The organism is Kitasatospora sp. NPDC002227, from assembly GCF_040296285.1.
Taxonomy (GTDB): domain Bacteria; phylum Actinomycetota; class Actinomycetes; order Streptomycetales; family Streptomycetaceae; genus Kitasatospora.
Map to the genome: position 1 here is coordinate 54,877 of NZ_JBEOWY010000017.1, position 57,671 is coordinate 112,547.

Below are 57,671 nucleotides of genomic sequence, written 5' to 3' on the forward strand. Positions count from 1 at the left end.
CGACCTGCCCCGGCTGGCCCACACCCGCCGGGTGGTGACCGAGGCTCTGCGCCGCTACCCCCCGGCCTGGCTGCTCTCCCGCACCGCCACCGCCGACACCGAGCTGGCCGGGCAGCGCATCCCGCGCGGCAGCACCGTGCTGTTCAGCCCCTACCAGTGCCAGCACGACCCCCGGGCCTTCCCCGAGCCGACCCGCTTCGACCCGGACCGCTGGCTCGACCCCTCCCCCGCGGCCCGGGCGGCCTGGCTGCCCTTCGGAGCGGGCAACCGCCAGTGCATCGGCGACGAACTCGCCATGACCGAACTGGTCCTGGCCGTCACCGCGGTCGCCGCCCGCTACCGCCTGTGCCCGGCCCCCGGCGCGGCTCCCCGCCCGCTCGCCCGGGCCTCGCTCGGCGCCGAAGGAGCCCTGATGACGGTCGAGCGGCGCACGCCCCGCCCGCCCCGGGCCGCCGCTCTCCGCTCGACGGCCGCCGCATGACCGCCGCCGTCCGGCCCGCCGGGCACCCGCCCGCGCCGGAGCCGGCCGCCGAGCGGCTGCTCCGCACCCCCGCCGGCCGAGCCGTGGCCGGGCACCTCGGCGAGGCGGTCGTCCGCGCCGACCTCGCCACGGCCCTGCAGGTGGTCGACGCGGCCGTCCACGCCGCTCCGCTGGTCATCCCGCCCGCCATGGCCGACGTGTTCAGCGGCGGCAAGCGGATCCGGCCGCTGCTCGTGGTCGCGACCGCCCGGGCCGCGGCGGCCTCCGGCCCGCGCACCGCACGGGCCGCCCTCGGCCCGCTCCGCCCGCCGCCCACCACCGGCCGCCGGCCCGGCGCGCCGCCCCTGGTCGGGTACGGCCGGGTCGCCCTCGCCGCGGCCGCCGTGGAGCTGCTGCACCTGGCGAGCCTGGTGCACGACGACATCATGGACGAAGCGCCGACCCGCCACGGCGTCGGCACGATCAGCGCCAGGGGCGGCACCGGCCTGGCCCTGGTCGCGGGCGACTACCTGCTGGGCCACGCGCACGCCGCCGCCGCGGCCCTGGGCGCGGGCGGCCTGCTCGCCCGCAGTCTGGTGCGGCTCTGCGAGGGCCAGGCCGAGGAGTGGTCCACCACCTTCGACCCCCGGCGCACCGTGCCCTCCTACTACGCGGCGATCGGCGGCAAGACGGCCGCGCTGGTCGAGGCCGCCACCCGCCTCGGCGCCCTCGCCGCCCGGCACTCACCCCGGACCACAGCCGCGCTCGGCCGCTTCGGCCACCACCTGGGCCTGGCCTTCCAGCTCCGCGACGACCTGCTCGACCTCACGGCCACCGCCGACACCCTGGGCAAACCGGTCGGCCATGACCTCGCCAACGGCGTCTACACCTACCCGACCCTGTGGGCGCTGCGCTACGAACCCGCGCTGGCACCGCTGCTCCGGGCCCGCTCCGGCCGGGCGCCGGACCAGGCCCTGACCCACCGGGCCGCCGAACTGGTCCGCCGCTCGGGCGGCCTGGAGGCCACCCGCCGGGCGATCCGCCACCACCAGGGCCGCTGCCTGACCGCCCTCAGCGCCGCCGAGGGGCTCGCCCCCGAAGGAGTCACCCTGCTGGCCGACCTCACCGAGGCCGTCCTGCAGGGTGGTTGACGGTCAGTACATGGCCGAGCAGAGGCCGTCCTCCGGGCAGAACATGAAATCCGCCGCGTTGTAGCCCTGGACGACCTTCAGGGTCACTGTGCACGAGTACGAGTGGTAGTTGCACAGGGAACTCGGCGGATCCCAGTAGTTGATGTACGACCCCGGGTCGGCCCTGGCGGTCAGGGTGACGGACGTTCCGACGGGGAAGGCGGCGTCGCAGGTGCCGGTGGGGTCCGGCTGCGGGACGTCCCCGTACGGATCGGCCCACGGCCCCTGGTAGCAGTGGATCCCGCCCGGGCCGGTGACGGTGCCACCGCCGAAGCCGTCGCTCACCCACACCGACAGGTGGCCCGTCGGGGTGGTGGTGGCGGTCTGGGCCCAGGCCGGCGCGCCCGTACCCAGCGTGGCCGCGAGAGTGAGTGCGGCAGCAGCCGCGGCGAGCCTCCCATGATGCATTCGCATGATCGACCTCCTCGCTCGTGACCTCACGCTATCCCCGGCCCGGAGCGGGAACATCGGACCCGCGACCCCAGGTTTCGCCGCCCCGACCCCAGATACGCGCGGTGACCGGCTCACTCCCCGAGGGTGCGCAGCGCCTCCGCGCGCGTGTGGGCCCCCAGCTTGCTCAGGATCGCCTCGACGTGGCGGCCCACGGTCTTGGGGCTGATGTACAGCCGGGCCGCGATCTCGGGGCCCGACAGCCCCTGGCGCAGCAGGCCGCAGATCTCCTGCTCGCGGCGGGTCAGCCCGTGCCGGTTGGCCCGGGTGGCGGGGCGTGGGCCGTGGGCCCCGACGCGTACGCCCAGGGCCTTCAGCTTCGCCCGGGCCCGGGCGGCGGCGGGCCGGGCCCCGAGCGCCTCGAAAGCGGTCAGCGCCGCATGGACCGCAGAGGCGTCGCCGTCCAGCCGGGCCAGCGCCGCTTCGTAGGCGCAGCCGCGACCGTCCCAGGCAGCCGCCGCGGCCTGCCAAGCCCCCGCCAGCTCGGCGGCGAACGGCTCGGCGGCCGGCACCTCGGGCGGGCGGGCGCCGCCGCGCCGGGCCCAGACGGACAGGCCTCCGGCCAGCCACGGGTCGCTGTGCACCGTCACCACGGCCAGCCCGCGCCCGGCCTCGGCCACGGCTCGCTCGTCCTCCCCGTCCAGCCAGGCCGCCTCGGCCCGCGCCTCCCAGACCGGGCCGAGCAGGAACAGGTCGGTGGGGTCGGCCGCCGTGGCGGCTTCGTCGAGCAGCGGCCACACCTGCGGCTCGCCGCGGCGGGCCCGGACCAGGGCCAGGGTGACCAGGGACCAGAGCCGGCCGGTGAGCGGCAGCTCGGGGCGGCCCAGGGCGGCGTGGGCCGCCTCCGCCGCCTCCGCCCACCGGCCGCGCAGCACCAGCGTCCGCGCCAGCAGCGCGCCCGTGACGTGGCGGAAGGACTCCAGGTTGTGGTCCAGGCAGTACGCCATGGTCCGCTCCAGCATGGGCCCGGCGCGGGCCAGGTCGCGGTGCAGCACGGCGGCCCCGGAGGCGCTGACCCCCATCAGGCCCGCGTGCACCTCGAGCTCGGCCGCCACCGCGGCCCGCCAGGCCTGCTCGATGCCGGCCCAGCCGTCGCCGCCGCACAGCACCCGGGCCAGCGCGACATGGAACCGCGCCCGGACGACCACGGCCGGCTCCCCCAGCCGCTCGCCCAGCTCGACCGCCTGCCGGGCGTGGGTCTCGGCGGCGGCGAGGTCCTGGCCGTAGGCGGCCAGATCGGCCAGGTTCACGTACGCCCAGGCCAGTTCGGGCCCCGGCTCCCGGCGCGCCAGCACGGCCACCGCCTGCCGGCCGACCTGCTCGGCCTCGCTCCGGCGGCCGGAGGGCCACAGCACGAAGGAGAGCCAGCGCAGGTCGTCGCCCTCGCGGAGCCCGTCGTCGAGCGCCCGTCTCAGCTCGGCCGCCCGCTGCCAGCAGCCGATCGCCTCGGGCACCTGGGTCGCGAAGGTGCACGCGAACGCCCGGCCCTCAAGCAGGGCGGCCAGGTCGCCGGGCGGCAGGGCGTCGGCGTGCCGCAGAGCCCGGCCGTACTGGTCGGCGGCCTCACGGTGCGCTCCCATCGCCGAGGCGTGGGCCGCGGCGGCCCGGGCGTACTCGAGGACGGCGGCGCTCTCGCCGGACTCCTCGGCGTGGTAGGCCAGGCGCGACAGGTCGCTCGGGCCGACGGGGGCGGAGCGCAGGGCGGCCAGCACCCGCCGGTGCAGCTCGACCCGGCGGTACGCCGGGACGTCCTCCAGGACGGCGATGCGCGCGAGTTCGTGCCGGAAGGCGATCGTCGGCCCCTCGGTGTGCAGCACGCCCAGTGCCAGGGCCTCCTCCCAGGGGGTGCCCGGCTCGGGGAGGACGGCGCGGAGCAGCCCGAGCGGTGCGCCGGAGCCGACCACGGCCACCGCGTCGACCGCCGACCGGGCCGGCCCGGGCAGCCGGGCCAGCCGCCCGAGCACCGCCTCGCGGACGGTGGCCGGGATATCCCCGGCCGGTGCCGTCAGCACCTCGGTCACGAAGAAGGGGTTGCCCCTGGTGATGCGGTGCAGCTCCTCGGCGTCCACGGGGCGGCCCGCCGCCAGCGCCGCCACGCCGTCACGGCTGAGCGGGGCGAACTCGCAGCGGTGCACCGCCGGGCAGCCCGCCAGGTCCCCCAGGACCGCGCGCAGCGGGTGGGCCGGCCCTATCTCGTCGTCACGGTAGGTGGCGAGGACCAGCGCGGAGCTGGTCTCCAGGTGCCGGCCGAGGTAGCGCAGCAGGTCGAGGGTGGCGGCGTCGGCCCAGTGCAGGTCCTCGAACACCAGCACCGTGGGCCGGGCGCCGAGCTCGGTGAGCAGGGCGCGGAACACCGTGCTGGTGCCGTGCGCGCTCTCCAGGGCCGCCGCCAGCGCCTTCTCCACCGCCGGGCCCAGGCCGGCGGCCGTCTCGGTCAGCGGACCGAGCGGGCACGGGGTGCTCAGCGGATCGCAGCCACCGGTCAGGACCCGGGCGCGTGCGCCGACCTGCTCGGCGAAGCGGCGGACCACCGCGGTCTTGCCGATCCCGGCCTCGCCCCTGAGCAGCACCAGCCGCCCTCGGCCCCGCGTGGCCTGCTCCAGATGGGCGCCCAGTTCGGCGAGGACGCCCTCCCGTTCCACAAGGTCCACACCACCAGTGTCCGCCGCACCGTGTGCGGCGGACACCGGTGGGGCGGATCAGGCGGCGTCCGGGTCACCGCCGAAGCGGGTGCGGTAGCTCTCCAGGTCCTCGTCGGTGATCTTGGCGAAGAGCACCGGCGGGACGGTGAACGGCGTACCGGCCGGGACCAGGTCCAGCGCCTTGGCCTGCTCCGGGGTGTACCAGCTCAGCTCGTCCGCCGGGAGGGCGAAGGAGGTGCGCATGGCGCGGCTGGCAGCCGGGATCAGCGGCTCGGAGAGCACGGCGTAGAGGTGGATCAGGTTCATCGCGGTGCGCAGGGTGAGCGCCGCGCCCTCCGGGTCGGTCTTGACCTGGGTCCAGGGCGCCTTCTCGTCCAGGTAGCCGTTGCCCGCGCTCCACAGGGCGCGCAGGCTCTGCACGGCCTTGCGGAAGTTGAGCGCGTCCAGGTGGCCCTCGTACTCGGCGAGCAGCTCGGCGATCTGCTCGCCGAGCCGCGCCTCCGCCTCGCCCGCCTCGGCACCGGCCGGGACGTCGTCGCCGAAGCGCTTGCGGCTGAAGGTGAGCACCCGGTTGACGAAGTTGCCGAGCACGCCGGCCAGGTCCTTGTTGACGGTCGACGCGAACAGCTCCCAGCTGAAGCTGGAGTCGTCCGACTCGGGGGCGTTGGCGATCAGGAAGTAGCGCCAGTAGTCGGCCGGGAAGAGCTCCAGGGCGACGTCGGTGAAGATGCCGCGCTTCTGGCTGGTGGAGAACTTGCCGCCGTAGTACGTCAGCCAGTTGAAGGCCTTGACGTAGTCGACCATCTTCCAGGGCTGGCGGGAGCCGAGGATGGTGGCGGGGAACATCACCGTGTGGAACGGGACGTTGTCCTTGGCCATGAACTCGGTGTAGCGGACGTCGTCGGCCTGGTACCACCAGGACTTCCAGTCCCGGGTCTCGCCGGGCCGGGCGGCGTCCGACCACTCCTTGGTGGCGCCGATGTACTCGATCGGGGCGTCGAACCAGACGTAGAAGACCTTGCCCTCGGCCGCGAGTTCGGGCCAGACGTCGGCCGGCACCGGCACGCCCCACTCCAGGTCGCGGGTGATGGCGCGGTCCTGCAGGCCCTCGGTGAGCCACTTGCGGGCGATCGAGGAGGCGAGCACCGGCCAGGAGTCGCCGTTGGCGGCGATCCAGGCCTCGACCTCGCCGGTCAGCTTGGCCTGCAGCAGGAAGAGGTGCTTGGTCTCGCGGACCTCGAGGTCGGCGCTGCCGCTGATCGCCGAGCGGGCGTCGATCAGGTCGGTCGGGTCGAGCACCCGGGTGCAGTTCTCGCACTGGTCGCCGCGGGCCTTGTCGTAGCCGCAGTGCGGGCAGGTGCCGACGATGTAGCGGTCCGGCAGGAAGCGCTCGTCCGCGTTGGAGTACACCTGGCGGACGGACCGCTCCTCGATGAAGCCGTTGGCGTGCAGCTCGCGGGCGATCTCCTGGGTGATCTCGCGGTTCTGCGGCGAGGAGCTGCGGCCGAAGTGGTCGAAGGAGAGCTCGAACCCGTCGTAGATCGCCTTCTGCTGGTCGTGCGCGGCGGCGCAGAAGTCGGCCACCGGCAGCCCGGCCTCCTTGGCGGCCAGCTCGGCCGGGGTGCCGTGCTCGTCGGTCGCACAGATGTAGAGGACGTCGTGGCCGCGCTGGCGCAGGTACCGGGAGTACACATCGGCGGGGAGCATCGAACCCACCATGTTCCCCAGGTGCTTGATCCCGTTGATGTAGGGGAGGGCGCTGGTGATCAGGTGTCGAGCCATGCTCGGACGCTCCAATGCGGTGTCCGGCAGCGCCCCCGCAGGAGCGCCGCGACGGGGCAGCTTTCTTCTGCTGTGGGCGGGATCATCCTACCTACCTCCGGCTACGCGCTGTACCGGGTTGTTCTGTGTGCGGTCCCCGGTGTCCGGTCAGGCGTGTACGCTTCCCCGATGCCCAAGGTGACGAGAAACGATGTGGCCCGCCGAGCGAACGTCTCGACGGCCGTCGTCAGCTATGTCATCAACAACGGCCCCCGCCCGGTCGCCCCGGCGACCCGCGAGCGGGTGCTCGCCGTGATCGAGGAGCTCGGGTACCGGCCCGACAGCATGGCCCAGGCGATGGCCCGGCGCCGCACCAACCTGATCGGCATGGTGCTCCCGGACGCCCGCCAGCCCTTCTTCGCCGAGCTGGCGCACGCGGTCGAGCAGGCCGCCACCGAGCACGGCCGCCTGGTGCTTATCGGCAACTCCGACTACTCGGACGCCCGCGAGGAGCACTACCTGCGCGAGTTCCTCGGCATGCGGGTGGACGGCCTGATCCTGATCAGCCAGGTGAACGCCAACCGGGCCGCCGCCGAGGTCGCCGAGGACGAGACCACCCGGATGGTCCTGCTGCACCACCGCTCCGAGGCCGCCCACCACACCGCCGTGGTCACCGAGGACCAGGGCGGCGCCGAGCTGGCCGTCCGCCACCTGATCGAGCAGCACGGCCACCGCGCCGTCGCCTGCCTGGGCCGCTCCCCCGGCTCGCTGGGCGCCCTCGACCCGGTCGCCGAGCGGGTGGCCGGCTGGGCCGCCGCGATGGCCGGGGCCGGTCTGCCCACCGACGACCTGCTGGTGGACGCGCCGTACGGGCGTTCCGGGGCGTACGGCGTCGCGGTGGAACTGCTGCGCCGCGAGCAGCGGCCGACGGCCGTCTTCTGCGCGACCGACGACCAGGCCATCGGTGTGCTCCGGGCCGCCCGCGAGCTGGGCCTGGCCGTGCCGGGCGACCTCGCGGTGGCGGCCTTCGACGACATCAAGCAGTCGGCCCTGGCCGATCCCCCGCTCACCACCGTCCGGGCCGACCGCGACGCGATGGCCAGGGCGGCGGTCGAGCTGGTGCTCGGCCTCACCCCGGGGCAGGACCCCGAGCCGCTGCGGGTCTTCCCGGCGGAGCTGGTGGTCCGGCGCTCCTGCGGGTGCTCTTAGGGCCTCTCTCTCGGATCACGTCGGATCAGCGGGCGTCGTTGGGGTGCGTGCATCGGCGGCGCCGAGGAGGAAGTCCATGCGGAGCATCGGCGACCGACGAGAAGCCGTCGAGGTGCGTGCCCCGGCGGCGACCGCCCGGCGTGATCCGAAAGAGAGGTCCTAGCCGAGGCTCCTGAGGTGGTGGCGGATGCGTAGCGCCGTGAACACCTCGACGATGCCGACCGCGACCAGCCAGCAGCCGGTGAGCACCGTCAGCACGGCCACCGAGGTGAGCGGCGAGGTCATCAGGACCACCCCGGCCAGCAGGCTGATCACCCCGGCGAAGATCTGCCAGCCGCGGGCGGGCATGTCGGGGTCGGAGAGCGCCGCCATGGTCTGGGTGATGCCGCGGAACAGCCAGCCGATGCCGATCCACAGCGCGAGCAGCAGCACCGACTCCAGCGCGCTGCGGAAGCACAGCAGGCCGAGCAGGACACACAGCACGCCGGAGATGAAGGCCATCACCCGCAGCGCCGTCGAGGCGTGGGTGCCGAAGGCCGCGACCAGCTGGAGCACGCCGGTCATCAGCAGGTAGAGGCCGAACAGGATGCCGACCACCACCAGGGTCGCCTTCGGCCAGGCCAGCACCATGCAGCCCAGCGCCAGCGCCACCAGCCCGGCCACCAGCACCGCCTGCCAGGCGCTCTTGGCGAGCATGCCGAGGAGGTCCCTCGGATCGGGCGGCATGCCGTCCCCGTAGGGCGACTGGTCAGGGCGCTGCGGAGTGTTCAGTGTCATGAGGCCCATCCTTCGAGCACCGCCAGGAGCCTGCCACCGCAGACGCCCGGCTGCGCCCCGGACGGCCCAACGACCTGCCGTGCGGGGCAGGCCGAAGCCCCCGCGCGGGGTGCGGCGGGGGCTTCGGGGAGTCGGGGGTCAGGCCTGGGTGTCGTCGGGTGGGGCCTGGTTGCCGAGCTGCTCGTTGATCTTCTGCTGGGCGGTGTCGACCTGGCTGGAGTACTTGCCTTCCGTCCTGGCGTCGAACGCGTCGCCGGCCTTCTCGACACCGGTACGGGCGGTGTCCTCGTGGCCCTTCAGCATTTCCTTGAGCTTGTCCAACATCGACATGGGGTCGTCCTCCCTGATCGGGCTTCCGACCTCCAGCATCCCCAGTGCCACCGGATCCCGCATCTCACCGGCTCCGGGAGCGCAGCGAGGGCCGGGCCCGGCGGGCGGTGGCCAGGGCCGGGGCGAGCCCGGCCACGGTGGGGGTCTCGAAGACCGAGCGGACGCTCGCCTCGACGCCCAGCGCCGAGCGGATGCGGTTGACCAGGCGGGCGGCGAGCAGCGAGTGCCCGCCCAGGTCGAAGAAGCTGTCGTCGATACCGACCTCGGGCAGCCCGAGCACCTCGGCGTACAGCGCGCAGAGCGTCTCCTCCTGCGGGGTGCGCGGCGCCCGGCCGCTCACCGCGGCCGCCCAGTCCGGCGCGGGCAGCGCAGCCCTGTCCAGCTTGCCGTTCACGGTCAACGGCAGCGCGGGCAGCACCACCAGCGCGGAGGGCACCATGTACTCCGGCAGCCTCTCCGCCAGCGCCGCCAGCACCTGCTCCGTGGCCGGGAGTTCGGCACCCACGAGGTACCCGACCAGCCGGCCCTCCCGTAGCACCACCACCGCCTGCCCCACCCCCGGCACACCGGCCAGTGCCGCCTCCACCTCACCGAGCTCGACCCGGAACCCGCGCACCTTCACCTGGCCGTCACCCCGGCCCAGGAACACCAGCTCACCGTCGGCACTCCAGCGCGCCAGATCACCCGTGCGGTACATCCGGCCGCCCACCGGCCCGAACGGATCCGCCACGAACCGCTCCGCCGTCAGCCCCGGCCGGTCCAGATACCCCCGCGCCAGCCCCGTCCCCGCCAGGTACAGCTCCCCCGGCACCCCCGCCGGCACCGGCCGCAACCACGCGTCCAGCACCGACAGCCGCGCCCCCGCCATCGCCGCCCCCAACGGCACCGAGACACCCGGGGCCTTCTCCCAGCACTGCTGGCTGACGCAGAGCGTCGCCTCCGTCGGCCCGTACAGCGTGCGCACCCGCACCCCGTGGGCGGCCTCCAGCACGCGGCCGACCGAGCCGGACGACACCACATCGCCACCGGTCAGCACCTCCGCCAGCCCCGCGAACGCCCCCGGATCGTCCTCCGCGATCACCCCGAACAGCCCGGCCGTCAGATGCAGATGCGTCACCCCCTGCTCGGCGACCAGCCGTCGCACCCCCGCCGCATCCAACTCACCCTCCGGAGCCACCACGATCCGCCCACCCGCCAGCAGCGGCGCCCAGATCTCGTACGTCGAGGCGTCGAAGGCGTGCGGCGAGTGGAACAGGACCGCGGAAGAGGCGTCCAGGCCCCAGACCGCGTCCAGCGCCAGGTCCACCACTCCCCGCTGGGTCACCGCGACACCCTTCGGTTCGCCCGTCGACCCCGAGGTGTACATCACATAGGCGAGCTCCGCCGGCTCCACCACCGGCCCCACGAACCCGCTCCCGAGCGCCCCGGAAGCCGCCGCCCACCCTGTCCACTGCTCGTCCACCACCACCGGCGCCTCACCGAGCACCTTCGCCGCCCGCGCCTGCGGCCACCGGGCATCCACCGGCAGGTACGCCGCCCCCACCCGCAGAATCGCGAGCAGCGCCACCACCAGGTCCGCCGAACGCTCCATCAGCACCGGCACCACAGCCCCGCGCCCCACCCCCGCCGCAGCCAGCACGCCCGCCAGGCCACCCACCCGAGTAGCCAACTCCGCGTACGAAAGCGACACTTCACCCGCCACCACCGCCACCGCGTCCGGCGCGGCCACCACCCGCGCCTCGAACAGCTCCAGCAGACTCCCCCGATCGCCCGCAGCCGTCGCCCCCGCACCCCACGCCAGCAGCACCGCCGACTCCGCCGCCGTGACGAGCTCCAACTCGCTCACCCGGACGGTCACTTCGTCGGCCACCTGACCGAGGAGGCGGACCAGGCGCTGCCCCAGCGCCTCGGCGGTGGCGTGGTCGAAGAGGTCGCGCGTGTAGCCGACCACGAAGGACAGGGTGCCGTCCGGGGCATCCAGGAAGCCGAACTCGAGGTCGAACTTGGCGGTGTCCAGGGCGACTTCGCCCGGCCTGGCGGCCAAGCCGGGGAGCGGGAGGCAGGACTCCTCCCAGTGCTCCCCGACCACTGCCACCTGGAACAGCGGGTGGCGGGCGAGCGAGCGGGAGGGCTGGAGCTCCTCTATCACGCGGTCGAACGGCACGTCCTGGTGCTCGAAGGCCCCCAGCGTGGTGGTCCTGACCCGGGTGAGCAGCTCGGCGAAGGTCGGGTCGCCCGAGGTGTCGGTGCGCAGCACCACGTTGTTGACGAAGAAGCCGATCACCTCGGCCAGGGCGTCGTCGCCCCGGCCGGCCAGGACCGTGCCGAGGGGGATGTCGGTGCCCGCGCCGAGCCGGGTCAGCAGTGCGGCCACCGCCGCCTGGGCCACCATGAAGACGGTGACGTCGTGGGTGCGGGCCAGGCCGCGCAGGCGCTCGGAGAGCGCGGCGTCCAGCGCGAGCTCGATCCGATCGCCCCGGTAGGAGGCGCGGGCCGGGCGCGGGCGGTCGACGGGGAGGGCGATCTCCTCCGGCAGATCGGCCAAGGTCGCCCGCCAGTAGGCGAGTTGGGAGCCGAGCTCGCTGTCGTCCGGGGCGCTCTCGGTGAGCAGGTCGTGCTGCCAGAGGGCGTAGTCGGCGTACTGCACCGGCAGGGGCTCCCACCCGGGGGCGTGCCCGGCCAGCCGGGCGGCGTAGGCGGCGGCGAGGTCGGTGGCGAGCGGGCCCAGCGACCAGCCGTCGGTGGCGATGTGGTGCATGACCACGACGAGGGTGCGCTCCTCTGCCCCGGAGTCGATCAGCTCGGCGTGGATCGGCAGGTCCGTCGCCAGGTCGAAGACGTGGCGGCAGGCGGCCGCCGTCGCCTCGGCCAGCCGCTCGGGCGGGCAGTCGACGGCTTCGACCCGCACCACGGCCTGCTCGGCCGGGAGCACCAGTTGGCTCGGACGGCCGTCGACCTCGGCGAAGAGCGTGCGCAGCGACTCGTGCCGGCCGACCACGTCGGTGAGCGCGGCGGAGAGGGCGGGCAGGTCGAGCTCGCCCGTGAGCAGGGTGACCACCGGGACGTTGTAGAGCGCGGAGGGGCCTTCCAGCTGGTACAGGAACCAGAGCCGGCGCTGCGCGGGGGACAACGGGACGACGGTGGGTCGGGAGGCCACGGCCACCTCTTCTCTCGGCGGGGTCAGAGCTGGGCGTGCACGAACTCGGCGAGCCGGTCCAGCCCTTCGAGCAGCTCCTCCTGCTCCAAGCGCCCTACCGAGAGCCGCAGTTGCGGCCGGGGCTCGGCCCCGGCGTAGAAGGGGTGGACGGGGGTCCACAGCACCCGGTGGGTGCGGGCGCAGTGCGCCAGCAGCTCCTCCCCGGCGGCGAACGGGACGTCGAGCCGGCACAGGAAGCCGCCGTCCGGGATCTGCCAGCCGATCCCGGTGGTGCCGGCGAAGCGGTCGGTGAGGCCCTGGCGCAGCAGGCGCAGGTTGTCCTGGCGGGCCCGGGTCTCGCCCTGCCGGGCCGCCCGCAGGCGGAAGTTGTGGTGCAGCAGCTTGCCGCCGATCACGGCCTGGGCGGACGGCGCGGTGTCGACGGTCACCGCGCGCTTGATCCGCCGGAGCAGCTCGGCCAGCGGCTCGGGCCGGCCGGTCGCGGGCTCGGCCGGGCACTGGTCCGCCACCGCGTAGCCCACTCGGGCGCCGGGGGCGCCGGCCCGGGCGAAAGAGCCCAGGTGGATCACCCGCCGGTGCCCGTCCAGCGCTTTGAGGGCGGCCGGGCCGGTGCCGTCGCGGTCGCCGACCAGCTCGTACGGGCTGTCCTCGATCAGCAGGAAGTCGTGCTCGTCGGCCAGCCGCAGCAGTTCGAGCCGCGCGGCCCCGTCGAGGACGGCCCCGGCGGGGTTCACGCAGTCCGGCACCAGGTAGCAGGCCCGGGGTCGCAGCCCCTCGGCCCGGGCGCGGCGCACCTGGGCGACCAGGTCGGCCAGGTCGAGGCCGGCCGCCGCGTCGCGCACCGGCAGCACCCGCAGCTCGGCCAGCCGGGCGGCGGCGTCCAGGCCCCGGTAGCTGGGCGCCACCGCGAGCAGGACGTCCCGGTCGGTGCGGCGCAGCGCTCGGAGCGTGAGGTAGCGCGCCTCCTGGCAGCCGGCGGTGACCACCACCGCGTCCGGGTCCACCGCGATGCCCTCGTCCGCCCACAGGTGCTCGGCGACCAGTTCGTGGATGATGCCCATGGCCCGTCCGTACTGCGGCACGGACAGCCGGACGGCGCTCGCGTCGGCCAGGCGGTCCGCCAGGCGGCGCCGGTAGCTGCGCAGGTACTGCTCGGTCAGCCCGGGGTCGAGGAAGCCCTCGAAGGGCCGGCCGGCCGCGAAGGAGACGGCCTCGGGGTGGTGCTGGGCCGGGCGGTCGGGAGCCGGTGCCGGTGAGGAGTACGAGCCCCAGCCGCCCGGCCGAGGCGCCAGGTCGGTCACGGCGGTACCCGGCCCGGTCAGGAGGCGGTCGGCGGGTCGGCGGCCATCGCGGCCACCAGGCTGGCCGGGCGCATGTCCGTCCAGTTCTCCTCGATGTACGCCAGGCACTCGGCGCGGCCGTCCTCCTCCTTGCGGATCTCCCAGCCGTCGGGCACCTCGGCGAAGAGCGGCCAGAGGGAGTACTGCCCCTCGGCGTTGACCAGCACGCGGAACCGGCCGTTCTCGTCGTCGAACGGATTCGCCATCAGAAAAGTCCTCCTCGCCGGGAGGCCGCCGGGATCACGTCGCGGCCCGCTGAACAAGCTAGGAGCCGGGCGCCCGGAGCGACAGGGCTGCGCCCCGGGCAATGCTTGCAAGAACCTGCCACCCGGCCGGCTCAGACCGTCAGGGCCTTGGCCAGCTCCTGGCCGATCGTCAGGAGCGCCTGGCGGCCCAGCATCTCCGGGTGCGCGGCGGCCACCCGGACGTCCGCCAGGGTGCCCTCGGTGAACGGCTCCCAGGCGGCGGCCGCGGGCATGCCCTCGGCCCGCTGTTCGGCGGCGGTGAAGAAGTGCAGGGTGCCCCGGTAGCGGCCCGGCCGGTGCGCCCGGCGCAGCTGCCGGTGGTGCTGCAGGCAGCCGAGCACGCGCGGGAGTTCGTCGGCCGCCAGCCCGGCCAGGCCGCCGATCGCCTGGTCCAGCTCGGCCACCTCGCCCCGCTCCACCAGCTCGGCCAGCAGCCGGTCGCCGTCCTCGGCGTCGGCGGGGAAGACCAGCCGGCGGCCCTCGGCGTCCACGGCCGGGTAGGCGTCGAGCAGTGCGAGCAGCTCCACCTCCTGCCCGGCGGCCTGGAGTTGGACGGCCATCTCGTGCGCCACCACCCCGCCGAAGGACCAGCCGAGCAGCCGGTACGGGCCCTCGGGCCGCACCGCGCGGATCTGGGTGAGGTAGTCGGCGGCCATCTCCCGGACGGTGGCCGGTCGCGGGCCGCCCTCGGTCAGGCCCCGGGCCTGCAGGCCGTAGAGCGGGGTCTCCGGGTCGAGGTGGCGCAGCAGGCCGGTGTAGGCCCAGCTGATGCCGCCGCCGGGGTGGACGCAGAACAGGGGGGTGCCGCGGCCGGCGGCGCGCAGCGGGAGCAGCACCTCGAAGGCCTCCCGGTCGCGCTCGGCCTCCAGGCGGCGGGCCAGCCCGGCGGGGGTGGGCTCCTCGAAGAGGTCGCGCAGCCGCAGTTCGACGCCGAGCGCGTCCGAGATCCGCCGGGCCAGCCGGGCGGCGAGCAGGGAGTGGCCGCCGAGCTCGAAGAAGCCTTCGTCGGCGCCGACGGCGGGCTGCCCGAGCGCCTCGGCGAACAGGCCGCAGAGCAGCACCTCGACCGGGGTGCGGGCCTCGCGGCCGCCGCCCGCCGGGCCGGGCGCGGGCAGGGCGGCCCGGTCGAGCTTGCCGTTGACGGTCAGCGGCAGGGCGGGCAGCACCAGCACGGCGGCGGGCACCAGGTACTCCGGCAGGCTGCGCCGGGCCCGCTCGCGCAGCCGCTCGCCGTCGGGCTCGGAGCCCGGGGCGGGCACCACGTAGGCGGTCAGCCGACGGTCGCCGGGGGTGTCCTCGCGGACCACCACGCGGGCCTGGGCCACCGCCGGGTCGGCCGCGAGCACGGCCTCGACCTCGCCGGGCTCGATCCGGAAGCCCCGGATCTTCACCTGGTGGTCGGCCCGCCCGGCGAACTCCAGCTGTCCGTCGGGGCGCCAGCGGGCGAGGTCGCCGGAGCGGTACATCCGGCTGCCGGGCGGGCCGTACGGGTCGGCGACGAAGCGTTCGGCGCTCAGGCCGGGCCGCCCGAGGTAGCCCCGGGCCAGCCCGGCCCCGGCCAGGTGGAGGTCGCCGGTCACGCCGGGCGGGCAGGGCTGGAGGGCGGGGTCGAGCACGTACAGCCGGGCGTTGGCCTGCGGGCGGCCGATCGGCACCGGGCCGTCGGGCAGGTCGGCGCCGGGCGGGATGCGGTACTCGGCGCAGTTGACGGTGGATTCGGTGGGTCCGTAGACGTTGCGCACCTCGGCCCGGGGGTGGGCCGAGCGCCAGGCACGGACGGCCTCGCCGGTCAGGGCCTCGCCGCCGAGCAGCAACTGACCGGCGGGCGAGAATCCGCCGGGGGCCTCGGCGAGCAGCGGGAGGTGGCTGGGGGTGGCCTTGAGGAAGGTGCACGGCTCGGCGGCGAGCCGGGCCCGCTCGGCCTCGCCTGGCTCGGTGAGCGAGCCGAGCACCACCTGGCCGCCCACGGTGAGCGGGGTCCACAGGGCGGTGACGGTGAGGTCGAAGGAGAGCGAGGAGTGCAGCACGGCGGTGCCGGCCGCCGCGGGGTAGGCCGCACCGCACCAGGCCAGGTAGTCGCTGAGCGCGGCGTGCTCGATCACCACGCCCTTGGGGCGCCCGGTGGAGCCGGAGGTGTAGATCACGTACGCGGGGTGCCGGGGGGCGATCGCGGACTGGGCGGCGGGGGCCTGCGCGGGCTGCCCGGCGAGGGCGGCCAGGGTCTCGGGGCTGTCCAGCCGCAGCACCGGGGTGTCGCCGGCAGGCAGTCCGTCGAAGCCCTCGGCGGTCAGCACCAGGGCCGGGCGGGCGTCCTCGATCATGTACCCGAGCCGCTCGGCCGGGTACGCCGGGTCCAGCGGCAGGTAGCCGCCGCCGGCCTTGAGCACGGCGAGCAGCGCGGTGACGGCCCGCGCCGAGCTGGGCAGTGCGACGGCGACCAGCCGCTCGGGGCCGACGCCGTGCCCGGCCAGCAGGTGGGCCAGCCGGTTGGCCCCGGCCTCCAGCTCGGCGTAGCTCAGGGTGGTGCCGCCGTCCGCCAGGGCGCGGGCCTGCGGGGTGCGGCGGGCGGCGGCGGTGACCAGGGCGGGCAGGGTCGCGGTGGCGGCCGGGGTGGTGGCGCCGTTCCACTCGGTGAGCACCCGGCGGCGGTCCTCGGGGCCGAGGATGTCGATCCGGCCGATCGGCTGGTCCGGGTCGGCCGCGGCGGCGGCCAGCAGCCGGTGCAGCTGCGCGGCGATCCGCTCCGCGGTGGTCCGGTCGAACAGGTCGGTGGCGTAGCGCAGCGCGGCGAGCAGCCCGGCCGGGGCGCCGTCGGCGTCGGTGCGCTCCGCCACGGTCAGGGTCAGGTCGAACTTCGAGACCGCGGAGTCGACCGGCTCGAACTCCGTGCCGAGCCCGTCGAGCCGCAGGTTCTCCTCCTCGCCCGCCTCGTGCTGGAAGGCCAGCAGCACCTGGAAGAGCGGGTGGCGGGCCAGCGAGCGGGCGGGGTTGACCAGCTCCACCACCCGCTCGAAGGGCAGGTCCTGGTTGGCGAACACCCCCAGCGAGGTGGTGCGCTGACGGGTGACCAGCTGCCGGAAGCTCGGGTCGCCGGAGGTGTCGGCGCGAAGCACCACGGTGTTGACGAAGAGGCCGCAGAGCTCCTCCAGCGCTTCGTCGTCCCGCCCGGCGGTGGGGGTGCCGAGGGGGATGTCGGTGCCGGCGCCGAGCCGGGTGAGCAGCGCGGCCAGCGCGGCCTGGAAGACCATGAAGGTGCTGGCCCGGCACTCGCGGGCCAGCCCGGCCAGGGCCCGGTGCAGCCCGGCGTCGAACTCCAGGGCCACCGCGTCGCCCCGGTGGCTCGCCTCGGCGGGCCGGGGGCGGTCGTAGGGCAGGGCCAGCTGGTCCGGCAGTCCGTCGAGCTCCCGGCGCCAGAACGCGCTCTGCAGGCTGATCTCGCTCTGCGGATCGCTCTCCTCGCCCAGCACCTCCCGCTGCCAGAGCACGTACTCGCCGTACTGCACCGGCAGCGGTGCCCAGTCGGGCGCGGCGCCCCGGCGGCGGGCGGCGTAGGCCCGGGCGAGGTCGGTGCACAGCGGCCCGGTCGAGCCGCCGTCGGTGGCGATGTGGTGGATCACCCAGGCGAGGACCGTCTCCTGCGGGCCCAGCTCGAAGAGCGCGGCCCGGACCGGCAGGTCCTGGCGCAGGTCGAAGGTGAGCGCGCCGAAGGCCGCGAGCAGGCCGGGCAGCTCGCGCTCGGTCGCCGGGTGCACCGGCAGCGGCAGGTCGTCCGGATCCAGCACCTCCTGCCAGGGCACGCCGTCGGTGTCCGGGTAGCGGGTGCGCAGCGTCTCGTGCCGCGCCACCACGTCGCCCAGGGCCGCCGCCAGTGCGGCGCGGTCCAGCGGGCCGCGGATCCGGACGGCCATCGGGACGTTGTAGACCGGGCTGGGGCCCTCCACCCGGTCGATGAGCCACAGCCGCTGCTGCGCGAACGACAACGGGAACACGCCGACTCCTCTGGGTCTTCGGCCGGCCCGCCTCTCGGGCTCCGGCCGTACGGGGACGGCCCGGCCCGACGCTCGGTCGGGCGGGCCTCAGGGCCTCCCGCCGGAAGCCGGGGAGGCCACGGCACGGACCTCTACCCGGCCATCGGCCGCCGGGCCTACCGCTCCAACGCCTCGGCGAAGTTGAGCCAGTCCTGCGCGAACCGCCGGGCGAGCCGGGCGACCTGTTCCGCGCAGTGCGCGGGGACGCCGTCGGCGAAGCCCTGCCACACCTCCGCGCTCACCGGCTGGGCGCTGATCAGCCGCAGCAGCTCCCGGCCGACCTCGGTGAAACGCAGCGAAGGATCCCGCCGCAGCAGGTGGAGCAGGGCCGCCGACTCGCGCAGGTCCGGGCCCGGGCCGGCCGGCGCCGGGCGGCGGGGCGCCACCGGCGGCAGCGCGGCGACGGACGGCGGCGCGGCGACGGGCGCCGGTGCGGGGACGGACGGCGGCGTGGGGGCCGACGGCGGGGCGGCGGGTTCCCGGCGCCGGGCCGGGACGACCTCCCGGCCCTGCCGCAGCCGCTCCTTGACGTCGCTGGCGGTGCTGAGCGAGATCCCGGCCTCCTTGGCCACCGCGCGGAGCGTGACGCCGGGCCGGTCGGCCAGGATCTCGGCGGCCCGCTGCCGGCCCTCGGCGGCGCTCAGCGGGCGGCTGCGGCCGTCCTTGCCGACCCGGATGTTCGACTGCACCGGGGTCTCGGTCGAACGGCGCAGCGCCGCCACCCGCCGGGCCGCGAGGCCGGTCGCCCCGGCGATCCGCCGGTCCGACCAGTGCGGGTGGGAGCGGATGATGCGCAGCGCGGCCGCCAGCCGGTCCGCCCCGGAGAGCGGCAGGCCGTGGGCGGCGTTCAGCCGGACGGCGAGGACGAAGGCGTCCTCCTCGGCACCGTCGAAGAAGCAGACGTCGATGTGCTGGTCCCCGCGCAGGATCGCGGCGCGTAACCGGTGCCGGCCGTCCACCACCCGAAGGGTCGGGCGGTGCACCACGATCGGCGGCAGCGCGCCCGGTGACTCGGCCAGCAGGCGGACGTGTTCGCCGTCCTCGCCGCCCGCCCGGGGCGAGCCCCAGATCACCAGCTGACCGACCGGCACCCGCACCACCACGCGGCACGGCAGGTCGGCCCCGCCGGCTCCGGGCGCGGGCAGCGGCGGGGCGCCCGGCCGCACGACCGTCAGGGCCCGCGGGACGACCTCCGCGGGCCCGGCCGCCGGTGCGGGCCGGGCGTATTTCTCTGCCACCGATACATCCACTGCGCCCGATGTTTCCCGCGTCATAGCCGCCCACCCCCACTTCGGGTCGAACCGGATACCCGGAACGAAACCATCCGCGATGGTGCCAGCCCGAACGGACACTCGCAAGGCCACCAATCACCGGAGAAGACCGAATCCCATTAGCCGTTTCCGGATCGCCGCGCCGGGGCAGGCTCGCCCGCGACCCCGCCCTCCGCCGCCCCGGCGACCGGGGCACCTCCTTGGGCTGACTCCATGTCAGACCACTGTCAAGAGCCGCACATGCAGCCTCGCTGACCAACGACGGCTCTCGACGTCCACCCTGGTTCACGCTTAGTCTTCAGTCCGGGGAAGGTTCCGCACCAGCGCGATCCGACGGGTGCGCCCCACCAGGAATCCCAGGCTTGGCGAACTTTCCGAGAGGTCTCCCGTGTATCACACCGTGGACGGAAATCGAATTAATCCGACCGCCGGTATTGCCAGCGAAGAAGCGATCAGCCGCGCCCAAGAAATAATCGGAGAAGCGCTGAACTCCTATCGTCGGCAATCCTCGCAACTCGTCGCCACCATAGATCCCGTCACCACCCCGACGGTCCTGCGTGAGGCGATCGAGCAGCGTCCCGGCACCCCGCTCACCCTCCAGGTGGTGGGCGGCCCGGTCAGCGAACTCACCGACCAGGAGACGGCGGAATTTCCCGATTTCGTCCGTCGGGAGATCCTCGGTCGCGGTCACACCCTGCAGGTGCTCCAGCACCGCACCGCCGCCCTCGACTGGCGGCACCGCCAGCAGTTGGGACGGCTGGCCGCCGAAGGCGTACAGGTCAGGGTGGCGCCCGGTCACCTGCCGAGCATGGTCGCGCTCGACGCCGAGCTGGCGATCCTGCAGATCACCGGGCCCGGCGGGCGCCCCCAGGTGCTGCTGGCCCGGGGGGAGGCGGCGGGGGCACTGCACCAATTCCACCGTGCCCTCTGGGACCAGGCTTTGGAACTGACCCGCATTCACCGGACGCCGGCGGCGGTGGTGCTGGACGAGACACAGTCGAAAGTTCTTCACAAACTCTGCGCAGGTATGAAGGACGAGACCGCCGCGCGCCAGCTGAACGTGTCGGTCCGGACGTATCGCAGGCATGTCGCCACCATCCTGAATAGCCTCTCGGTCGGCTCCCGCTTCGAGGCCGGTCTCAAGGTGGCCGAGCTCGGGCTGGTGAATTTCCGGCTCGCGCACGATCTCGAGGCACCGGCCGCCGGCTGACGGAACGTCGGCCGGCAGGCGGGATCACTCCCAGGTCGCGGTCCGCAGCGAACGTCCCAGCGTGGCCGGGACCAGCGCGAGGGCGAGCAGCGCCGAGAAGAGCACCAGCACGGTGGCGGGCGCGAGGTGGTCGAGGAGCAGACCGCTGGTCATCATCCCGGCGGGCATGCCCATCATGAAGGTGGTGATGGTCGCCGAGATCACCCGGCCGCGCAGTTCGTCCGGCACCCGCTGGAAGATCAGTACATCGATCATGACCTTCAGCGCCGGGATGCCGAGCATCGAGACCAGCAGGGCCAGGAAGACCACCACCGGGCCGCCGGGCAGCAGCGGCACCAGCAGTACCGGCACCACCAGCCAGGTCACCGTGAGCATCAGCTTGCCCGGGCCCATCAGCTTGTGCAGGCGCGTCACCAGGAAGGCACCGAGGATCCCGCCGACGGCCTCGCCCGAAAGGGCCAGGCCGATCCCGGAGCTGCCGGTGCCCTGGCTGCGCATCAGCACGATGAAGGGCAGCAGCATCGCCGACCCGGCCACGTTGACCGCCATCGAGACCAGCAGGGTGGAGCGCAGCGCCGGGCTGCGCAGGATCACCTTGAAGCCCTCCATCGCCCCGCCGCGCGCCCGCGCGGCGGCGGCGTCGGGCCGCCCGTCGAAGCGCACCAGGCAGGCCGACAGGAAGGAGAACAGCGAGCCGAGCGCGCTGCCGACGAACGGCGCCACCCGGTCCAGCCCCAGCAGCCAGCCGGCCAGCGGCGGACCGACCAGGCCGGACCCGCTGGTACGCGCCTCGTCCTGCGAGAGCGCGAGCCGCAGTTGCTCCTTGGGTACCACCGAGCGCAGCGCGAGCATCCGCACCGGTGCGCCGTAGGCGATCGCGCCGCCGATCGCCACCGCGGCCAGCAGGGTGTGCCAGACCGTCAGGTGGTGCAGGGCCAGCGCCGTCAGCACCGACAGGGCGACCAGGAACCGGAAGCCGTCGGCCGCCATCAGGATGTACCGCCGGTTGTGCCGGTCGGCCACCGCGCCGCCGTGGATGCCGAAGACCACCGTCGCGCCGAGCTGCAGCGCGCTGAACGCCCCGGCCACGGTGGAGGATCCGGTCATCGCCAGGAGGAGCAGGGGGTACGCGGTGTCCGCGATCTTCGCTCCCACCATGGAGGCGGCCGAGCCGCCCCAGAGGACTTGGAAGCGCCAGTTCCTGCGCAGCGGTGTCAACTCCGCCGCCGTGGCCTGCTCGACTCCTACCGCCGTCACGAGGCGTCTCCCCTACTATTCACGCTACCGTCAATGCTTGCAGAACTGCGATTGATTGCACAAGAGTTGGGCATATGGCTGAATGGCACGATGCGAGAGCCAGCCAGAGAACGCGAGGTCGACGACGTCGAGACGCTCAAGGCGCTCGCCGATCCGCTGCGGCTCGCCATCCTCGGAGTCCTCACCCGGCACGGCCGGGACGCCCGCTCGGTGAAGCAGGTCGCCGCCGAGCTCGGCGAATCCCCGTCCAAGTTGTACCGGCACGTACGGCAGTTGGAGAAGGTCGGGCTGATCGCGGTGGCCGGCACCCGGCTGGTCTCGGGCATCGTGGAGAGCCGGTACGTGGCCGCCCAGCGCTCGCTGCGGCTCTCCCGGGCGATCCTGCAGGGGACGCCGGGCGAGCAGCCGGAGGCGCTGGACACCCTGCTCGCCGCCCTGGACGCGACCAGGGCCGAGCTGCGGGACCACTTCCTGGCAGGCCGGATCGACCTCGGCGCCCCACGCGACGGCTCCGCCGGACTCCCCACCGCCCTCGGCCACTTCACCCTCCGGGTCAGCCCCGAACGGTACCTGCGGCTGACCGGACAGCTGTGGGCCCTCCTCGACGAACTGGCCGGCGAGGGCGACTGCCCGGACGAACACGCGGTGGACATCACGCTCTTCAGCCTCCTGTACGCGGCAGTGCCGCCACGCCTGCCGGACGACCCGCCGACCGCGCCGCCGCAGTTGCCGGACGACCGGTCGGCTGCGCCGCCGGGCCCGGCCGGACCGTGACCACCGACGGCCGCGCGCTGACCAGCGCCGCCGTGTACCCCACCGGTGCCCAGAGCCGCAGCACCGGCCACCCCCGCGCCCGCTCGGGCACGGCGCCGAGCCCCGCCCCGGCCGCCTTCAGCCGCGCTTCGTACTCCGTCCAGGCCACCAGGAAGGCAGCCTCGGCGCCCTGCCCAGGCGTCAGGTGGCCCGCGAAGCCCGGCCCGTCGTCCGTCCGGCGCGGCCCGTCCTCCGTGCGGCCTGCGCCCGCGCCCGCGCCCGCGCCCGCGCCCGCGCCCGCCGCATCCTCGGGCAGCACCAGGCCCGGCAGGAACCTCCGCGCCACCGCCCTGAAGTCCCGCCCCTGACCGGTCTGTTCAAGGTCGACGCCCAGCTCGGGCTCCGCCCCGACCGCCAGCAGGGCCCACTCCCCCGCCGAGGAGAGGGAGAAGGCCGGGCCGCCGGGGAGTTCGGGGCGGCCGGCCGGGGTGGTGCGGTACGCCAGCGAGGCGGGCGGGCGGCCGGTGTAGTCGGCGAGGATGCTGCGCAGTGCGCCGCGCCGCCGGGCGAAGGCGGCCCGGGCGGCGGGGTCGGTCAGGCGGGCCAGGCGGGCCCGCTCCTCGGGGCCGAGCACGGCGGAGCCGGGCCGGCGCGAGGCCGGCCCGATCCACCACAGGTCCACCTCCCCGGGCGGGGGCGGCCGCATCTCAGGCTGCTTCATCTCAGAAGGCCGACCGCAGGTCGAGATGGGCGGGCAGCGCGGGGGCGGTGCCGCCCCGGTGCTCGAGCAGCATCACGCCGTTCTCCTCCCCGGCCGGCGCGAAACCGGCGAACCGGTAGGCCACCTGCATCGGCCGGTTCCGGTCGGTCGGCACGAACTCGCCGCGCAGCCGCACCCCTTGCTCGATCGCCCGCCCGATCACATGGTTGAGCAGCACCGTGCCGGTGCCCCGGGACATCACCCGGCAGGAGACGAGCAGCAGCTTGAGCGTCCACAGCTCGGCACCTTGCTCGACCAGCACCAGGCCGATCGTGCCGTAGTCCCCGAAGCGGTCGGCGAGTTCGGCCACCAGCAGCGCGTGGCTCGCGGAGCTGCGCAGCTCGTCCAGCTCTGCCATCGAGTAGGTGTAGCCGGTGGCGTTCAACTGATGGGTGCGGACGGTGAGTTCCTCGGCCCGCCGCAAGTCGCCCGGCTGGGCGTGGCGGACGGTCAGCCGCAGCCCCAGCGTGGCGAGGAACTCGTCCGGCGTGCCGGTGAACTCCTGCTCGGCGTCGGCCCGGCGCAGGTCGGTCCGGTACTGCAGGCGGCGCCAGGATCCGTCCGGGGTGCCGGGGGCCACCGCGAGATCCGGGCGGGTCAGCAGGGCGGCGGCGTCGGTGAACTCGGCGGTGCGCACCTGCGGGTGGGCCCGGGAGACCTCGGCGTGCTCGAAGGGGTCGTCGTCCAGGAAGAGGAAGGCGTCCAGGCCGAGGTTGAGTGCCTCGGCGATCCGCCGCACCGACTCCGACTTGGCGCCCCAGCCGATCTGCGGCACCAGGAAGTACTCGGCCAGGCCGAGTTCGGTGAGCCGGGCCAGCGCGGTGGCCGCGTCGTTGCGGCTCGCCACCGACTGCACCACACCCCGGGCATCCAGCTCCCGGACGGCCTCGGCCACCCCCTCCCGGGGTTCGACGTCGCCGTCCTCGAGCAGGATGCCCTGCCAGAAGGTGTTGTCCAGGTCCCAGACCACCACCTTGAGCGGCTTCTCCGCTGTGGTCATGCTCATCCCCTCCATCCCGTTCGCGTGGCGTGGCCGAACCGGCCGATCATCGTCTGGCTGATCTCGTTGCTGCCCTCGATGACCTCCATCACCTTGGCGTCCCGGTAGTAGCGGGCCACCGGGCTGTCCGCCGAGCAGCCCGTCGCGCCGAGCACCTGCACGGCGTCCCGCGCGGCGTCGGCGGCGGCGATCCCGGCGAAGTACTTGGCCTCGGTGGCGGCCATCGGCGCGTCCGGGCCGCCCGCGCCGATCAACTCCCCGGCCCGCAGGGCGAGCAGCCGGCCGGCCCGGGCGGAGACCACCATGTCGGCGATCAGCCGCTGCACCAGCTGGTGCTGCCCCACCCCTCGCCGGGCCGCGTGTTCGGTGGCCGCGTCCAGGCAGCCCTGCACGATCCCGATGCTGCCGCAGGCCACGCTGTACCGGCCGAGGGTGAGCGCCGAGACGGTGATGTACGGGTGCGCCCGGCCCTCGGGGCCGACCAGCGCGTCGGCGGGCAGCCGGCAGCGGTCGAAGCGCAGTTCGGCCAGCATCGCGCCCCGGGTGCCGAGCATGCCGGTGATCGGCACCATCTCGAGTCCGGGGGTGCCCCGCTCGACCAGCAGGGCCGAGAGCCCGCGCGCCGTCCGGGCGAACACCAGGTACACGTCCGCGAGTTGGCCGAAGCTGATCCACCGCTTGGTGCCGGTCAGCTCCCACCCGCCGGGCACCTGCTCGGCGGCCGTGCTGACGGCGGCCGCGTCGCTGCCCGCCTCCGGCTCGCTGAGCGCGAAGGCGGCGATCGCGGCGCCGGAGACCAGCCTCGGCAGCCAGGCCGCCCGCTGCTCGGCGCTGCCCCAGCGGCGCACGGTGTCGGCCACCATGTCGTGCACGGTGAGCAGACTGCGGGTCGAGGAGCAGGCCCGGCCGATCTCCTCGTGCAGCAGGCCGTAGGAGATCGCGTCCAGGCCCCGGCCGCCCAACTCCTCGGGCACCAGCGGAGCCAGGCAGCCCTCGGCGGCGAGCAGGTCGATCAGGGCGCGGTCGATCCGCTCCTCGTGGTCGTGCCGCGCGGCCAGCGGGGCAACGGCCTCATCGGCGAGCTTGCGGAAGGCCGCGTGCAGATCGAGCTGCTCGGGGTCGGGTGAGAGCCGCACGGCCTTACCGGGCCCCGCCGGTCTTGCCGGTGACGAAGGCCGTCACGGCGTCCACCGAGCTGAAGTGCGCCAGCTCCAGCTCGTCGTTCTCCACCGTGATGCCGAAGCGGTCCTCCACGAAGGTCACCAGCTGTGCGGCGAAGAGGGAGTTGACGAAACCGGCGGCGAAGATGTCCTCGTCGTCGGCGAGTTCGCGCGCGAGGCTGGTGGTCAGGTACGAGCGGGTGCGCTCGCGGATCTCGTCCGGGGTCAGGACGGCGGCCATGGGGAGCTCTCCTTCGAAGGTGGGGTGGGGGTCAGGCGTAGCTGAAGAAGCCCTGGCCGCTCTTCTTGCCGAGGTGGCCCTTGGCCACCATCTCCTTGAGCAGCGGGCAGGGGCGGTACTTGGGGTCGGCGAAGCTCTGCTCCAGCATCTCGATGCTCAGCAGCACGGTGTCGATGCCGATCAGGTCGGCGGTGGCGAGCATGCCCATCGGGTGGCCGAAGCAGGAGGTGAAGATCCGGTCCACCTCGGCGGGCCCGGCCACGCCCTCCTGCACCAGGAAGGCGGCCTCGTTGACGGCCAGCATCAGCACCCGGTTGGAGACGAAGCCGGGCGAGTCGTTCACCAGCACGCCCGACTTGCCCATTCCGGCCAGCAGTTGCTCGGCCCGCTCGACGGTCGAGTCCGCGGTCAGGGCGCCCCGGATCACCTCCACCACGGGCTTGTGCGGCACCGGGTTCATGAAGTGCATACCGAGCACCAGCTCGGGGCGGGCCGTCTCGGCGGCGAGCTTCGCCACCGGCACGCAGGAGGTGTTGGCGGCGAACACCACGCCCGGGCGGCAGGCGGCCTCCAGCTCGCGGTAGACGGCGCGCTTGACCTCCCAGTCCTCCGTGGAGTTCTCGATCACGAAGTCCGCCTCGGCCAGCGGCGCCAGGCTCACCGTCGGGGTGATCCGGGCCAGCGCGCCCGCGTCGTCCTGCGCGGCGTCGGCGCCGAGCAGGCGGGCGAAGCGCAGCTCCCGGCGCACCTTGGCGAGCGCGTCGTCCAGGATCTCCTGCGCGGTGTCCACCAGCAGCACCCGGTGGCCGGTGACGGCGAGCGCGTGCGCGACGGACCGGCCGATCGTGCCGGCCCCGATCACGCCGACGGTCGGCTTGGTCATGGCGGTGTCCCTCTCAGTCGTTTCGTTCACGGGAGCCTCAGTGCCTCGGCGATGGAGTCGAGCACCGGCGCGGGCCGCTCGAACAGGTAGAAGTGGCCGCCGGGATGGATCGTGATGGTCAGTTCGGGGCCTTCGTACTCGGCCCACTCCTCCAGCTCGGCCGGGGAGACCACCGGGTCCTCCCGCCCGCCCAGCACGTGCAGCGGGAACGGCAGTTCGCGCGGCACCGGCCAGTCCCAGCCCTCGGCCAGCCGCAGGTCCGCCCGGATGGTGGAGAGCACCTGCCGGACGTACTCGGTGTGCCGCAGCAGCACCTCGGGCAGACCGCCGGTGACCCGCAGCCACTCGGTCAGCTCCGCGTCACCCTGCGGCCGGGGCGGGCGCTGCCGTACCAGGTGCGGCGGGCAGGCTCCCGAGACCAGCACCGCCCGCGGCGCCGGCAGCCCGCGCCGCCCGGCCGCCAGTGCCAGCTCGAGCCCGAGCACCGCCCCGAAGCTGTGCCCGAACACCGCGTACGGCACGGCGAGTTCGCCCTCGACCGCCGCCAGCAGGCCCGCCACCAGCTCGGGCACCGACTCGGCGTACGGCACCCCCGCGCGGGTGCCGTGGCCCGGCAGTTCGACCGGCACCATCTCGATCCCGGCCGGCAGCACCTTGCGCCAGTCGGCGAAGGAGCCGGCCGAGCCGCCCGCGTTCGGGAGGCAGAGCAGCCGCAGCCGGGGGCTGCCGACGGCCAGCCGGCCGACGATCCAGGGATTCTCCGATATCGCCCCCGGAGGGTACACGATGCTCATTGCCGATGCTCTTTCGATTCAGCTGGAATGGCCACTTGCTGCGAAATCCGAACCCTGGACTCACCCTTCTCCCCCGTGCGACCATGGCAGCCGCCAGAAGAGAGGGGAGTACCGTGTTCGGCATTTCCGAAATTGTCACGATCCTGCCGGAGAAGCGGGTGTCCGCCGCCGAGGTGGCGGAGCGGGAGGATCTTGCGGCGACAGACCGGGAGATCCTGGAGCGCCTGGGCATCGAGTCGGTCCGCGAGGCCGAGGGGCGCCCGGCCACCGAGCTGGCCACCGAGGCCGCCCGGCTGCTGGCCGACCGCTCGGCGGCTGCCTTCCTGCTGGTCGGCGGGCGCTACCCGGAGCTGCTGACCGCCTCCGAGGCGACTCGCGCGCAGCGCGACTCGGGCCTCACCGACGGCCTGGCGATGGGCGTTTCGGAGCTCGGCTGCGTCTCGGTCTCGGCCGCGCTGATGGTCGGCCGGGGCCTGCTGGCCGCCGATCCGGCACTGCCCGGCGTGGTCCTCGCGCACGGCAACCGGCCGCCCGGCAGCCGGCGCTACCGCCGCCCGGTGACGGTGAACGGGGACGGCGCGATGGCGCTGCGCCTGGCCCGGGACGGTGCGCTGCGCATCGTGGACATCGCCCTGGAGACCAACGGGGATTACTGGGACCTCTTCCAGGTGGATTACCTCGGAAAGCCTTTCGCCGAGTGGCAGGAGGCCTGCGCGGATCTGCGCCGCTACTCCTTCTCGCTGGCGGTGGAGAGCAAGAAGCGATTTGCCCGGATGAATGAGGAGCTGCTCGGCAGGCAGGGGCTCGCCATGGAGGACGTCGATCATTTCGTCACCCAGAACCTCTCCCTCGGGGCCTTCGACTTCTACGAGCAGTCCTTCGACATCTCCCTGGCGGCCGCCTGCCGGTCGAACCTGCGGGCCTACGGCCACGTCGGCTCCACCGACATCGCGCTGAACCTGCAGACCGGGCTGGCGGAGGGGGAGTTCCGCACCGGCGACCTGGTGCTGGTGATGAACAACTCCCCCGTCGCGGCCTGGAGCAGCATGCTGGTCGAGGTGACCGGTCCACTGCGCTCGGCCGTTCACCGGAGCTAGCCCTCGAGGGCCTGCGCCGCCGTCGCGCGGCGCAGGCTCAGCGGGCGCATGTCCTGCCAGACCTCCTCCACGTGGGCCAGGCAGTCCTCGCGCGGGCCGGTGAAGCCGGTGGCCCGCCAGCCGTCGGGCACCGCGAGGCGCTCCGGCCAGACCGAGTACTGCTCCTCCTCGTTGACCACGACCCGGAAGTCGCGGCGCGGTGCCTGCTCGCTCAACTCAGCTCTCCTCGTGTCCGGTTCACCGGGCCCGGCCGCCTCTCGCGGCCGGGCCCGGTCGGGTCAGCTCTTCAGTGCGCGGCGGTCGAGCTTGCCGCTGGTGCCGAGCGGGAGGCTCTGCCGCCAGACGAAGGCGGCGGGCACCATGTGGGCGGGCAGCCGGCTCGCCAGCAGCTCGCGAAGCGCGGCCTCGGTGCCCTCGGCCCGCTCGCCCACCAGGTGGGCCACCAGCCGCTGGTCGCCGGCCCTCGCCTCCTCCAGGGCCACGGCCACGGCCGAGACCGCCGGGTGCTCGGCGAGCACCGCCTCGATCTCGCCCAGCTCGACCCGGTGGCCACGGAACTTGATCTGGTCGTCCAGCCGGCCGAGGTACTCGAGGACCCCGCCCTCGGTGATCCGGCCGCGGTCGCCGGTGCGGTAGAGCCGGGAGCCGGCCGGGCCGAACGGCGAGGCGAGGAACCGGCTCGCGGTCAGCCCCGGCCGGTCGTGGTAGCCCCGGGCCAGGCCGACCCCGCCGATGTGGATCTCGCCGGGCACCCCGACCGGGCAGGGCCGCAGCAGCTCGTCCAGCACGTGCAGCGTCAGGTTGCTCATCGGGCGGCCGACCGGCACGCTCGGGCCTTCGTGCTCCTGGCGGCAGTCCCAGACGGTGGTCTCCACCGCCACCTCGGTGGGGCCGTACAGGTTGACCAGGTCGGCCGGGCAGGCCGCCAGCAGGGCCTGCCTGGTCTCCGGCGGCAGCGTCTCGCCGCTGCACACCACCCGGCGCAGGCTGCGCAGTTGGCTGCCGTCCACGGCGGGCAGGAAGACCCGCAGCAGGGAGGGCACGAAATGCGCGGTGGTGACGCCCTCGCGCTCGATCAGGTCGGCCAGCCGGAACGCGTCCTTGTGCACCCCGGGCTCGGCGAGCACCAGCACGGCGCCGGCGGTGAGCGGCCAGAAGGTCTCCCAGACCGAGGGGTCGAAGCTGGCCGGGGTCTTCTGCAGCACCCGGTCGTCGGGGCCCAGCGGGTCGCGGTGCTGGGCCCAGGCGAGCCGGTTGACCAGGGCGCGGTGCGACATCGCCACGCCCTTGGGGCGGCCGGTCGAGCCGGAGGTGTAGATGACGTACGCGGTGTTCTCACCGTGCGGAGGCGTCAAGGGCTCGCTCTCGCCGGTCAGTTCGGCCAGCTCGACGGGCAGCCGCTGCACGCCCGGCAGTTCGCCCAGGTCGGCCGTGCCTTGGCCGGTGAGCAGCAGCGGGGCGCCGCTGTCGGTCAGCATGTAGCGCAGCCGCTCGATTGGGTAGTCCGGGTCCAGCGGGAGGTAGGCGGCGCCGGCGTAGACCACTCCGAGCAGGGCGACCGGCAGCTCCGGCGAGCGCTCGAGGCAGACGCCGACCACCGTGTCCGGGCCCGCGCCCAGGGCGCGCAGCCGGGACGCCAGGGCGCGGGCCCGGGTGTCCAGCTCGCGGTAGCTGAAGCGCACTTCACCTTGCACCAGGGCGGTGGCCTCCGGGGTGGCGGCCACCTGGCGGCGGATCAGCTCGGTGAGGGTGTCGGGCACGCCGAAGTCCACTGCCGTGTCGTTCCACTCGTGCAGCAGGCTGTGCCGCTCGGCCTCCTCGAGCAGGTCGGGGGCGGCCAGCGGGGTGGCGCCGTCGGCCAGCGCCTCGACCAGGCGCCGCCAGCGGGCGACCAGGCGCTTGGCGCTGCGCGGGCGGAACCGGCCCGCGTCGCACAGCACCGCTCCGGCCAGGCCCTGCTCGGTACTGCGGACCCGCCAGCTCACGTCCAACCGGCCCTGCGGGGTGTCGAGTTCGGCGCTCTCGTCGAGGTCGACCACGAGGGCCACCAGCGGGTGCCGCCCGGCGGCCGGCACGCCCGGCGCGGCTCCCTGGGCGCGGGCGGCGGCCAGCGCCGTCTCGGCCCGCGCCACCAGCTCGGGCAGCGTGCCCGGCCCGGAGAGGTCGATCCGCACCGGCAGCGCGTCCTCGGCACCGGCCTCGCGCAGCCCGAGCACCAGGTCGCTCTCCCCGGTGAGCCGGCCCACCAGCGCGGCCACCGAGGCCAGCACCCCGGCCGCGGGCACCGGCTCCCCGGCCCGCCAGCCGAGCGCGGCCGAAACCTCGGCCGTCAGCTTGAACGGCCGCACGGTGGCCGGGCCGCCGACCGCGCCGCCCTGGTAGGAGTCCGGCGCCAGCTCGGTGCGCGGCGCCGCCGGGGCGGCCGCCACGGCCGCGAGCGCGCCGAGCACCGCCTCGGCCAGCGCGGCCGCATGGTCGCGCAGCGGAGCGGCGAGGTCGGCCTCGACCGGCACAACGGTGACTCCCCGGGCCGGGGCCTGCGCGCCCGCCTCCTGGCCCCCCTCGCCACGGAACAGGTGCACCGGCAGCCGGCCCGCCGTGGCCAGCGCCGCCGCCGTGTCCGGGCCGTCGACCAGGCCGAGCAGCTCGACCCGGGCCCCCTCGGCGGTCAGCAGCTCGGCGGTGCGGGCCGCGAGCGGGCCGCCGTACTCCCAGCCGAGCAGCCGGTACGGGCCCTGGGGCCGGGCGCTGCGGATGGCGGCGGCGCACACCTTGGCGCGGGCGGTCAGCGAGCTGCGCACCGCGTCGTCGGGCAGGTACGGGTCGGGGCGCTCGGCGCGCAGCCCGTACAGCGGGGTGTCGGGGGCGAAGCGCCGGGCGAAGGCGTGGAAGGAGAGCACGTTCTCGCCGTTGGGGTGCAGGCAGAACAGCGGGGTCTCGGCGCCCTTGGGCTGCAGCTCCGCCACGGGGGCGCGGCGGGTGCGCCCGCCCGCCTCGCGGACGGCGCCGGCCAGCGCGGCGGGGGTCGGCCGGTCGAACAGCAGGGTGACGGGCAGCCGCACCCCGTGCTCGGCGTAGACCTTGCTGAGCAGTGTCATGGCGAGCAGCGAGTGGCCGCCGAGGTCGAAGAAGCTGTCGTGGCGGCCGATGCCGGGGATGCCGAGCAGCTCCTCCCAGAGCCGGATCAGCGCGCTCTCCAGCTCGTCGGGCCGGGTGGCGTCGGCCTCGGCGGCCTCGGTGACCGCGGCGGTGACGGTGACGGGCTCGGGCAGTTGCAGCTGCACGGTGCCCGAGGCGTCGATCCGGGCCGCCAGGCCGGTGCGCAGCAGGCGGCCGCCCGCGTGGTGCGGGTCGGCGAGGAAGTCCCGCTCGGTGGCGGCTTCGTCGCGGTGGTAGCCGAGCGCGGCGGCCGGGCCGCCGACGTACAGCTCGCCGGTGACCCAGGCGGGCACCGGGCCGAGGCCGGCGTCCAGCACGTACAGCCGGGTGCCGGGGGTGGTGGCGCCGAGCGAGAGCCACTGCGGGTCCGCGCTGTCGCCGGCGCCGGCGGCCACCGGGTAGGGCAGGCCGGGCAGGGTGAACAGGCCGTCGGTGGCGGTGGGTTCGGGGTGGGCCGCGTGCCGGGTGAGCTCGGCGAGCGGCAGCTCGGCGAGGGTGGCGGCCTCGACCAGCAGGCCGCGCTCGGGGGTCGGGTAGAGCGCGAGCGCCCCGGCGGGCAGCGGCCGGGCCGCCGCCGGAGCGGCCGCCGCCTCGGCCAGCCCGAGCACCGCACCCGGCCAGGGCAGAGCGCCCGTCGTACCGGTGGTGAGCAGCAGGGTGGGCGCGGCCCGCTCGAGCAGGGCGGCCTGCCGGGCGAAGCCGGCCCCGGCGTCCAGCGGCAGGTAGACGGCGCCGGCCAGCAGGGTGCCGGCCAGCGCCACCATGGCGTCCTCGCCCTCGGCGGGCCCGGCCACCGTCTGCCCGGCCGCCACCCCGCGCTCGGCCAGCAGCCCCGCCAGGTGGGCCGCGCGGCCGTACTGACCGTCCGTCAGTACCACGTCGCCCGCGGGCAGTTCCGGGCCGTGCCCGGCCGCCAGCTGGGCGGCGAAGGAGCCGCCCGCGAGCAGCGGCAGGTCGGCGAGCCGGGTGTCCGGGTCGGCGACGATCCCCGCGAGCAGCACCTGGAAGTCCTCGGCGAACTGCTCCATCAGGGCAGCGTCGAAGATGTCGGTGCTGTATTCGAGGGCGGAGTCCAGCTCGGGGTGGGTGTCGATCTCGCACACGGCCAGGCTCAGGTCCCACTTGGCGGTGCCCGGGGGCAGCCCGCCGAACTGCTGCGGCCGGTCGGTGCGGTAGCTCAGGCCCTCGGCCAGCTCGGCGGTGTGGTCGGAGATGGTCTGGTGGATGTAGCCGACCTGGAAGATCGGGTGCCGCGAGGGGTCGCGCTCGGGCTGCTGGTCGGCGACCGTCATGGCGAACGGCAGCTCGTCGTGGTCGAGCCCGTCGATCACGGTGCGCCGCACCAGGGCGAAGGCCTCCCGGAAGGTCAGCGCCGGGTCCAGCTTGGTGCGCAGCGGCACCGAGTTGTTGAAGTAGCCGATCAGCTGCAGCAGATCGGGGTGCGGGCGCCCGGCGGTGGTGGTCGCCACCGTGATGTCGCCCTCGCCGCTGTAGCGCAGCATCAGCACCTTGAGCGCGCAGATCATCGTCATGAACAGCGAGCCGCGCTGCGCGGCGCTGAACTCCTTGAGCCCGCGCAGGATTTCCGGCTGGATGACGAAGCGGTGCACGCCGCCCAGCCCGCTCACGTGCTCGGGCCTCGGGTGCACGGTGGGCAGCTTCGACGGGGTGACCCCGGCCAGCGTGGTGCGCCAGAAGCCGAGCAGCTCCTCGAGCCGGTCGCCGGTCAGCCGCTCGCGCTGCCAGGCCGCGTAGTCCAGGTAGCTGATGGGCAGTTCGGGCAGGTCCGGGGTCTCGCCGGTCAGTTCGGCCCGGTAGAACGCCCACAGGTCGCGGTCGAGCACGGCCGGGGTCCAGCCGTCGTAGATGCTGTGGTGGGCGACCAGCAGCAGGGTGTGGTCGTCCTCGGCCAGCCTGACCAGCAACTTGCGGTAGAGCGGGCCCTCTTCGAGCACCAGCGGCGAGATCGCGGCACTGCGCAGCCAGGTGGCGGCGGCGGTCAGGCGCTCCTGCTCGTCGGCGATGCCGGTGAGGTCGACCACCTGCAGCTCGTTCTCGTCCACCGGCAGCAGGCCGACCAGCGGGGCGCCGTCCCGCTCCAGGTAGTAGCAGCGCAGCACCTGGTGGCGGCGCTCGAAGGCGGCCAGCGCCCGGCGCAGCGCGGGCACGTCGACCGGGCCGCGCAGGTGCATGTCGTGCGGCACGTTGTAGAGGCCCATGTCCGGGAAGAGCCGGTCGAGGAACCAGAGCGACTCCTGCCCGTAGCTGGGCAGGTAGGTGACGGTGTCGGTGACCTTGACGATGCCGTTCTCGGCCCGGCTCTCCGGCTTGGCCTGGGCGCGCACCAGCTCGGCGAGCGCGCTCACCGTGCTGTACTCGTAGAGCACCGGGAGGGTGAGCCGCAGGCCGTACCGGCGGTTGAGCCGCTCCAGGACGGAGAGGCCGAGGATGGAGTTGCCGCCGAGGTCGAAGTAGTCGGAGTCGGCCTCGATGCCCTCGATCCGCAGCACCGCGCCGAAGACCCCGGCCACCACCTCCACCACGTCCCCGGTCGGCTGGGGCGGTTCGACGGCCTTGGGGCCCGCCGCCACCGGGCGCACCTCGGGCCAGCAGCGGGTGGGCTCGAAGGAGTAGCCGGGCAGTTCGATCCGGCGGCGGCCCTGGCCGGCGTAGCGGCGGTCCCAGTCCACCGCGACGCCGGCCCGGTAGAGGGCGGCCAGCTGCTCGGCCACCGAGGCCGGCGCGGCCGAGTGCCACTCGGCGTAGTCGTGCGCGGCGCCGCCGAGGCCGCGGAAGGCGGCGTCCACCTCGCCGAGCACCAGGAAGGCCGAGGGGTCGGCCTCGGCGAGCCGCTCGACCACCGCGCGGGTACGGGCCTCCAGGCCGTCGCCGCCGGTGACGGGCTCGGCCCAGGCCTCGGCGAGCGGCAGTTCGCCGCGCAGTGCGCGGGCCACCGCCCGGCCCCGGCCGGTGCCGAGCAGCACCTCGGGGGTGAGCCCCTGGGCACGCAGCTGCTCGACCAGTGCGTACTGGTGCCGTGCCTCGGCCGGCACCCCCTCGGTGGCGGCCAGCGCCTCGGCGTACGCGGGGTAGGCGGCCGCCCAGGCGTCGAGATCGGCGCCCGGGGCGGGGTCGCCGAGCACCAGCACCAGGCGGCGGGCGGCGGCCTCGGGCCCGGCGCCCTTCTCCAGCGCCTCGCCGAGCTCCCGCAGGCCCTCGCGCAGCGAGTCCAGGCCGCTGACCGGGAAGGCGGCGCGGTGGGCGTGGTCGTCCCGGCCGGCGTTGAGCACGAAGAGGGCGTCCGGCAGCTCGGCCTCGCTCAGCGCGGGCAGGTGCTCGGTGAGCGCCCGCACCTGGCGCAGCAGCGCGGCCGGAGTCCGGGCCGAGAGGGTGGCCAGCTCGTACGGCTGGGTGGCGCCGGCCCGGGCCGGGGCCTCGGGGGCCTCCTCGACCACGGCGTGCGCGTTGGTGCCGATCAGCGTGAAGGAGCTGACCCCGGCGACCCGGGGTCGCCCGTCCGGGGTGGTCCAGGGCCTGGTCTCGGTGGAGACGGCCACCGGCTCGCCGTGGGCGGCGAGTTGGGGGTTGGGCCGGTCGAAGTTGATCGACGGGTAGTGGGTGCGGTGGCGCAGCGCGAGCACGGTCTTGATCAGGCCCGCGACGCCCGCGACATTGCCCAGGTGGCCGATGTTGGTCTTCACCGAGCCGATCGCGCAGGCGTGCCGGCCCGCGCCGGCGGCGGTGAGCACCCGCTGGGCGGCCTCGATCTCGATCATGTCGCCGAGCCGGGTGCCGGAGCCGTGCGCCTCGAGCACGGTGAGCCGGTCGAGGCCGATCCCGGCCTCGGCCCAGGCCCGCTCGATCACCTCGGCCTGCGCGGTCACGCCGGGGGCCGAGAAGCCGTTGGAGCGCGCGCCGTTGTGGTTGACGGCCAGGCCCCGGATCACGGCGTGCACGGTGTCGCCGTCGGCCAGCGCGCGGTCCAGCCGCTTGAGCAGCAGCACGCCGCCGCCCTCGCCGGGCGAGGTGCCGGCCGCGGCCGCGTCGAAGGCCCGGCAGACGCCGTCGGTGGCCATCACCTCGGGGAAGGCGTCCGCGCCGGCCTGCTGGAAGAGCAGCGGGTAGAGGCTGACGCCGCCGGTGAGGGCGGTGGTGACGGTGCCCTTGGCCAGCTCGCGGCAGGCGTAGTGCATCGCGACTAGCGCGCTGTTGCAGCCGGTGTCCACCACCACGGCGGGGCCCTGCAGGCCGAGCAGGTAGGAGACCCGGCCGGAGAGCGCGGGCGGCGCGGTGCCGAGCATGGTGGTGAGGTCCTCGTCGCCGACCAGCCGCGTGTAGTCCGGGCGTGGGGCGCCGACGTACACGCCGCAGTCGGCGCCGCGCAGCGCGGCGAGCCGGTAGCCGGCGTTCTCCACGGCGTTGACAGAGAGTTGGAGCAGCAGCCGCTGGTGCGGGTCCATCGCCTCCGCCTCGGCGGGGGTGATGCCGAAGTACTCGCGGTCGAACTCCTCGATGCCCTCGAGGGCCGCGATCTTCGGGTGCGGGCCGGTCTGTCCGAGCCCGGCCAGCGCGAGCCGGTGGGCGGGCATCTCGCCGACGGTGCCGACCCCGTCGGCCAGCAGCCGGTGCAGGGCGGCGGCGGAGTCCGCCTGCGGCAGCCGGACGGCCATGCCGATGACGGCGACCGGGGTGAACGGCTCCTCGGGCGAGGCGGTCGTGGCGGCGGGTGGCTCCATGGTCGAGTTGCCCTTCTCTGCTTCGTCCTGCGGGAGTTGAGTCATGGGGAGGGGTGAGCGGCGGCTCACAGGTCGAACTCGGCGCCGGCCGTGCCGGGGGCGGGCGCGGCGGCGCCCCGGCGGTCCAGGACGGCGGCCAGTTCGGCGCAGGTGGTGTACTCGAAGAGCTCCACCAGCGAGAGCGCCGCCGCGGGGAAGAGCTCGCGCACCAGGCCGTGCAGCGCGACGAGCAGCAGCGAATTGCCGCCCACGTCGAAGAACTTGTCGTCCCGGCCGATGCCGTCGACGCCGAGCAGCTCCTCCCAGGCCGCGAGCAGCCGGGCCTCGCTCTCCGTCCGGGGCCGCTCGGCGCCGGCCTCGCCGCGGCCGAACTGCGGTGCGGGCAGCGCGCGCCGGTCCACCTTGCCGTTGGCGTTCAGCGGCAGCTCGTCCAGCCAGACCAGCGCGGCGGGGATCATGTAGCCGGGCAGCGCCCCGGCCAGCAGCTCGCGCAGCTCCGGATCGGGCACCGGCTCCCGCTCGGGCACCAGGTAGGCCACCAGGTCCCGGCCGCCGGGCAGGTCGTCGCGGACCACCACCTCGGCGGCCCGCACCGCCGGGTGGCGCTGCAGCACGGTGGTGACCTCGCCGAGCTCGATCCGGTAGCCGCGCACCTTGACCTGGCCGTCGATCCGGCCGATGAAGTCGAGCCGCCCGTCCGGCAGGCGGCGCGCCAGGTCGCCCGTCCGGTAGAGCCGGGCGCCGGGCGGGCCGAACGGGTCCGGCACGAAGCGGTCGGCGGTCAGGCCGGGCCGGCCGACGTAGCCCCGGGCCACCCCGGGACCGCCGAGCCAGATCTCCCCCGGCACGCCGACCGGCACCAGCCGGAAGTTCTCGTCCATCAGGTGTGCGGTGGTGTCCGGCACCGGGAGGCCGATCGGCACCGTCGAGCGGGTGTCGTCGATCTCCGTGAAGCTCGCGGCCGTCGCGAAGACCGTGCACTCGGTGGGGCCGTAGTTGTTGACCACCACCCCGCCCGCCGGCAGGTTCTCCGCCGCCCGGCGGGCGTGGACCGGCGACAGCACGTCCCCGCCGGTGGTCAGCTCGTGCACCCTGCCGAGGAGGTCGGGGAAGGCGTCGAGGGCCATCTGGAGCTGCGCCGACATCAGGAACAGGTGGTCGATCCGGTGCCGTTCCAGCGCGTCGCGCAGATTCGCCGGGAAGGGCAGCGCCGGGTCGGGCAGCGCGAGCGCACCGCCGTTGAGCAGCGTCGACCACAGCTCCCAGACCGAGCCGTCGAAGGAGAGCGGCGCGAGCAGCAGCCGCACGTCACCGGGCCCGAGGCCCGGGTAGCTCTTCTCGTGCACCCGGTGCAGCACCGAGCGGTGCGAGATGCCGATGCCCTTGGGGGCGCCGGTCGAGCCGGAGGTGTAGACGATGTACGCGAGGTTGTCGGCCAGCGCGGTCGGCGCCGGGTCCTCCGCGGGCCACGCGCCGGGCTCCGCCCGGTCGAGCAGCACCGCGTGGGGCGCGCCCTGGTACCCGAACCGCTCGGCGTACCGGCCGAGGGTGAGCACCACCGGGGCGCCCGCCGCGCCGACGATCTGCCGCAGCCGGTCCTCGGGGTGGCTCGCCACCAGCGGCACGTACACGCCGCCCGCCTTGAGCACGGCCAGCACGGCGACCACCATCTCGGCGGTCGGCGGCAGCAGGATGCCGACGGCCTGCTCCGGGCCGGTGCCCAGCGAACGCAGCCGGTGGGCCAGGCGGTTGGCCCGCTCGTTGAGCTCGCGGTAGCTCAGCGCCGTGCCGTCGGGGCTCAGCACGGCCGGCGCCTCGGGCGTGGTGGCCGCCCAGTGCTCGAACCGCGGCCCGATCGCCTCATGGGTGAGCAGCGCGCCGCCGGGGCTGTTCCACGGCCCGAGCAGCTCCTGCCGCTCCGCCGCGGGCACCAGGTCGAGCTCGGAGAGCGGGGTGCCCGGGTCGGCGACGGCCGCGGCGGCGAGCGCGGTGAAGTGGGTGCCCATCCGGGCGATCACGGCCGCGTCGAACAGGTCGGTGTCGTACTCCAGGGTGCCCCAGAGCCGCTCGCCGTCGTCGTGCACCGTCATCTGGAGGTCGAACTTCGCGATGCCCAGGTAGAGATCGATCTGCCGCAGCTCGGCACCCTCCAGGCGCACCCCGGCGGCGACGGCGCGGTCGAGGGCGAAGGTGGTCTGGAACAGCGGGTTGCGGCTCAGGTCGCGCGGCGTGCCGATCCGCTCCACCAGCCAGGAGAACGGCAGCTCCGCGTGCTCCACCGAGTCCAGGAACTCCGCCTGCGCCCGGCCGGCCAGCTCGCGCAGGCTCGGGTCGTCGCCGGTCCGGCCGCGGAAGACCAGCAGGTTGACGAACATGCCGACGGTCTCCTGCAGTTGGGGCGTGTTCCGGCCGCCGACCGTCACCCCCACGCACACCTCCTCGGCCCGGCTGTACCGGCACATCAAGGACTCGAAGACGGCCAGCAGGGTGGCGAACAGCGTCACCTGCTCGCGGCGGGCGTACTCACGCAGCGCCTCGATCAGCCCGTCCGGCAGCTCGAAGCGGTGCACCTCGCCCCGGTGGGACTGCTGCGCCTGGCGCGGCCGGTCGGTGACCAGGTCGAGCACCGGCGCGTCGGCCAGCCGCTCGCGCCAGTACGCGACGTCGGCGGCGATCGCCTCCTCGGTCAGCCGGTCGAGCTGCCACTGCGCGAAGTCGCCGTACTGCAGCTCGGGTTCGGGCAGTTCGGGCTGACGGCCGGCGAGGGCGGCGTGGTAGCAGACGGCGAACTCCCGCAGCAGCACGGCCAGCGAGACGCCGTCCACCACGATGTGGTGCGCGCTCAGTACCAGCAGGTGCTCCCGCTCGCCCGCGCGCAGCACCCGGATCCGCAGCAGCGGGCCGGCGGCCAGGTCGAAGGGCGCCGCGGCCTCCGCCCGGGCCACCTCCTCCCACCGCTCGGCCGGCACGGTGAGCTGCGCCCAGTCCAGCGGCACCGGCTCGTCCTCGGCCGGCTCGGCCACCAGCTGGGTCAACTGCCCGTCGTCCCAGCGGAAGCAGGTGCGCAGCGGCTCGTGCCGCAGCACCAGGTGCTCGAAGGCGGTCCGCGCGGCGGCGGGGTCGAAGGCGCCGTCCACCCGCAGTGCGCACGGCACGGCGTAGGAGGCGGCCTGGCCGCCGAAGCGGTCGATCACCCACAGCGCCTGCTGGGCCGGTGCGGCGGGCAGTTCGACGAACTGCCGGACCGTGTCGATCATCGTTCTCCTCCGGGCTGGTCGGCACGGCTGGCCTGGGCGGTGCGGCTGTCCTGGGCGGTGCGGCTGTCCTGGGCGGTACCGCGTACGACGGTGCGGGCCCGGCGGGCGATCCGCACCGGGCCGGCCGCCGGCTTGCTCGGGCCCGACTCGGCGAGCCTGACGGCCAGTTCACGGACGGTGCGGGCCTCGAACACGTCCCGTACGATGACGGCGCCGAGCGCTCTGGCCTCGATCTCGGCGACCAGTTTGATCACCAGCAGCGAGTGGCCGCCGAGCTCGAAGAAGCTCTCCTCCGCGCCCACTTCGGGCAGCCCGAGCACCTGGGCGAAGAGCGTGCAGAGCACCTCCTCGACCGGGGTCCGGGGCGCGGTGGCGCCGCCGTCCTGGCCGAACTCCGGTACGGGCAGGGCGGCGCGGTCGAGCTTGCCGTTGACGGTCAGCGGCAGGGCCTCGAGCAGCACCACTGCCGCGGGCACCAGGTGCGCGGGCAGGCGGGCGGCCAGCTCGGCGCGCAGCTCGGCCGGGCGGGCGCCGGGCTGCGCGGGGACGGCGTAGCCGACCAGCCGGCGGTCGCCGGGCCGGTCCTCGCGGACCACCACGGCGGCCCGTCCGACCTGCGGCAGGGCGGCCAACACGGCCTCCACCTCGCCGAGTTCGATCCGGAAGCCACGGAGCTTCACCTGGTCGTCCGCCCGGCCCTGGTACCGGAGCCGGCCGTCGGCGGTCCAGCGGGCCAAGTCGCCCGTGCGGTACATCCGGCTGCCCGGCGGGCCGAACGGATCGGCGGTGAAGCTCCCGGCGGTGAGCCCGGGGCGGCCCCGGTAGCCGCGCGCGAGCCCGGGCCCGGCCACGTACAGCTCCCCCACCGCACCGGGCGGGACCAGCCGCAGGCGGCCGTCGAGCACCCGGACCGTGGTACCGGGCGTCGGGCGGCCGATCGCCACCTCCGCACCGGGCCGCAGCGGCCCGGCCGCGGCGTAGACGGTGGTCTCGGTCGGCCCGTAGAAGTTGACCAGCCGGTGCCGCCCGGACCACGCCTCGACCAGCGCCTCGGGGCAGGCCTCGCCACCGGTGGCCACCACCGCGCCGGGCGCGAGCACCCGCGGCGACCAGGCGGCCAGGAACGACGGCGTGGCGATCAGGTGGGTCACCCCCGCCACCGCAGCCGAGCCGGGCGCGGCCGTCAGCACCTCCTCGGGGCGGCGCACCACCAGCGTGCCGCCGGAGAGCAGCGCCATCGTCACCTCGGCCAGCGACATGTCGAAGCCGATCGAGGCCAGCTGCAGCACCCGGCTGCCCGGCCCGATGCCCAGCTGCTCGTCGTGCGCGGCCACCAGCCGGGCGATGCCGCGGTGCGGCAGCGCGGTGCCCTTGGGGGTGCCGGTCGAGCCTGAGGTGTAGATCAGGTAGCAGGCGCTGTCGGCCGTGACCCGCTCGGGCAGCGGATCGGCCGACTGGGCGGCGAAGTCCGGCAGCTCGGTGAGCACCAGCGCGGGGGCGGTGTCGGCGAGCAGGAACTCCCGGCGCGCGTCCGGGTACGCCGGGTCCACCGGGAAGTACACGCCCCCGGCCTTCACCACCGCGAGCAGGGCCACCACCCAGTCGGTGCCGCGCTCCAGCGAGACCGCCACCGGCACCTCCGGGCCGACCCCCTGGGCGGCCAGGTGGCGGGCCAGCCGGTTCGCCCGGGCGTCCAGCTCCGCGTAGCTCAGCCGCTCGCCCGCGTGCTCGACGGCGACCTCCCCCGGGTGCAGCCGCACCTGCCGGGCGAACAGGGCGCCGAAGGTCTCCGGCGCCACCTCCGTGCCGTGCGCCCACTCCGTCAGCAGGCGGGGCCCCTCGGCAGCCGACAGCAGCTCCAGCTCGCCGATCCGCAGCTCCGGCCGCTCGACCGCCTGCGCCAGGACGGCGACCAGGCGCTCGGCCAGTGCCTGCACCGTACCCGCGTCGAACAGGTCCGCCGCGTAGCCGACCGCCAGCCGCAGCCCGCCGCCCCGCTCCGGGGTGAACTCCAGGTCCAGGTCGAACTTGGCCGCCCCGAGCGTCACCGGCTCCGTCCGGCACTGCGCGCCGGGCAGCACCAGCTCCGGCTCGGGCTCGCCCTGCCAGACCAGCGAGGTCTGGAACAGCGGGTGCCGGCCCAGCGACCTGGCCGGGTGCAGCTCCTCCACCAGGCGGTCGAACGGCACCTCCCGGTGCTCGAAGGCCGCCAGGTCCGTCTCGCGCACCCGGGCCAGCAGCTCGGTGAAGGCCGGGTCGCCGGAGGTGTCGGTCCGCAGCACCAGGGTGTTCACGAAGAACCCGACCAGCCCGTTCAGCACTTCGTCGTCCCGCCCGGCCACCACGGTGCCCAGTGGTACGTCCTCGCCCGCGCCCAGCCTGGTCCACAGCGCCGCCACCGCGGCCTGCGCCACCATGAACGGCGTCACCCTGCAGTCGTGCGCCAGATCCTCGATCCGCTGCGCCAGTTCAGGGCTGATCGCCAGCTCGGCCCGGCCGCCCCGGTGCGAGGCGCGGGCCGGCCGGGGCCGGTCGGTCGGCAGCGCCAGCTGCTCCGGCGCACCGGCCAGGGCCCGCCGCCAGTAGTCCAGTTGCGCCTCCACCAGACCGGCCCGGGCCTGCAGCCACAGGGCGTGGTCGGCGTACTGCACCGGCAGCGGCTCCCACTCCGGCGCGCCGCCGGACAGCCGGGCCGCGTACGCCGCCGAGAGGTCCGCGACGAACGGGCCCATGGACCAGCCGTCGGTGGCGATGTGGTGCACCACCACGACCAGCGTGGGCCCGTCCTCCCCCGGCACGAGGGCCGCCCGGATCGGCAACTCCGCTGCCAGGTCGAAGAGATGACCGCACACGACGGCGACGTCCGGCTCCTGGGTCACCACGACCGGCTCGGGCGGCCGGACGACCTGGACCGGCTCGCCGTCCACCTCGGCGAACACCGTCCGCAGCGTCTCGTGCCGGCCCACCACGTCCGTCAGCGCCGCCGACAGGACGGCCGGCTCCAGCCCGCCCCTGATCCGGACCACCAGCGGCACGTTGTACGTCGCGCTGGGCCCGTCCAGCCGGTGCAGGAACCACAGCCGCCGCTGGGCCGGGGAGAGCGGGAGCGACTCCGGGCGCGGCCGCACGGCCACCACCCCCGCCTGGCCCGGTGCCTCCTCCTCCGCCAGCCTGGCCGCCAACCGGGCCACGGTCGGCGCCTCGAAGACCGCCCGCATGCCGATCTCCACCCCGAGGGCGGTCCGGATCCGGTTCACCAGGCGGATCGCCAGCAGCGAGTGCCCGCCGACGTCGAAGAAGCCGTCGTCGATACCGACCTCGGGCAGCCCGAGCACCTCGGCGAACAGCCGGCACAGCACCGTCTCCCGCACCGTGCGCGGCGCCCGGCCGCTCACCGCGGCCGCCCAGTCCGGCGCGGGCAGCGCAGCGCGGTCGATCTTGCCGTTCACGGTCAACGGCAGCGCGGGCAGCACGACCAGCGCCGAGGGCACCGAGTACTCCGGCAACCTCTCCGCCAGGGCCGCCAACACCTGCTCACCGGACGGCAGTTCGGCACCGGCGAGATAACCCACCAACCGGTCCTCACGCAACACCACCGCCGCCTGGCCGACACCCGGCACAGCGGCCAGCGCCGCCTCCACCTCACCCAGCTCCGCCCGGAACCCCCGGACCTTCACCTGACCGTCACCACGCCCCAGGAACAGCAGCTCACCAGCACCGGTCCAGCGCACCAGATCACCCGTGCGGTACAACCGGCCCCCCGGCTCCCCGAACGGATCCGCCACGAACCGCTCGGCCGTCAGGCCAGGCCGGTCCAGATACCCCCGCGCCAGGCCCGTCCCCGCCAGGTACAACTCCCCCGCCACCCCGGGCGGCACCGGCCGCAGCGAAGCATCCAGCACCAACAGCCGCGCCCCGGACATCGCCGCGCCCAACGGCACCGAACCGCCAGGAACCTCCGCCCAGACCTGCCCGCTGACACAGAGCGTCGCCTCCGTCGGCCCGTACAGCGTCCGCACCCGCAGCCCCGGCACCGCCGCCAGCAGGTGGCCGACCGCACGGGCCGAGACCACGTCGCCCCCGGTCAGTACCTCGGCCAGCCCCGCGAAGGCACCCGGATCGTCCTCCGCGATCACACCGAACAGCCCGGCCGTCAGGTGCAGATGAGTCACCCCCTGCTCGGCGACCAGCCGCCGCACCCCCGCCGCGTCCAGCTCGCCCGCCGGGCCCACCACGATCCGCCCGCCAGCCAGCAGCGGCACCCAGATCTCGTACGTCGAGGCGTCGAACGCGTGCGGCGACTGGAACAGCACGGCACTGGCGGCGTCCACACCCCAGCCCTGGTCCAGCGCCAGGTCCACCACCCCGCGATGGGTGACGGCGATGCCCTTCGGCTCACCCGTCGACCCCGAGGTGTACATCACGTACGCCAGCTCCGCCGGATCGAGCACCGGCGCCGCGAACTCACCCTCCGCGCCCGAAGAAGCCGGCACCACCCGCCGGCCCGCCAACACCCAGGCCCCGGCCCAGCGCTCGTCCGCCACCACCACCGGCGCCGCACCCAGCGCCCCCGCGACCCGCGCCCGGGGCCACCGGGTGTCCACCGGCAGGTACGCCGCCCCCACCCGCACAATCGCCAGCAGCCCCACCACCAGATCCGCCGAACGCTCCATCAGCACCGGCACCACCGACCCGCGGCCCACCCCCGCCCCGGCCAGCACCCGCGCCAGACCACCCACCCGGGCAGCCAACTCCCCGTACGACAGCGACACTTCACCCGCGGCCACCGCCACCGCACCCGGCGAAGCCGCCACCCGCGCATCGAACAGCTCCAGCAGCGTGCCCCGCCCGCCCGGCACCGCCGCACCCGAGCCCCGCTCCAGCAGCGCCGCCGACTCCTCCGCCGACACCACCTCCAGCGCCCCGATCCGCTCCTGCGGATCCAGCCCGCCGAGCACTCGCACCAGCCGCGCCCCGAGCGCGGCCACCGTGGGCCGGTCGAAGAGGTCGTCCGCGTAGTCGAGCTGTACGGTCAGCCCGCCGTCCGGGCGCTCCAGGAGGCTGATCTCCAGATCGAACTTGCAGACGTCCAACCGGACTTCGCCCGGTTCGCAGACGGCTCCCGGGAAGACCGGCAGGGCGCTCGGCGGCTGCCAGGCGAGCACGACCTGCACCAGCGGGTGGCGGGCCAGCGAGCGGCTGGGCGCCAGCTCCTCCACCAGCCGGTCGAACGGCAGCTCCTGGTGCGAGAAGGCTGCCAGGTCCGTCTCCCGGATCCGGCCCAGGAGTTCACCGAAGGTCGGATCGCCGGAGGTGTCGGCCCGCAGCACCAGGGTGTTCACGAAGAACCCCACCAGGGGGCTCAGGGCCTCGTCGCCGCGCCCCGCCACCACCGTGCCGAGGGGCAGGTCCGTCCCCGCCCCCAGCCGGGTCAGCAGCGCCGCGACGGCCGCGTGCACCACCATGAACGGAGTCATCTCGTGCGCTCGCGCCAGCTCCCGCAGCCGCCCGTGCACCTCGGCCGACACCGGCAGCGTCACCCGGCCGCCCCGGTACGAGGAGCGGGCCGGGCGCGCCCGGTCCACCGGCAGCGCCAGCTCCTCCGGGAGACCGGCCAAGGCCTCACGCCAGTAGGCGAGTTGCTCCGCGTCCTCCTCCTCGCTGCGGTCCAGCTGCCAGAGCGCGTAGTCGGCGTACTGCACCGGCAGCGGCTCCCAGCCGGGGGCGTGCCCGGCCTGGCGGGCCGCGTACGCCGCCGAGAGGTCGGCGGCCAGCGGCGGCATCGACCAGCCGTCGGTGGCGATGTGGTGCACCACCAGCACCAGCACCGACTCCTGGTCCGCGACCCGGATCAGCTCGGCGTGCACCGGCAGCTCCGCCGCCAGGTCGAAGACGTACGCGCAGGCGGCGGCCACGGCGGGCCCGGGGTCGGCCGCCCAGCTCACCGTCACCGCCACGGTGGCGTCCTCGGCCTCGACGACGTGCTGGAACGGCTCTCCGTCCAGCTCCCGGTAGACCGTGCGCAGGGCCTCGTGCCGGCCCAGCACGTCGTCGAGGGCGGCCGTCAGGGTGGCGGGGCAGAGCAGCCCGCGCACCCGCGTGACCAGCGGCACGTTGTAGGTGGCGCTGGGGCCCTCCAGCCGGTGCAGGAACCAGAGCCGCCGCTGCGCCGCCGAGAGCGGCAGGCCCTCCGGGCGGGGGGAGACGGCGGTGACGCCCTTGACCGAGGCAGCCGCCCCACCGAGGGCGACCGCCAGCTCGCCGGGCGTCGGCGACTCGAAGACGGTCAACGCCGTGGCATCGAGGGACAGTTCGACACGCAGGCGGTTGGCCAGCCGGGTGGCGAGCAGCGAGTTGCCGCCGAGGTCGAAGAAGCTGTCCTCGGGCTCGATCCCCGGCACCCCGAGGACAGCGGAGAACAGTCCGCACAGCTCGTGCACCAGGCCGCGACGGCCGGCCGAGGAGGTCCGCTCCGGATTCGCACGCACAGAAAGTACCTCCCCGGATCGGCAACTGGGCGCCCTCCGAACCTAGGAACGGGCAGGTACGGGTGTCCACGGCGGCCGGGCAGACTGTCAACAAGCTGACAACGGCGCACTCCACCCGCTTGGCAGGATGCTGACGGGGTTCGCCTCCGACAGGCCTTGCTGGCCCGGGAACCGCCTGAGCAGAATTGCTGTCCATCCGCCGCCCCAGGCGACTGCATCGAACAGATTCCGGCTCAGCTAAGGACCCTCTGATGCACCCTCTCTCCTCGGCTCAGCGCCGCCTCTGGTTCCTGGACCGGCTGGGAGGTGCCGGAGTCGCCTACAACGTCCCGGTGGTGCTCCGGCTGCGGGGCACGCTCGACACCGAGGCCCTCGCCGCGGCCCTGGCCGACCTGGCCGCCCGGCACGAGGTGCTGCGCACGGTGTATCGCGAGCGCGACGGCGAGCCTTGCCAACTCGTCCTGCCGGCCGCCGAGATCAGCATTCCGGTGGTCCGGACGAGCTGCACCGCCGAGGGGCTGGCGGCCGCCGTGACCGCCGCCCACGAGCACCTCTTCGACCTCGCCACCGACCTGCCGCTGCACGCCGAGCTGATCACACCGGCGGGCGCGGAGGAGTCGGTGCTGGTGCTGGTGATCCACCACATCGCCACCGACGGCTGGTCGATGGGCCCGTTCATGCAGGGCCTGTCCGCCGCCTACACGGCCCGGCTGCGGGGCGAGGCACCCGACTGGGAGCCACTCGCGGTGCAGTACGCGGACTACGCGCTCTGGCAGCTGGACGAACTGGGCACGCTCGACCAGCCCGGCAGCCACCTCGGCTCCCAACTCGCCTTCTGGCGCGAGACCCTGGCCGGCCTGCCGGCCGACCCGCCGCTGCCCGCCGACCGCGTGCGCCCGGCTCGCTCCTCGCACCGCGGCGGGCGGCTGCTGCGGGTGCTCGACCCCGAGCTGTGGGAGGCCCTGCGCGAGCGGGCCCGGGCCGCCGACGTCACGCCGTTCATGCTGGCCCAGGCGGCGGTCGGCGCGCTGCTCGCCCGCAGCGGCGCGGGCACCGACCTCGCCCTCGGCACGGTGGTCGCCGGGCGCGGCCGGCCGGAACTGGACGAGCTGATCGGCTTCCTGGTCAACACCCTCGTCCTGCGCACCGACCTCTCGGGCGACCCGAGCGTCCCCGAGCTGCTCGAGCGGGTCCGCGGCTCCGCGCTGGCCGCCTTCGCCCACCAGGAGCTGCCCTTCGACCGGCTGGTCGAGGAGCTGGCACCGGCCCGTACGCTGGGCCGCCACCCGCTCTTCCAGGTGCTGCTGCTCTGGGAGTCCGGCGGCGATCCCAACCTCGAACTACCCGGCGTCGACTGCCGCCTGGCCGACATCGAAACCGATCTGGTCAAGTTCGACCTCGAGTTCGGCTTCGCCGAGCGCCCCGACGGCGGCCTGCTCATGCTGGTCGGCTACGCCGGCGACCTCTTCGACCGCGCCACCGCTGAGGCCCTCTCCGACCGGCTGCTGCGGGTGCTCACCCAGGTCGCGGCCGACCCGGGCGTCCGGGTCGCCGACCTCGAACTGCTCACCGCCGAGGAGGAGGAGCTGGTCAGCCGCAAGTGGAGCGGCGGCGAGGGAGTCACCTCCGCCGTGCTGGCCGCCCTGGCCGTGCCGGAGCTCGCCGCAGGCCCGCCCCCGGGCACCCGGCTGCTGGTCCTCGACCCCTACGGCCGGCCCACCGCGCCCGGCATGCCCGGCCTGCTGCACCTGCTCGCCGAGGGGGAGGCCGAGCCCCGGCCCACCGGGGCCCTGGTGAGCTGGACCGCCACCGGCGACCTGCTGCCGCGCCGCCCCGACGGCGCCCCGGCCGTGCAGCCCTCGGCCGCTCCGGCCGCTCCGACCGCCGACGCCGCCCTGGCCGACGACCGGCACACCGAGCTGGTCTGCGAGCTCTTCGGCGAGGTGCTCGGCGTGCCCGGGATCGAGCCGGAGGACAGCTTCTTCGACCTGGGCGGCCACTCGCTGCTCGCCTCCCGGCTGGCCAACCGCCTGCGGCAGGCCCTCGGCGTACAGGTCACCGTGGCGGCGGTCTTCGAGCACCCGACCCCCGCCGCGCTGGCCCGCGCGCTGGCCACCGGCGGCCGCCGCGCCCGGCGCGCCCTGCGGCCCGCCAACTCACCGTCCACCCAGCCCAGCTAGCATTCCGGAGAGGCAGCCACCCATGTCCACGACCCCCCTCACCCTCGACCGGGCCCAGGACGCCGTGCGGCGGATCACCGCCGAGATCCTGGAACTCGACGACATCCGGCTGGACGACAACCTGCTCGAGCTGGGCGTCGACTCCCTGGTGGCGACCCGGATCGTCGCCGCGCTTCGCACCGAACTCCAGCTGGACATCCCGCTGTTGAACGTCTTCGAGAGCCCCGAGGTCGGCGAGTTCGCCGAGTCCCTCCTCGAACTCGACCCCGACGCCGAGGTCTGAGCCGTGGCGGGCGTACCGGGGCAGTTCCCCTACGATGCCGGCATCCACCCGACGGGGTACACCTCCCGGCTCTGGACCATGCGCCAGCTGGCCGGGCTCCAGAGCGCCGCCGCCACCAACGAACGGTTCAAGGAACTGCTCGCCCTCGGCGAGACCGGCCTCTCGCTCGCCTTCGACCTCCCCACCCAGCTGGGCCTCGACCCGGACGCCCCGCTCGCCGACGGCGAGGTCGGCGGCACCGGCGTCTCGGTGGCCACCGTGGACGACCTGGCGGGCGTCTTCGCCGGGATCCCGCTCGACCAGGTCTCGGTCTCCTTCACCATCAACGCCACCGCGCCCATGCTGCTCGCCATGTGGATCGTGGTCGCCGAGGAGCAGGGCATCGCCCCGACCGCCCTGCGCGGCACCCTGCAGAACGAGATGCTCAAGGAGTTCCTCGCCCGCAAGGCCTACGTCTACGACCTCGGCACCAGCGTCAGCTACGGGCTGGACGTGATCGAGTACTGCGTGCGCGAGCTGCCCCGGGTCAATCCCGTCTCGGTCTCCGGCGGGCACGCCCGCGAGGCCGGGGCGGACGCCGCGCTGGAAGTCGCCTGCGCGCTGGCCGCCGTGGACGAGTACCTGGGCGGCATGGTCGCGCGCGGCTTCGCGGCCGAGGAGGTGGCCGCCCGGTTCAGCTTCATTTTCGGCACCGACATGGAACTCCTCAAGGAGGCCGCCAAGTTACGTGTCGCCAGGCGGCGCTACGCCGAGCGGATGCGCGAGCGCTGGGGCGCGCGCGATCCGCGCGCGATGAAGCTGCGCACCCAGGTCAACACCTTCGGCTCGGCGCTGGCCTACCAGGAGCCGCTCAACAACATCGTGCGCGCCACCGTGCAGGCGATCGCCGCCGTGCTCGGCGGCACCCAGTCGCTGCACGTGTGCAGCTTCGACGAAGCAGTGCAGACCCCCGGCCCGCTCGGTGCTCGGATCGCCCTGCGCACCCAGCAGATCCTCGCCGAGGAGACCGATCTGGCCCGCTACGTCGACCCCTTGGGCGGCTCGCACGTGGTCGAGGGTCTGGTCGAGCAGCTCGGCGCCGAGGTGGACGACTGGCTGCGGCGGATCGAGCAGCGCGGCGGCATGGCCGCCTGCATCAGCTCCGGCTGGCTGGAGGGCGAGATCGAGGAGCTGGCCTACCGCGACCCCGGCCCCACCGTCGGCGTCACCCGGCCCCGGCGCTCCGACTCCGAGAACCAGCTGCTGCTCGCCGAGCGGCACACCGCGCTCGGCAGCCGCCGCGACGTCAAACGCCTCCCCTGGGGCCCGGAGCTGGACCGCCTCCGGGCCGACGCCACAGCCGGCCGCAACGTCCTGCCCGCCCTGATCGACGCCGCCCGCGCCCGCGCCACCATCGGCCAACTCACCGAAGCCATGCGGCCGGAGCCTCCGGCCCCCACCCGGCACAGCGAAGTCCACACCCTGCACAGCGAGCCCCCCGCCCAGCAAGGCGAAGCCCATGCCCTCGCTGCGGGTGGCGAAGCCCACCCGCCCGCCGACCCCGGCGGAGCCCCCGCCCCAACCTCCACCTCCACCTCGACTTCGGAGTGAGTGATGGCCGTGACCAGTCTGATCGAGGCGGTACGCAGCGGGGCCGAGGGCGCCGAACTGCTCGCCTGTGAGGTGCCGGAGAGCTTCCGTGCGGTGCACCTGCGGCGTGCGGACGAGACCCTGTTCGACGGCGAGAGCGGCGAGACCGGCGAGCGCGACGTCCGCCGCACCCTGCACGTCGGCGAGGTGCCGATGCCGGAGCTGGCGCCGGACGAGGTGCTGATCGCCGTGATGGCCTCCGCCGTCAACTACAACACCGTCTGGTCGGCGATGTACCGCCCGATCTCCACCTTCCGCTTCCTCGACCAGTTCGCCCGCCAGGGCGGTTGGGCCGCCCGGCACAGCCTGGACCACCAGGTGGTCGGCTCGGACGCGGCCGGCGTGGTGGTGCGGGTGGGCAGCGCGGTGCGGCACTGGAAGCCGGGCGACAAGGTGGTGGTCAACCCGCCGTACATCGACGAGCAGGACCCGGTGGCCCAGCAGGACGGGATGCTCACCACCGGCATGCTGGCCTGGGGCTTCGAGACCAACTTCGGCGCCTTCGGGGACTTCTGCGTCGCCCGGGCCACCCAGCTGGTGCGAAAGCCGCCGCACCTGTCCTGGGAGGAGGCGGCCTGCAACACGCTGTGCCTGGGCACCGCCTATCGCATGCTGATCGGTGACCGCGGCGCCCGGATCACGATGGGCGACGTGGTGCTGATCTGGGGCGCGGCTGGCGGCCTCGGCTCGTACGCCGTCCAACTGGTGCGCCAGGCCGGGGGGATCGCGGTCGGGGTGGTCGGCTCGGACGGCAAGGCGGAGCTGCTCGAGCGGCTCGGCTGCCACCTGGTGGTCAACCGCAACGACATCGGCCTGGGCGAGGACGGCCCGGGCGACAAGCCGGCCTGGAAGGTGCTGGGTTCGATGATCCGCAAGGAGCTCGGCGAGGACCCGCACGTGGTCTTCGAGCATGTCGGCCGGGCCACCTTCGAGACCTCGGTCAACGTGGTGCGGCGCGGCGGCGCCGTGGTCACCTGCGGCTCCAGCAGCGGCTACCAGCACAGTTACGACAACCGCTACCTCTGGATGAAGCTCAAGCGGGTGATCGGCAGCCACGGCGCGAGCGCCTGGGAGGCGGTGGCGGCCAACCGGCTGCTGAGCCTCGGCCTGGTGGTGCCGACGCTGTCGAAGGTCTACCCGCTGGACCAGGCCCCGGAGGCGACCCGCTCGGTGCAGCTCAACGAGCACGAGGGCAAGGTCGGCCTGCTGGGGCTGGCCACCGCCGAGGGCCAGGGCGTCGAGGACTGGGCGCTGCGCAAGCGGATCGGCGAGGACCGGCTGCGCCTGTTCCGCGACCACGCCGCCGCGCACCCGGTGCCCGCCCCCGGTGACACTCCCGCGCCCGTCTCGGCGGTGGGCCGGTGAGGACCGTGTCCGCGGCCTTCCGCCGCCAGGCCGCCGCCACCCCGGACGCGATCGCGCTGGCCGATGCCGGGCGCACCCTCAGCTACGCCGAACTCGATGCCCGGTCCGAGGCCTTGGCGCACCTGCTCGAGACCGAGGGCGTGCGGCCGGGCGACCGGGTGGCGGTCTGCTTCGAGCGCTCGGTCGAGCTGGTGGTGGCCCTGCTCGCCGTGCTCAAGGCCGGGGCGGCCTACCTGCCGCTGTCGCTGACCGAGGCCCCGGCCCGGCTGGCCGCCATGCTCACCGACGCCGGGGTGGAGCTGGCGGTCTGCGACCGGGCGGGCGCCCGACTGCTCGCCGGGCAGCACGCCCGCACCCTCACCGAGCTGCCCGAGCCGGGCGCGGGCCGGGCCACCGCCGAGCCCGGGCCCGAGCAGGTGGCCTGCCTGATGTACACCTCGGGCTCCACCGGCCGCCCCAAGGGCGTGATGGTGCCGCACCGCGCGGTGGTCAACCTGGTCACGGCGCCCAACTACGTGGAACTCGGCCCGTCCGACCGGTTGTTCCAGCTCGCACCGGTGGCCTTCGACGCGGCGACCCTGGAGATCTGGGGCGCGCTGCTGAACGGCGCCCGGGTGGAGATCCCCCCGCCCGGCCCGGTCGGCCCCGGCGAGCTGGCGGTGCTGCTGCGCGAGCGCGGCATCACCGTGCTCTGGCTGACCGCCGCGCTCTTCCACCGCCAGATCGACGCCGACCCCGCCTCGCTGGCCGGGCTGCGCACCGTACTGGCCGGGGGTGACGTGCTCTCCACCGAGCACGTCCGCCGCCTGCTGGCCGCCGCCCCCGGCCTGGAGGTGGTCAACGGCTACGGACCGACCGAGGCCACCACCTTCTCGCTCTGCCACCGCATCGCCCCCGGCGAGGACTTCACCACCTCGGTGCCGATCGGGCGCCCGCTGCAGAACGTCCTGGTCGAGCTGCGCGGGCCCGCCGGGCCGGCCGAGGAGGGCGAGCTGTGGGTGGCCGGGGCGGGGGTCTCGCTCGGCTACTGGCAGCGGCCCGAGCTGACGGCCGAGCGCTTCGTGCCCGACGCCGAGGGTCGGATCTGGTACCGCACCGGCGATCTGGCCCGGCGGCGGCCGGACGGCGTGGTGGAGTTCCTCGGCCGGCTCGACGGCCAGTTCAAGCTGCACGGCCAGCGGGTCGAGTCCGGCGAGATCGAGAACGTGCTCGCCGAGCACCCCGAGGTGCGCCAGGCCGCGGTGGCCGTGCGTACCAACCACCTGGGCGATCCGCGCCTGGTGGCCTGGCTGACCCTGGCCGCCGGGGAGTTGCACCGGCGGGAGCTGCGGTCCTTCCTGCGCGAGCGGCTGCCCGACCACATGGTCCCGGCGCTGTTCGCCACCGTCGAGGAGCTTCCGGTCACCGCCAACGGCAAGGTGGACCGCAGGGCCCTGCCGGACCCGGACTGGAAGTCGAAGGCCCTTTACCTCTGAGCCCGGTCGAACTGACGTATCGTCAGCGCGACATCGCTCGACCTGCACCACCGTCACATGGGAGAAAGCCTTGCTGTCCGTCTCTGACGCGGCGTCCACCCGCAAGCCCGGAAAACGCGACGTCCGGCTGTGGATCACCGGCACCAGCGTCTCGCTCTTCGGCGACGCCGCCCTGTGGATCGCCCTCGGAGTCTGGGTCCACGACCTCACCGGCTCCAACGGGGCCGCCGGCCTGGCCTTCGCCGCGTACGTCATCCCCCGGCTCGGCGCGCCCTTCCTCGGCCTGGTGGTCGACCGGTTCCGCCGGCGCCCGCTGATCGCGCTGCTCAACTTCGTGCTGGCCGGCTGGGTCTCGCTGGCCTTCCTGGTCCACGACAAGCAGCAGGTCTGGCTGCTCTACCTGGTGCTGTTCGGCGTCGGCCTCGGCGTCGGCATGCACAACGCGGCGGGCAGCGCGCTGCTCACCAGCCTGGTGCACCCGGACGAACTCGGCCGTACCAACGCCCTGCTGCGCACGGTGCAGGAGGGCGGCATGCTGGTCTCGCCCGCCGTCGGCTCGGCACTGTACGTCTGGGCCGGGCCGCGTGCGGTGGCCGGACTCGAGGCCGTCACCTTCCTGGTCTGCAGCCTGTGCGTGCTCGCCGTGCGGGTGGACGAACCCAGGCCCGAGCCGCCGAGCGGCACCATCGGGCGCGAACTGGTCGCCGGAGTGCAGCACTTGGTCCGGACCCCCCGACTGCGCTCGGTCTCGGTCGCGATGGGCGGCGGCCTGCTCGGCTTCGGCTTCATCGAGACCGTGATCTACGCCGTCGCCGACCAGGGCCTGCACAAGGCGGCCGCCTTCGTCGGCGTGCTCACCGTCGGCAAGGGCATCGGCTCGGTGCTCGGCGGGATCCTGGGCATGCGGGTGCTGAAGAAGCTCGGCAACGGCCGCGAGGCGATGCTCACCGTCTACGGCCTGGCCCTGATGGCGCTCGGCTGCGCAATCCTGATGCTGCCCGGCGTGGTGCTGGCCATGGTCGGCGTCTTCGTGATCGGGCTCGGCATCCCCGGCGCCGTGGTCGGCCTCTACACCTCGATGCAGCGCTACTCCCCGGCCAATCTGCAGGGCCGGGTGGCCTCCGCCGCCAGCATGCTCGCCACCACCCCGCAGGTGCTCGCGGTGGCCACCAGCGCCGCACTGATCGCCTCGGTGGACTACCGCGTGCTGCTCGCCGTGATGGTCGCCCTGATCGCCTCCAGCGCCAGCTACCTCGCCCTGCGGGCCCGTTCCTTCCCCGACACCGGGGAGTCGGCCCTCGGCGGCCCCGCCCCGGCGCTCGAAACGGAGACCTCCTGATGGCCGCAGGCACCGACGTGACGGTCCTCCCGCTCACCCCGCAGCAGCGCGGGGTCTACTTCCTGCACTGCCTCGCGCCCGACAGCGCCGTCTACAACGTGCCCATCATGCTGCGGGTGCTCGGTGACCTGGACGTGCCGCGTCTGCAGCGCGCGGTCGACCTGCTCCGCTCGCGCCACCAGGCCCTGCGGCTGACCGTCGAGGAGCGGGACGGCGAGCTGCTCCAGCTGATCCACCCCGCCCGTACGGCTCCCGCCGTGACCATCGAGCACGGCCCGGCCGCCGACCTCACCACCGCTGCCGCCGAGGCGGTGCGCCGCGCCGCGCTGCCCTTCGAGATCACCCGCGGGCCGCTGTGGCGGGTGAGCGTGCTCACCGTCGGGCCCGCCGAGCACGTGCTGATGCTCTGCTTCCACCACATCGTGATCGACGAGGTCTCCGCCACCGCCCTGGCCGCCGAACTGCACCGCGCCTACAAGGACCCGGACGGCCCCGACCCGGCCGGGCCCGAGCACCGCTACGCCGACTTCTGCGCCGACCTGGCCGCCGAACCGGCGCCCGCCGTCATGGAGTTCTGGCGCCGGCAGCTCGCGGGCCTGGACACGCTGCGCCTGCCGGAGGAGCACATCCCCGAGGAGCACGGCCTCTTCACTGGCGACCGGATCGGCTTCACCCTGCCCGCCGGGACGGCCGAGCAGGTCACCGCCGTCTGCCGGGCGCACCGGGTCTCGGAGTTCATGGTCTTCCACGCCGCGTTACTCGTGCTGCTGCACCGCTGGACGGGCGCGGCCGACCTGGCCGTCGGCACCCCGATGGCGGGCCGCACCGACGAGCGGTACGCCGAGACCATCGGCTTCTTCCAGAACACCGTGGTGCTGCGCAACCGCCTCACCCCCGAGCTCACCTTCGCCGCCCTGCTCAAGGCCGGCCGCCGCACCGTCCTGGAGGCGCTGCAGCGCGAGTCGGCGGCCTTCGAGCGGGTGGTCGAGGCCGTCCGCCCGGCCCGGGACGGCGGGCGCAACCCGCTCTTCCAGGTCGCCCTGGTCTTCAACCGCCGCAAGGTGGAGCAGGACTGGACCCTGCCGGAGCTCACCGTCGAGCCGCTGCCGTTCAGTTGGAAGACCTCGCACTTCGACCTGACCCTCACCATGCTGCACGAGTACGGCGTACTCAAGGGTGATTTCGCCTTCAGCGCCCAGCGCCTCTCCCGGGAGACCGCCACCCGGCTGGCCGAGGCCTTCGTCGTGCTGATCGGCGAACTCACCGCCCGTCCCGAAGGATTGCTCGACGAGGCCGAGCTGCAGACCAGGGCCGCCCGGGACCGCGTGCTCGCGCTGAGCGCGGCCGAGGGCAGGTACGTGCTGGACGGGCGCGGACGCCCGCAGCCGCTCGGCTTCTACGGCCAGGTGCACACCGGCCGCCCCGGCGGCTTCCGCCCCACCGGTGAGCGCGGCCGCTTCACCGGCCAGGGCCGCTTCGAGCTCTGGCGGGACCCGGTGGCCGCCGCGCTCACCGCCCACCCGGCCGTCGCACGGGCGGCCCTGTCCGAGGCCGCCGGGGAGAGCGTCGCCTGCGTGGTGGCCCACCCCGGCGCCGAACTACCCTCCGGCCGCGAGCTGTTCACCCACCTGCAGGCCCGGGTGCCGGGCTACCTGCTGCCGCAGCGGATCCTCCCCGTCACGGAACTGCCTGCCGATGCCGCCGAGTTGGCCGCGCTGCTGACCGCCGCACCGGCCGCACTGCCGGAGGAGGAGCCGCAGGGCGAACTGGAGCTGCGCCTGGCCGCGCTGTTCGAGGAGCTGCTCGGGGTGCCGGGCCTCGCCCGCCACGACGACTTCTTCGACTACGGCGGCCACTCCCTGCTCGCCGTCCGGCTGGTCGGCCGGATCACCGAGGAGCTCGGACTCCCGGTCAGCGTCGGGGTGTTCATGAACCACCCGACCGTCGCCGGGCTGGCCGCCGCGATGTCCGACGGCTCGGCCACCGCCCTGCCGCCGGGCGTGGTCCGGCTGCGGGCCGGCACCGACGGGGGCAAGACCGCGCTCGCCCTGATCCACCCCGTCGGCGGCACCCTGATGTGCTACGGCGAGCTGGTCCGGCGCCTGCCCGAGGGCATCGAGGTGATCGGCCTGGAGCGGGTGGCCGGCGCCCACCCCGAGGACGCCTCCTACCCGGCCCTGGTCGACCGCTACGCCGCCGCCCTCGCCGAGGCCCTGCCGGGCAGGCCGCTCGCCCTCTGCGGCTGGTCCCTCGGCGGCGTGCTGGCCCACTCGGTGGCCGCACGGCTCGCCGGACTCGGCCACCAGGTCGAGCTGGTGTCCCTGCTCGACTCGCTCGCCCAGCGCACCGCCTGGGACGCCGACCGGATGGCCGCCACCGCCCTCGAGCTGCACCGGCTCGCCGCCGAGGTGCGTGCCGGCGGCACCGGGGTGATCGGCCGGACGGACGAACAGCGTTTGCTGATGCGGCGGTTCGGCGTCGACCTGGCCGCCCTGCACGAGACCCCGCCCGAGCAGGCCGCCCGGATGCTGGCGGACTGGGGCCGCCTGCTCGCCCTGGTCGCCGAGTGCGCGCCCGAACCGAACGCCCTGCCCGTCCAGTTGGTGCTCTGCGCCGACAACCCGGCCGGGTACCCGGAAGCGCTGGCCGCCAGCTGGGCGGGCCTGTACGGCACCCTGGAGCAGCTCTCGGTGCCCGGCAGTCACACCGAGGTGCTCGCCACCCCGGCCGTCGACCTGGTGGCGGCGGCGCTCGCCGAGCGGATAGCCCGGTCATGAGCCGGGTCGCCGAGGACTGGTACGAGAGCGCGGGCGTGCGCAGCCGCCCGCGCCGCACCCTGGCCGAGGAGCGCGAGGCGGGCCTGGCGGTCTTCCCCGCGCAGCTCGTCCCGCACCTCGCCCACCCGGCCGTGGCGGAGCTCGGCACCGACGCCCGCGCCGCCCTGCTCGCCCAGCACTTCTACCAGTACATGTACTTCACCACCCACCTGGAGACCAGGGTGGTGAACCGGGGCACCGCGCTGATCGCGCACGGGCAGGTGGACTTCACCCTGGACCCGCGGGCCCGGCTGGACGCCTTCAAGATCTACTGCGACGAGGGCTACCACGCCCTCTTCAGCCTCGACCTCGTCCAGCAGGTGGAGAAGTCGCTGGGCATCCCCGCCCTGCCCTACGACTTCGCCCCGCGGCTGGCCCGGCTGGAGCGCACGGCCGAGACCTTCCTGCCCGGCCACGGCTCGCTCGGCCAGCTGCTCCAGGTGGTCGCCTTCGAGACGGTCGTCACCCGCTTCCTCGCCCAGATCCCGCGCGACCAGGGCGTCTTCCGGGTGGTCCGGGAGGCGGTGGACGACCACGTCCGCGACGAAGTCCACCACCACGCCTACTTCGTGAAGTTCTTCAAGGAGCTCTGGGCCGCCCTCTCCCCCGCCCTGCGCCGCCGAGTCGCCTGCGCGATGCCGCACTTCGTCAACGACTGCCTGCGCCCCGACCTGGCGCCGGTCCGCGCGGCCCTGCGCTCCGTCGGCCTGCCGGCCGGCACCACGGCCGACGTTCTGGCGGACTGCTACCGCGAGGACGTCCTGGCCGCCACCGTCCGCGAGGCCGGCCGCCACACCCTGGGGCTGTGCGAGACGGTCGGCGCCTTCGACCACCCCGAGGCCCGGGAGCAACTCCATCTCCTCGGCCTGGCCTGAGCGGCCCGCCCTGCTGCTAGCCTCTGGCCTGACTTCCGCTCAGCCACGCTCTTT

At 74.6% G+C, this 57,671-nt stretch carries 35 protein-coding genes (1 of these 35 running past the window's edge); 14 read left to right on the forward strand and 21 right to left on the reverse strand.

Annotated elements, in window-relative coordinates; genetic code table 11:
* On the forward strand, window positions 1-481 hold the end of the coding sequence (locus tag ABT095_RS17855) for a cytochrome P450 (RefSeq protein WP_350530365.1). It extends 893 nt beyond the left edge of the window; the window shows 481 of its 1,374 coding nt (coding positions 894-1,374); the start codon falls outside the window, past its left edge; the stop codon is at window positions 479-481.
* Window positions 478-1,611, forward strand: a complete 1,134-nt coding sequence (locus tag ABT095_RS17860) for a polyprenyl synthetase family protein (protein ID WP_350530366.1) — start codon at window positions 478-480, stop codon at window positions 1,609-1,611. The genes ABT095_RS17855 and ABT095_RS17860 overlap by 4 nt, the downstream gene beginning before the upstream one ends.
* 3 nt (window positions 1,612-1,614) lie before the next feature.
* On the opposite strand, the gene ABT095_RS17865 is transcribed toward ABT095_RS17860, so the two are convergent.
* The 3 genes from ABT095_RS17865 to metG form a co-directional block, all read right to left on the reverse strand.
* Window positions 1,615-2,064: a hypothetical protein gene (locus ABT095_RS17865; protein ID WP_350530367.1), complete on the reverse strand. Its 450-nt coding sequence runs from the start codon at window positions 2,062-2,064 to the stop codon at window positions 1,615-1,617.
* 110 nt (window positions 2,065-2,174) lie between these two features.
* Window positions 2,175-4,751, reverse strand: a complete 2,577-nt coding sequence (locus ABT095_RS17870) for an ATP-binding protein (protein WP_350530368.1) — start codon at window positions 4,749-4,751, stop codon at window positions 2,175-2,177.
* Between the two features lie 48 nt (window positions 4,752-4,799).
* Complete coding sequence (gene metG / locus ABT095_RS17875) at window positions 4,800-6,524, reverse strand: methionine--tRNA ligase (protein WP_350530369.1); 1,725 nt, start codon at window positions 6,522-6,524, stop codon at window positions 4,800-4,802.
* A gap of 168 nt (window positions 6,525-6,692) precedes the next feature.
* Here metG and ABT095_RS17880 point away from each other — a divergent pair, with 168 nt between their 5' ends.
* The gene (locus ABT095_RS17880) at window positions 6,693-7,712 is read left to right on the forward strand and encodes a LacI family DNA-binding transcriptional regulator (protein ID WP_350530370.1); all 1,020 of its coding nucleotides are present in this window, start codon (window positions 6,693-6,695) and stop codon (window positions 7,710-7,712) included.
* 159 nt (window positions 7,713-7,871) lie between these two features.
* Here the strand turns inward: ABT095_RS17880 and ABT095_RS17885 are convergent, their stop codons facing one another.
* From ABT095_RS17885 to ABT095_RS17915, 7 genes are all read right to left on the reverse strand, one after another.
* A complete protein-coding gene (locus ABT095_RS17885; protein ID WP_350530371.1) occupies window positions 7,872-8,489 on the reverse strand; it encodes an HdeD family acid-resistance protein in 618 nt (205 codons plus the stop codon).
* Window positions 8,490-8,627: 138 nt separating this feature from the next.
* Complete coding sequence (locus tag ABT095_RS17890) at window positions 8,628-8,819, reverse strand: antitoxin (protein WP_350530372.1); 192 nt, start codon at window positions 8,817-8,819, stop codon at window positions 8,628-8,630.
* A 64-nt stretch (window positions 8,820-8,883) separates the two neighbouring features.
* Window positions 8,884-11,976 carry a non-ribosomal peptide synthetase gene (locus tag ABT095_RS17895; RefSeq protein WP_350530373.1) on the reverse strand — a complete coding sequence of 1,031 codons (3,093 nt, stop codon included), beginning with the start codon at window positions 11,974-11,976 and terminating at the stop codon, window positions 8,884-8,886.
* A 23-nt stretch (window positions 11,977-11,999) separates the two neighbouring features.
* On the reverse strand, window positions 12,000-13,277 hold the full coding sequence (locus tag ABT095_RS17900) for an aminotransferase class I/II-fold pyridoxal phosphate-dependent enzyme (RefSeq protein WP_350530374.1): 1,278 nt from the start codon (window positions 13,275-13,277) through the stop codon (window positions 12,000-12,002).
* 17 nt (window positions 13,278-13,294) lie between these two features.
* Window positions 13,295-13,522 (reverse strand): MbtH family protein, encoded by a 228-nt coding sequence (locus ABT095_RS17905; protein WP_350530375.1) that lies wholly within the window; start codon window positions 13,520-13,522, stop codon window positions 13,295-13,297.
* 131 nt (window positions 13,523-13,653) lie between these two features.
* Entirely contained in the window at window positions 13,654-17,550 is a 3,897-nt protein-coding gene (locus tag ABT095_RS17910; protein ID WP_350530376.1) for a non-ribosomal peptide synthetase, read from the reverse strand.
* Between the two features lie 155 nt (window positions 17,551-17,705).
* Entirely contained in the window at window positions 17,706-18,827 is a 1,122-nt protein-coding gene (locus tag ABT095_RS17915; RefSeq protein WP_350530377.1) for a ParB/RepB/Spo0J family partition protein, read from the reverse strand.
* Window positions 18,828-19,248: 421 nt separating this feature from the next.
* Here ABT095_RS17915 and ABT095_RS17920 point away from each other — a divergent pair, with 421 nt between their 5' ends.
* Entirely contained in the window at window positions 19,249-20,070 is an 822-nt protein-coding gene (locus tag ABT095_RS17920) for a helix-turn-helix transcriptional regulator (protein ID WP_350530378.1), read from the forward strand.
* Window positions 20,071-20,094: 24 nt separating this feature from the next.
* Here ABT095_RS17920 and ABT095_RS17925 read toward each other — a convergent pair whose 3' ends face one another.
* Window positions 20,095-21,327: an MFS transporter gene (locus ABT095_RS17925; RefSeq protein ID WP_350530379.1), complete on the reverse strand. Its 1,233-nt coding sequence runs from the start codon at window positions 21,325-21,327 to the stop codon at window positions 20,095-20,097.
* A 90-nt stretch (window positions 21,328-21,417) separates the two neighbouring features.
* Between ABT095_RS17925 and ABT095_RS17930 the strand changes: the two genes are divergently transcribed.
* Window positions 21,418-22,101, forward strand: coding sequence for an ArsR/SmtB family transcription factor (locus tag ABT095_RS17930; RefSeq protein ID WP_350530380.1), 684 nt, complete (start codon window positions 21,418-21,420; stop codon window positions 22,099-22,101).
* Here the strand turns inward: ABT095_RS17930 and ABT095_RS17935 are convergent.
* The 6 genes from ABT095_RS17935 to ABT095_RS17960 are packed head-to-tail and all read right to left on the reverse strand — an operon-like array spanning window position 21,989 to window position 26,918.
* Entirely contained in the window at window positions 21,989-22,801 is an 813-nt protein-coding gene (locus tag ABT095_RS17935; protein WP_350530381.1) for a 4'-phosphopantetheinyl transferase family protein, read from the reverse strand. The genes ABT095_RS17930 and ABT095_RS17935 overlap by 113 nt on opposite strands.
* Before the next feature lies 1 nt (window position 22,802).
* Window positions 22,803-23,840 (reverse strand): HAD-IIIC family phosphatase, encoded by a 1,038-nt coding sequence (locus ABT095_RS17940; RefSeq protein WP_350530382.1) that lies wholly within the window; start codon window positions 23,838-23,840, stop codon window positions 22,803-22,805.
* 2 nt (window positions 23,841-23,842) lie between these two features.
* Complete coding sequence (locus ABT095_RS17945) at window positions 23,843-24,976, reverse strand: acyl-CoA dehydrogenase family protein (RefSeq protein WP_350530383.1); 1,134 nt, start codon at window positions 24,974-24,976, stop codon at window positions 23,843-23,845.
* 4 nt (window positions 24,977-24,980) lie between these two features.
* Complete coding sequence (locus tag ABT095_RS17950) at window positions 24,981-25,241, reverse strand: acyl carrier protein (protein ID WP_350530384.1); 261 nt, start codon at window positions 25,239-25,241, stop codon at window positions 24,981-24,983.
* 31 nt (window positions 25,242-25,272) lie between these two features.
* A complete protein-coding gene (locus tag ABT095_RS17955; protein WP_350530385.1) occupies window positions 25,273-26,124 on the reverse strand; it encodes a 3-hydroxyacyl-CoA dehydrogenase family protein in 852 nt (283 codons plus the stop codon).
* A gap of 26 nt (window positions 26,125-26,150) precedes the next feature.
* Complete coding sequence (locus ABT095_RS17960) at window positions 26,151-26,918, reverse strand: thioesterase II family protein (protein ID WP_350530386.1); 768 nt, start codon at window positions 26,916-26,918, stop codon at window positions 26,151-26,153.
* Window positions 26,919-27,031: 113 nt separating this feature from the next.
* On the opposite strand from ABT095_RS17960, the gene ABT095_RS17965 reads away from it, so the two are divergent.
* Window positions 27,032-28,015: a 3-oxoacyl-[acyl-carrier-protein] synthase III C-terminal domain-containing protein gene (locus ABT095_RS17965; protein WP_350530387.1), complete on the forward strand. Its 984-nt coding sequence runs from the start codon at window positions 27,032-27,034 to the stop codon at window positions 28,013-28,015.
* Here ABT095_RS17965 and ABT095_RS17970 read toward each other — a convergent pair.
* From ABT095_RS17970 to ABT095_RS17985, 4 genes are all read right to left on the reverse strand, one after another.
* Window positions 28,012-28,230 carry an MbtH family protein gene (locus ABT095_RS17970; protein WP_350530388.1) on the reverse strand — a complete coding sequence of 73 codons (219 nt, stop codon included), beginning with the start codon at window positions 28,228-28,230 and terminating at the stop codon, window positions 28,012-28,014. The two genes, ABT095_RS17965 and ABT095_RS17970, sit on opposite strands and share 4 nt — an antisense overlap.
* 63 nt (window positions 28,231-28,293) lie before the next feature.
* The gene (locus ABT095_RS17975) at window positions 28,294-35,955 is read right to left on the reverse strand and encodes a non-ribosomal peptide synthetase (RefSeq protein ID WP_350530389.1); all 7,662 of its coding nucleotides are present in this window, start codon (window positions 35,953-35,955) and stop codon (window positions 28,294-28,296) included.
* Between the two features lie 20 nt (window positions 35,956-35,975).
* The gene (locus tag ABT095_RS17980; RefSeq protein ID WP_350530390.1) at window positions 35,976-39,167 is read right to left on the reverse strand and encodes a non-ribosomal peptide synthetase; all 3,192 of its coding nucleotides are present in this window, start codon (window positions 39,165-39,167) and stop codon (window positions 35,976-35,978) included.
* On the reverse strand, window positions 39,164-45,655 hold the full coding sequence (locus tag ABT095_RS17985) for a non-ribosomal peptide synthetase (protein WP_350530391.1): 6,492 nt from the start codon (window positions 45,653-45,655) through the stop codon (window positions 39,164-39,166). Before ABT095_RS17985 ends, ABT095_RS17980 begins: the two co-directional genes overlap by 4 nt.
* A 251-nt stretch (window positions 45,656-45,906) precedes the next feature.
* Here ABT095_RS17985 and ABT095_RS17990 point away from each other — a divergent pair, with 251 nt between their 5' ends.
* The 8 genes from ABT095_RS17990 to ABT095_RS18025 all read left to right on the forward strand — a co-directional run bounded on the left by ABT095_RS17990 (window position 45,907) and on the right by ABT095_RS18025 (window position 57,617).
* Entirely contained in the window at window positions 45,907-47,835 is a 1,929-nt protein-coding gene (locus ABT095_RS17990; protein ID WP_350530392.1) for a condensation domain-containing protein, read from the forward strand.
* A gap of 22 nt (window positions 47,836-47,857) precedes the next feature.
* Window positions 47,858-48,118, forward strand: a complete 261-nt coding sequence (locus tag ABT095_RS17995) for a phosphopantetheine-binding protein (protein ID WP_350530393.1) — start codon at window positions 47,858-47,860, stop codon at window positions 48,116-48,118.
* Window positions 48,119-48,121: 3 nt separating this feature from the next.
* The gene (locus ABT095_RS18000; protein ID WP_350530394.1) at window positions 48,122-49,708 is read left to right on the forward strand and encodes a methylmalonyl-CoA mutase family protein; all 1,587 of its coding nucleotides are present in this window, start codon (window positions 48,122-48,124) and stop codon (window positions 49,706-49,708) included.
* Window positions 49,709-49,711: 3 nt separating this feature from the next.
* A complete protein-coding gene (gene ccrA / locus ABT095_RS18005; protein WP_502884913.1) occupies window positions 49,712-51,112 on the forward strand; it encodes a crotonyl-CoA carboxylase/reductase in 1,401 nt (466 codons plus the stop codon).
* Complete coding sequence (locus ABT095_RS18010) at window positions 51,109-52,587, forward strand: amino acid adenylation domain-containing protein (protein WP_350530395.1); 1,479 nt, start codon at window positions 51,109-51,111, stop codon at window positions 52,585-52,587. The genes ccrA and ABT095_RS18010 overlap by 4 nt, the downstream gene beginning before the upstream one ends.
* Window positions 52,588-52,657: 70 nt before the next feature.
* A complete protein-coding gene (locus ABT095_RS18015) occupies window positions 52,658-53,926 on the forward strand; it encodes an MFS transporter (protein ID WP_350530396.1) in 1,269 nt (422 codons plus the stop codon).
* Window positions 53,926-56,703: a condensation domain-containing protein gene (locus tag ABT095_RS18020; RefSeq protein WP_350530397.1), complete on the forward strand. Its 2,778-nt coding sequence runs from the start codon at window positions 53,926-53,928 to the stop codon at window positions 56,701-56,703. The genes ABT095_RS18015 and ABT095_RS18020 overlap by 1 nt, the downstream gene beginning before the upstream one ends.
* The gene (locus ABT095_RS18025; protein WP_350530398.1) at window positions 56,700-57,617 is read left to right on the forward strand and encodes a diiron oxygenase; all 918 of its coding nucleotides are present in this window, start codon (window positions 56,700-56,702) and stop codon (window positions 57,615-57,617) included. The genes ABT095_RS18020 and ABT095_RS18025 overlap by 4 nt, the downstream gene beginning before the upstream one ends.
* Window positions 57,618-57,671: the final 54 nt, after the last annotated feature.

Coding starts and splice junctions, on each gene's coding strand:
- ABT095_RS17865 (WP_350530367.1), bottom strand. CDS start 2,064: ATGCGAATGCATCATGGGAGGCTCGCCGCGGCTGCTGCCGCACTCACT.
- ABT095_RS18025 (WP_350530398.1), top strand. CDS start 56,700: ATGAGCCGGGTCGCCGAGGACTGGTACGAGAGCGCGGGCGTGCGCAGC.
- ABT095_RS17955 (WP_350530385.1), bottom strand. CDS start 26,124: ATGACCAAGCCGACCGTCGGCGTGATCGGGGCCGGCACGATCGGCCGG.
- ABT095_RS17935 (WP_350530381.1), bottom strand. CDS start 22,801: ATGAAGCAGCCTGAGATGCGGCCGCCCCCGCCCGGGGAGGTGGACCTG.
- ABT095_RS17990 (WP_350530392.1), top strand. CDS start 45,907: ATGCACCCTCTCTCCTCGGCTCAGCGCCGCCTCTGGTTCCTGGACCGG.
- ABT095_RS17885 (WP_350530371.1), bottom strand. CDS start 8,489: ATGACACTGAACACTCCGCAGCGCCCTGACCAGTCGCCCTACGGGGAC.
- ABT095_RS17880 (WP_350530370.1), top strand. CDS start 6,693: ATGCCCAAGGTGACGAGAAACGATGTGGCCCGCCGAGCGAACGTCTCG.
- ABT095_RS17890 (WP_350530372.1), bottom strand. CDS start 8,819: ATGTCGATGTTGGACAAGCTCAAGGAAATGCTGAAGGGCCACGAGGAC.
- ABT095_RS17950 (WP_350530384.1), bottom strand. CDS start 25,241: ATGGCCGCCGTCCTGACCCCGGACGAGATCCGCGAGCGCACCCGCTCG.
- ABT095_RS17930 (WP_350530380.1), top strand. CDS start 21,418: ATGCGAGAGCCAGCCAGAGAACGCGAGGTCGACGACGTCGAGACGCTC.
- ABT095_RS17975 (WP_350530389.1), bottom strand. CDS start 35,955: ATGACTCAACTCCCGCAGGACGAAGCAGAGAAGGGCAACTCGACCATG.
- ABT095_RS17905 (WP_350530375.1), bottom strand. CDS start 13,522: ATGGCGAATCCGTTCGACGACGAGAACGGCCGGTTCCGCGTGCTGGTC.
- ccrA (WP_502884913.1), top strand. CDS start 49,712: ATGGCCGTGACCAGTCTGATCGAGGCGGTACGCAGCGGGGCCGAGGGC.
- ABT095_RS17960 (WP_350530386.1), bottom strand. CDS start 26,918: ATGAGCATCGTGTACCCTCCGGGGGCGATATCGGAGAATCCCTGGATC.
- ABT095_RS17995 (WP_350530393.1), top strand. CDS start 47,858: ATGTCCACGACCCCCCTCACCCTCGACCGGGCCCAGGACGCCGTGCGG.
- metG (WP_350530369.1), bottom strand. CDS start 6,524: ATGGCTCGACACCTGATCACCAGCGCCCTCCCCTACATCAACGGGATC.
- ABT095_RS18020 (WP_350530397.1), top strand. CDS start 53,926: ATGGCCGCAGGCACCGACGTGACGGTCCTCCCGCTCACCCCGCAGCAG.
- ABT095_RS17980 (WP_350530390.1), bottom strand. CDS start 39,167: ATGATCGACACGGTCCGGCAGTTCGTCGAACTGCCCGCCGCACCGGCC.
- ABT095_RS17940 (WP_350530382.1), bottom strand. CDS start 23,840: ATGACCACAGCGGAGAAGCCGCTCAAGGTGGTGGTCTGGGACCTGGAC.
- ABT095_RS17860 (WP_350530366.1), top strand. CDS start 478: ATGACCGCCGCCGTCCGGCCCGCCGGGCACCCGCCCGCGCCGGAGCCG.